Source organism: Pelomonas sp. Root405 (assembly GCF_001425165.1).
In the GTDB taxonomy this organism is placed as follows: Bacteria; Pseudomonadota; Gammaproteobacteria; order Burkholderiales; family Burkholderiaceae_C; genus Pelomonas.
In genome coordinates, this window is the sequence record NZ_LMDU01000001.1 from 730,728 (window position 1) to 787,905 (window position 57,178).

A 57,178-nucleotide genomic window follows, 5' to 3' on the forward strand; every position below is an offset into this window, starting at 1 on the left:
GGTTGCTGATGCCGCCGAGATTGAGCACGGCCACATCCTGGCCTTCGCCGCCAAACAGCGCGCGGTGGAAGGCCGGCACCAGCGGCGCGCCCTGACCCCCAGCCGCCACGTCGCGGCTGCGAAGGTCGCAGATCACGTCGATGCCGGACTGCTCGGCCAACAGCGAGCCGTTGAGCAATTGAGTCGTGTAGCCGTCGAAGCTGTCGGGCCGATGTCGCACGGTCTGGCCGTGCGCGCCGATGGCAGCGACCTGCTCGCGCCGGGTGCCGGTCGCTTCAAGCAGCTGGGCCACCACATCGGCATAGGCGCGTGCGACAGCATTCCCGGCCAGCGCGGCGCGATGCAGTTCGTTGTCGCCTGGCGCATTCAAGGCGAGCAATTCGTCGCGCAGTCCCGGTGAGAAGGGTGAGTGCACATGGCCGGTGACGACCAGCGCCTCCGCGTCGAACAACACGCCATCAATGCCGTCGAGCGAAGTGCCCGACATCAGCCCGATGTAGAGCGCGCTCACCAGCCTTATTCGGCGGCGGAGACGCCGTCCATCGTTTCGGCCACGGCCAGTTGCGTCTTCACGCTGGCGACCGTCTGCAGGAATTGCGCCTTGGCGTAGCTGGGCAGCGTGATCGCCTCGGACGCGCGAGCGATGACGCGCGGGTCCATGTGGCGGCCGCCAACGCGGAACTCGAAGTGCAGATGCGGGCCGGTGGCCCAGCCCGTGGCGCCGACCGCGCCGATGCGCTGGCCCTGCTCGATGCGCTGGCCCTTCTTCACGTCGATCTTGCTCAGGTGGGCGTAGACGGTCGTCCGGTCGCCCGCATGACGCAGGTGCACGACATTGCCGAAGCCGTTCTGCCAGCCAGCCATCTCGACGGTACCGTCGCCCACTGAGCGCACGGCTGTGCCGGTCGGCGCGCCGTAGTCGACCCCGTTGTGCTGGCGCCAGGTTTTGTGGATGGGATGGAAGCGCATCGCGAAACCGCTGGTGATGCGCGAGAACTCCATCGGGCTGGCCAGGAAGGCGCGGCGCTTGCTCTGGCCGTCGAAGCTGTAGAAGCTGGCCTTGCCGGAGGCGCTGTCCTTGAAATACACCGCCGAATAGGTGCGGCCGTTGTTCGTGAACTCGCCGGCCAGCAGGCGGCCGGTACCGCCGTCCCATTGGATGGGCTCGCCATCGGCTGTCAGCGTTTCGTAGACGATGCTGAAGCGATCGCCCTTGCGCAGTTCGCGATGGAAGTCGATGTCGCCCGAGAACATGTCGGCCATCTGCGAGGCGATGGCGTCCGGAATCTTGGCGTCGTCGGTGGCGGCGAACAGCGAGGTGCGGATGCTGCCGCTGCCCAGGGCGATCTGGGCCTGCAGCGGCACGGTCTCGGTGCGAGCGGTGAAGCGGGCGCCATCACGCACGACGGTCAGGCGCGTGAAATGACTTGATTGCTGCTCGCTCTTCTCGGCGGGGAAGCGGGCGATGATGGTCTGCACCTGGCCCGAGGCATCGGCCGTCAGGTGGACCATCTTGCCGGCGCGGCCCTGGAAGATGCGGCGGGCCAGCGGGTCGGCGCGCAAGAAGGCAGCGGCGGCCGGATCGAAGGCGCCGGCGCGGCGCAGCAGGCTGTCGGGGGTGTCGCCGGAGCGCGTGGCCTCGGCGCGGGTCAGGCCGATGCTGTGGGCGGCCAGCTCATCCAACTGGGCTTCGATGCTGGGCGTGGCCACCGTCTCGACCAGCGTGCGGCGGGGCAACTCGGCCGCGTCGGGCGCCAGCGGCGCAATACCGAAGGCGGTGACGGCGAAGCAGCTAAGGGCGCTGACGACGGAGGCGGTCAGGGCGCGCGGGTGCCGGGCGGCAAAGCCGTCGACCCTTTTTAGTGCTGTTTGAAGTTGCTGGAGGCGTTTCTGGACTGCGGTCACGCTCGGCATCCCGGGGTTGTCGCTGGGGCAATCCCGGCCAAGCCGGTTCCACGCGAAGGGCTGCACCGTGATGCGGCCCTAAAATCCACTCGGTTGTGTTGAAGCAACACCCCCGGTTCGAAGGGTGAATTCTAACGGCGTTGTCCTACTCGACAGGCCGGTTAAACCCGATAGATCAACAACTTAACAATTTCGCCAGACCTTTTACCGGTCTTGCGACTCCCTCAATGTCCGACGCTGCCGAATTTCCCGTCACCGATGCCGTCCAGCAGGCGCTGGCCATCACCCGCCGCGGCGTGGACGAGTTGCTGCCCGAGGCCGAATGGGTCAAGAAACTGGCGCGCTCGGCGGCCACCGGCGTGCCGCTGCGCATCAAGCTGGGCCTTGACCCCACGGCGCCGGACATCCACGTCGGCCACACGGTCGTCTTGAACAAGATGCGCCAGTTGCAGGACCTGGGCCACCAGGTCATTTTTCTGATCGGGGACTTCACCTCCCTGATCGGCGACCCGTCGGGCCGCAACGCCACCCGCCCGCCGCTGACCAAAGAGCAGATTCAGGCCAACGCCGAAACCTACTACGCCCAGGCCAAGCTGGTGCTGGACCCCGCGCGCACCGAGATCCGCTACAACTCCGAGTGGAGCGAGCCGCTGGGTGCGGCCGGCCTGATCCAGCTCGCCAGCCGGTACACGGTGGCCCGCATGATGGAGCGCGACGACTTCACCAAGCGCTTCGCCGCCCAGACGCCGATCTCCGTGCACGAGTTCCTCTACCCGCTGATGCAGGGCTATGACTCGGTGGCGCTGAAGAGCGACCTGGAACTGGGCGGCACGGACCAGAAGTTCAACCTGCTGATGGGCCGCCACCTGCAGCAGGAATATGGGCAGGAGCCTCAGTGCATCCTGACGATGCCGCTGCTGGAAGGCCTGGACGGCGTCGAGAAGATGTCCAAGTCCAAGAACAACTACATCGGCATCACCGAGCCTGCCAACACCATGTTCGCCAAGATCCTGTCGATCAGCGACGTGCAGATGTGGAAGTGGTTCGAGCTGCTGTCCTTTAAGTCGCTCGGCGAGATCGCGGCGCTGAAGTCCGAGGTCGAAGGCGGCCGCAACCCCAAGGACGCCAAGGTCATGCTGGCCAAGGAGATCACCGCGCGCTTCCACAGCGCCCAGGCGGCCGACGCGGCGGAGCAGGACTTTAACAACCGCGCTAAGGGCGGCATCCCGGACGACATCCCCGAGGTGCAGCTGACCGGCGCGCCGATGGGCATCGCGCAGCTGCTGAAGGCGGCCGGGCTTGTCGCGTCCACCAGCGAGGGCCTGCGCATGGTCGAACAAGGCGGCGTGCGCCGTGCTGGTGAAGTCATTGCCGACAAGGGCCTGAAGCTCGACGCCGGCGAGCATGTACTGCAGGTGGGCAGGCGCAAGTTCGCGCGCGTCGTGCTGAGCTGAGCGTCAGGCGCGCGCATTAACGCCAATCGCGCCGCCTGCTGGCGATCCCCGAGGCGCCACGTCGAATCGTTGCAGGCCGTTCGCCTGATGGACGAGGCATCCGCACAGTCGGGGTCAGCGCAACCCCAAGCCAGTGCCTCCAATGCCTGCTTTCATCCCTGCCTGGCCCTTCTTCCTCGGGGGGGCGAAGACGGCCATGGGACCTCTCCGGTTCAGAGCGAAGGCTCACCGCATGCGCAGCACGAGGCGCCCTTGCACGCGCCGGTCGTGCAGCTGCGCCAGGGCTTCGCTGAACTGCGCCAGTGGCAGCACGGCGGCCACGAGCGGGCGCAGCCGGCCTTCGGCCACGAGCTGCATCAGCTCCGTGTCGGCCCGGGCGCTTTGCTCCGGCTGGCGCATGGCCCAGGCGCCCCAGAAGGCGCCCATCACCGAGTAGTTCTTGAGCAGCGGCAGGTTGGCCGCGAGCGAGGGAATGGTGCCGCTCGTGAAGCCGATGGGCAGCATGCGCCCGCCCCAGGCCATCAGGCGCGACATCGCTGCGAACACCTCGCCGCCCACGTTGTCCAGACACACGTCCACGCCTTGCCCTTGCGTCAGCGTGCCGATGCGCGCCTTCAAGTCCTCGGCGCCGTACACGACCACGGCCTCGGCGCCGCGGCTGCGCACCACGTCGGCCTTTTCCTGCGAACCGACCCCGGCAATCACGCGCGCGCCGAGATGGTGAGCGAGGTCCACGGCCGCAAGCCCCACGCCGCCCGCCGCGCCGCTGACGAACACCGTCTCGCCGGGCTGCAGGCGGGCGCGCTCTACGAGGGCGTAGTGCGCGGTGCCATAGGCATAGCGCACGGTGCAGGCGGTGGTGAAGTCGACTGCGGCGGGCAACAGGGTCACCTGCGAGGCGGGGGCCAGCATCTGCTCGGCCCAGGCGCCGGTCCAGTGGCCGCAGGCCACGCGGTCGCCAGGCTGGAGATGCGCCACGCCGGCGCCGACGGCCCGCACCACGCCGGCCGCATCGGTGCCCGGCGTGTAGGGCAGGGGCGGGCGCAGCTGGTACTTGCCCTGAGCCATCAGCGCGTCCATGAAGCTCACTGCGGCGGCGTGCACGTCCACCAGCACTTCTCCGGCAGCGGGAACAGGGGGCACGATCTCGGCGAGCGTGAGGCGCGGCGGATCGGCGTGGTCGTGGCAGAGAACGGCGCGCATTCAGTGCCCCCTCATGCGGACTGTGACGACCTCAGCCGTCGCGCATTCGATGCCGACCTGCCAGACGCGGCAGGCCACGGTGCTGCGCCGCTCGCCGCGGTCCACCACCTGGGCGCGCAACTGCAGCGGGTGGTTGATCGAGGCGGGCTTGAGATAGGTGACGGTCAGGCGCCCGGTCACGAACGCGGGTGCGCCGGCGTCCAGGGCGATGCCTTCTTCACGGCAATGGGTGGCCATCGCCGTCCAGATGGCATGGCAGTCCACCACCGAGGCGATGGCGCCGCCGTAGACCACGCCAGGATGGCCGATGTAGTGCGGCGGCGGCTGCCAGCGGCACACCAGTTCGTCGCCCTCCCAGCGACTCTTGATGTGCAGTCCGTCTTCGTTGAGCGCGCCGCAGCCGAAGCAGTGCACCCTGAGGACGTCCTGCAAGGCCGGTCCTGCGTCAATCGTGTCTTCCACTTCAGCCTCCGTGTCGGTGCACTGACTCTCGCGCAGCCCAGGCTGCGGCCACAAGTCGGCGGCCTACGGTAGGGGCCGCCCCGGCTACCGTGGCATCACGGTACTCAGGCCCGCAGCAACTGCAGCCGCGTGGCCCGGTGCACGGCCTCGGCGCGCGTGCGGCAGCCCAGGGTTTTCAAGGCGCTGGCCACATGCATCTCCACCGTGCGAGGGCTCAGGCGCAGCGCCCCTGCGACCTGCTTGTCGGTCTCGCCGCTGGCAATGCGGCGCAGCACTTCGGCCTGCCGCGGGGTGAGCCTCGGCGCCGGTTCAGCCTGCTCCCGCTGCGTGCCCAGGAAGTCGCGCACCTCGCGCAGGAAGCCGGCAAACGCCGGCTCGGTGGGCAAGGGGATGTGGTTGCGCCCCTCCAGCGGCACGAAGCGCGCGCCAGGCACCAGCGACGCCAGCCGCCGGCCCTGCTCGAAGGGCACCATCTGGTCGTCCTTGGGGTGCAGCAGCAGCGCCGGGCAGCGCACGCGCTGCGCAGCGTCCTTCACGTTGATGCCGTACAGCGCGTGCAGGTAGCGCGTGGCCACGTCGGGCGAGCAGGTCTCGCGCTGCAGCTTGTCGAAGGCGGCCCATTGCTCAGGCGAGGCGTCGGGCAGGAAGCGCGACACGAACACCTGGCGGAAGGCCGGCGAGCTGTTGCCCCAGCCCACGGCGGCAAGTTCGCGCATCAGGTCACCCTCGCGACGCACCGCGGGGTCGGGGTGGCTGGTGCTGTAGTAAGAGGTCGCGAAGCCGCCGAACAGAATCAGGTTGCGCACGCCCTCGGGATGGCGTGCGGCGTACTCGACCGCCACGCCGGCGCCGCAGGTGAAGCCCAGCAGCGTGAACGGTTCGTCACGGCCATAGGCGTCCGCAACGGCCTCAAGATCGCGCACCCAGGACTCGAACGACAGATCGTCGACACGGCGCTGCGACAGGCCGCAGCCGCGGGTGTCGTACTCCACATAGGTGTGCGAGGCCGAGAACTCGTCGATCAGCGCCTGCTGGATGGTGCCCGGCGTGGCCTGGTCGATGTGGGTGATCCAGGTGGCGGCTTTCAGCACGAGCGGCCCGTCGCCATGGCGCGCGGCGGCGATCTGCACACCGTCGGACGATGTGACGAACCGGATGTCGCTGCGCATGGCCATGGTGTCTCCGGAGGCAAAGTCTAGCGCTCGGGAGGCCGTGACCGCCCTTGCCAGCTACGGCCTCACCGGCCGCAGATACGGCCCCGGCTTCACCTCTTTCACAGGTTCCGCGGCAATGCGCCGCTTCAGCTCGGCCAGCGCCGCGTCCAGCTGCGCATCCTGGCCCATCGCGGTCGCCCGCGGCGGGTTGTCGACCTCGATGTCCGGCGTCACGCCGATACCCTCGATGAGGAAGCGGCCTTCCGCGTCCACCTGGCCGGACTCCGCGGCGCGCATGATGCCGTTGTCGATCAGGCGGTTGCCGTCCGACAGCCACACTCCCGCGCCCGAGCTGCGCTTGCCGATGACGGGACCGAGCTTGAGGCGCTTGAAGCCTTCGGCGAAGGTCTCGCCGTCGGAATAGGTGTCCTCGTTCATCAGCACGACGGTGTGGCCGCGGTAGACGTTCTGCATGTTGGCGTAGACGCCGGCGCCGCCCGGTGAGCGCGGTTGCCAGAAGGCCCAGGCGCGGCGCAGCAGCTTCTCCAGGATCCAGCTGTCGATGTTGCCGCCGTTGTTGTATCTGACGTCGATGATGAGGCCGTCCCGGTCGGTGGCGGCATAGAACTCGCGCACGAAGTCCGCGATGTCGGCCGCGCCCATGGCACGCAAATGCACATAGCCGATGCGACCCTGGCCGGCGGCTTCAACGGCACGCGCGCGGCTGAAGCGCCAGTCGTTGTAGCGCAGCTGGTTCTCGCGCGTCTGGGCCACTGGCGTGACGATGCGCAGCACGGAGCGCCCAGCCTGCCTGGCCTCGATCAGTACCTGGCGGCCGGCCTGGCCGCGCAGCAGCTCCAGCAGATGCGGCGCGTCGGCTGTCGGGCGGCCGTTGACCGTCGTGATGACGTCGCCCACCTTCAGGCCGACGCTGGGCGCGGCCAGCGGCGAGGCCTCGGCTGGCAGCTCGGGGTCGGCGGCGTAGATGGCATCGATGCGCCATCCATCGGGTGCGCGGGAGAAGCGCGCGCCCAGGCCGGCAAGACCTGGCTCCTCGGGCGCGGGGCGGATGTCACCGGGGGCGACCTGGCTGTGCAGCGCGCCCAGCTCGCCCACCATCTGCGCCATCAGCTCGGCCAGCTCGAAGCGGTCGGTCAGCCGGTCCACCAGTGGCTCGTACTTGGCGCGCATGGCCAGCCAGTCGACGCCGTGCATGGCGCTGTCGTAGAAGTGGTCGCGGTGCATGCGCCAGGCGTCGGCGAACATCTGCTTCCACTCGGCGCGCGGCTGCGTGGCGATCTGCCAGTCGGTCCAGCGCACCTGCAGCTTGCTCAGGTCGGTGGGCAGCTTGGGCGCGGCCTCGACGATCAGCACTTCGGGCGCAGCACCGGCGGCCTGGTTGCGCACGACCATCAGCTTCTTGCCGTCGGCGCTCAGGCCGTAGTCGCGCACGTCGCTGGCGAGGATGTCGGCCGGGCCGCCCTGGTTGTCGATGGCGATGGATTTCAGCTGGGTCTTGCGGTCCAGGTCCTGGTCCAGGAACCACAGCCGCTTGCCGTCGACGCGCAGCGCGCGGTAGTTGCCCGCGGGCACCGGCAGCTCGTGCAGGCGCGCGGCCACGCCTTCGAACTGGATGGTGGGCTTGGCAGCCCCTGCTTTGGCATCCGGCTTCTTCTCTTTGTCGTCCGGCTTGCGCTCTGTCGGGTTCTTGTCGGTGGCCTTCTTGTCCTCCGCGCGTTGCTCATCGGCCTTTTTCTCGGTGGCCGATTCCAGCTCGTCCTTCGGCGCGAACGGCGAGCGCAGTCCCGGCTGCAGGGCGAGTGCATAGAGCTTGCTGCGGAAGCCGAAGAAGGGCCCGGTGTTGCGGTCGCCCCAGGGGCTGGGGTTGCCGGTGGTCGCGAAGTTGCGGTTGGACGCGAAATAGAGCCATTGCCCATCGGGGCTGAACGCCGCCGCGCCGCTGTCGTAGCGGTCGGTGGTCAGCGTGTGGGTGCTGCCCTGCGCCATGTTGTAGAGCTGCAGCTGGTGGCGGTCGGGGTGGCGCAGCGGCATCGACCAGGCCAGCGCCTGGCCGTCCGGGCTCCAGCCATGCAGGCGTGGTTCGTCAAGCAGGCCGCGGGCAATCTCGCGCGTGTTGGCCGGCGCCGGCGCCTTGAGGTCCGTCAGCCAGATGCGCCCTTCCTTGTCGCTGTGTGCCAGCCAGCGGCCGTCGGGCGAGGGCAGCAGTTCGCGGCGCTGCGTGACCGTGGCGTTCGGCGCGCCGTGGGTGATGCGCTCGGGTTTGCCGGTGCCATTGGCCGCGAAGCGCCAGACCTCCATCTCGCCGCTGAAGTCGCAGAAGGCGAACACCTGCTTGTTGTCGGCGCTGAACTCGCCCTTGCGGCAGCGGCCGTCCACCGGCTGCGGCAGCTCGGCGCGGCGCAACTGCTGCACACCCTGCGTCGCGAGATGACCCCGGGCCGTCAGCAGCACGCGCTCGCCATTGGGCGCGAAGGCCGTGTCGGTGAGGAAGTCCTGCGGCTTCTTGATCCAGCGCTCGCGCATCTGGTCGAAGTCGCCACCCAGCGCAATGTCGAGCTTGCGCGCCGCGTCACGCTTGGCAAGGTCGATGACGTAGAGGTCGGCGCCCAGCGCATAGACGACCCGGCTGCCGTCGGCGGCCGCGTGGCGGATGTCCCAGCCCTTGTACGTCGTGTGCTGGCGCGGGTCGGCGCCCTTGGCGTCGACCGACCACAGGTTGACCGTGCCGTCGCGGTCCGACAGGAAGGCAATGCGCTCGGCACCATCAGCGCCATCAGCGCGATAGGGCATTGGCCGGCGGTCGTTGTTGCCTTCCGCGACCAGCGGCTGGGCCTCCGCTCGGTTTGCCAGGTCCAGCGACCACAGCCGCGCGATGGCGCCACCGCGGTACTGGCGGGCGTTGTCGCCGCGCAGGCCGCTGCGGGTGAAGTAAAGCGTCTTGCCATCGGCGCTCAGGGCGCCGTCGCTGGCCTGGCCCACCGGCAGGGCACGGCGTTGGCCGGTCTTCATGTCGATGGCGAAGAGCTGGCTGCCGGGCCGCGCGTCGAGGCCGGTGTAGAGGACCTCGCCGGCCGAGCTGAAACCCCAGACGCGCATGCCGCCGCCTTCCCAGGTCAGCCGCTTCGGCACCCCGCCGGCGGCCGGCATGAGGTAGAGCTCGGTGCCGCCGTCGTACTGGCCCGTGAAGGCCAGCCATTGGCCGTCGGGCGACACGGCGGGCTGGCTTTCAAGCCCGTTGTGCGTCGTCAGCCGCTGAGCGTCGCCGCCTTGCGTGCCGACGCGCCAGAGGTCGCCCTCGGCGACGAGATAGATCTGCTCGCCCTTGATGGCGGGCTGGCGATAAAAACCGGTGGTGCCGGCCCCAGCGCTTGTGACGCCGGACAAGCACAGGGCCGCGATCAGCGCGGCGGAACGGGAACGGGGCATGGGATCTCCTCCAGGGACCGCCATTGTGTTGCTAGGGGGGTGGCCGGCGATTCGTCACGCCGCCTTGCATCCGCGCCGCCAGTGGCGCCGTAACACTGCCCAGATGCCTGTGTTGGCATCGCCACCGGATGCCCCCCATGAAAGCTCGTCTCACCTGCAGCGCCTTGGGCGTGGTGCTGCTCTGCCTGGCTAGCGGCGCCCAAGCCTCCAGCCACCGCGAAGCGCCCTTCCTGACGACCGTCCCCAAGGTCGACGCGACGGACTTCTACATGTTCCGAAGCTACGAGACCGGCCGCGACGGCATGGTCACGCTGATCGCTAATTACCTGCCGCTGCAGGACGCTTACGGCGGCCCCAACTACTTCTCGCTGGACCCGAACGCGCTCTACGAGATCCACATCGACAACACCGGCGACGCCAAGGAAGACATCAGCTTCCAGTTCCGCTTCAAGAACACCCTGTCCAACAGCGGCGCAGGCACCTCCTTGAGCATCGGCGGCAAGATGGTTGGCATTCCGCTGATCCAGAGCGGCACGGTCGCCAACGTCAAGGACGCCAACCTGCAGCTCAATGAGAGCTACACCGTCAGCGTCGTGCGTGGCGACCGCCGCAGCGGCGCGGCCCAGTCTGTGACCCATGCCACCGGCGGCGCGACGACTTTCGACAAGCCGGTCGACAACATCGGCAAGAAGACGATTGCCGACTACGCTGGCTATGCGGCCAAGCACGTCTATCCCGTCACCATCCCGGGTTGCGCGACGCCGGCCAAGGTCTTCGTCGGTCAGCGCCAGGACCCGTTCGCGGTCAACCTCGGCACCATCTTCGACCTGGTCAACGCCCCCGTCTCGGTCATCACCGACCCGGCGCTGATCAACGCCGTGCCCAACACCATCGGCGACAAGAACGTCACGACGCTTGCGCTGGAAGTGCACAAGGATTGCCTGAAATCCGCTGGCAGCGACGTCATCGGCGGCTGGACCACCGCCAGCCTGCGCCAGGGCCGCCTGCTCAACCCCAAGCCGGCTTCCGGTCACCAGGCGGCCGAGAAGGCCGGCGGCGCCTGGGTGCAGGTCTCGCGCCTGGGCATGCCGCTGGTCAACGAAGTCGTCATCGGCCTGAAGGACAAGGACAAGTTCAACAGCGCCAAGCCCATGGACGATGGGCAGTTCGCCGACTACGTGACCAACCCGACGCTGCCGGCGCTGCTGGAGATCGCGCTGAACCTCCCCAACACCGCGCCGACCAACTTCCCGCGCACCGACCTGGTCACCACCTTCCTGACCGGCATCAAGGGTGTCAACCAGCTGGCCACCGTCACGCCCTCGGAAATGCTGCGCCTGAACACGGCCATCGCGCCCGTGCCCTTTGCGCAGCAGAACCGTCTGGGCATCGTCGGCAACATCCTGGCCGCAGGCAACGACAACGCCGGCTACCCGAATGGCCGCCGTCCCAAGGACGACGTCGTCGACATCTCGCTGGTGGCGGTGATGGGCGGCCTGTGCGTGGCCAATGGCGACACCGACAAGCTCGGCCTGGGCGCTGCCTGCAAGCCCAGCGCCGTGCCGCTGGGTGCCACCACCTTCAAGCTGCATGACGCGGTGGACCAGGCCGTCGTGCCCTTGCTGACCGGCTTCCCCTACCTCAACACGCCCATCCCGGGCACCAAGTGAAGGGGGCCGCCATGCTGACCCGCAAGACCGCCGTGCTCGCCACGGGCACCGCCGCCGCCCTGCTGCTGGCCGCCTGCGGCGGTGGCGATGACGACGACCATGTCGTCGCGCCACCTCCCCCGCCGCCCGCGGCGGCCACCGCGGTGCCCGACAGCGCCGTGGCCTCTTCGATGGCGCTGGTGACCTACCTCAAGGCGCAGAAGACCGACGACGAGACCTCGGAAGCGCTGACGCTGCCGATGCTCGACGTGTCGGCCAGCGAAACCGAAGAACCGCAGACCTTGTGAAGCGCCTGCTCGCGTTGCTGCTATTGGCACCGCTGGCGGTGTCGGCCGAGCCCTTCGTACCGAAGGACGACGCCGACATCGTGCAGCGCCTGCCCTACCGCGTCGACGCGACGGAGCGTGCGCGCCGTGCTGCCTTGGCCCGCGACCCGGCGCAGCTGCCGCTCGCCGCCGCCACCGCACGCGCGGCGCTGCAGCGCGCCCGCGTGCATGGCGACCCGCGCGAGCTGGGTGTGGCACAGGCGGCGCTGTCGCCATGGTGGCGTCAGGCCGATGCACCGGCCGAGGCGGTGCTCTTGCGTGCCCGCGTGCTGCAGGCCCGCCATGAATTCGACGCTGCCCGGGCCGACCTGCGTGCGCTGCTCGCGCGACAAGACCTGGCGGTCGAGCATCGCGCCCAGGCGCTGCTCGACGCGGCAGCGCTGCATCAACTGCAGGCCGAACTGCCGGCGGCCCGTGCGCTGTGCGAACAGCTGCAAGCGCTCGCGCCGCTGCCAGCGGCGGCCTGCCAGGCCGAGCTGGCCAGCCTGACCGGCCAGGGCCGGGCGGCCGCGCTGACGCTGGCCCAGCTCAGCCCGGGCCGCAGCGTCGCCCCGTGGCTCGCGCTGATGCGTGCCGAACTCGCCGAGCGGCTTGGCGACGAGACCGCGGCGCCCACCCTTTACCGCACCGCGCTGGCCGGCGAGGACGGCGTCTACACGCGTGCGGCGCTGGCCGACTGGCTGCTGGCCCGCAACCGCGCTGCCGAAGCCCTCACGCTGGTCGAGCGCAGCCCCGATGCCGAGGCCGACGCCCTGCTGCTGCGCCGCGTCATCGCGCTGCGCCAGCTCGGCCGCGACACGTCGGCACCGGCCGCGCTGCTGCGCGAACGCCTGGCCGCCGCCGACCGCCGCGAGCCGGGCAAGCATGCGCGCGAGCAGGCCCGCTTTGCGCTTGATGTCGAACAGCAGCCGCGCGAGGCGCTGCGCCTGGCCCAGCTCAACTGGGCCACGCAGCGCGAGCCGGCCGATGCGCTGCTGCTGCTGCGCGCAGCCCTCGCCGCCGGCAAGCCCGGCGATGCGGCCCGGCAAGACCTGGCCCGCGTGCTGCGCGAGCTGGGCTGGCAGGATGCGCGCCTCGCGGCCCTCGACCGGAGCTTCGCGTCGTGATCCGGTGGCTGATGCTGGTGGCGCTGCTGGTCTGCGGCGCGGCCCGGGCTCACCAGGCCAGCGAGGCCTACCTCGTCTACCGCGTGGACGGCGCAGACGTGGAGCAGCGCCTGGACATCGCCCTGCGCGACCTCGACCGCGACCTGGCGCTGGACGCCGATGGCGACGGCGCCTTGAGCTGGGGCGAGGTGCGCCAGCGCTGGCCCGACATCGAGGCCGTGGCCGATGCCGGCTTGCGCTTCACGGCCGAGGGCGTCGCCTGCACGCTGCAGCGCCGCGCAACGGCCCAGCTCGAAGACCACAGCGACGGCATGCACGCCGTGCTGGTCAGCCACTGGCGCTGCCCGGCGGCCGTGCGCGACATCGACATCGACTACCGCCTTTTCAGCGCCACCGACGCCGCCCACCGCGGCCTGGTGCGCCTCGTTGGCGCGGTCGGCCCGCCGCAGCTGCTGACCCCGGGCGCCGGCCCGCAACGCCTGGGCGCGCAGGGCATGGGCCTGCCCGGCTTTGTCGCCGACGGCATGGCCCATATCGCGGGCGGCCTGGACCATGTGCTCTTTCTCGTCACGCTGCTGCTCGTGGCCGTCTGGCGCAGGGACGGTGGCCGCTGGGTGCCGCGGGACAGCGCCCGCAGTGCCTTCGTCGAGACGCTCAAGCTCGTCACCGCCTTCACGCTGGCCCACTCCGTCACGCTGGGCCTGGCGGCGGCCGGCGCCCTCAACCCGCCCGAGGCTTTGGTCGAGTCGCTGATCGCACTGACGGTGCTGCTGGCCGCGCTGGACAACATCCGTCCCTTCGTGCCTGGCCCGCGCTGGGCGATGGTGGGCGTTTTCGGCCTCGTGCATGGCATCGGCTTCGCGGGGCCGTTGAAGGACCTGGGCCTGCGCGGCACCGAGCTGTTGCTGCCGCTGCTGGGCTTCAACGTCGGCGTCGAGCTCGGGCAGCTCGCCGTCGTCGTGCTGCTGCTGCCACTGGCCCTTGCGCTGCGCGCCGGCCTGGCCTACCGGCGCTGGGTCGTGCCGGGCGCTTCGGGCACCGTGGCGGTGCTTGCGCTCGTGTGGTGCGTGGAGCGCAGCATGGCGGTGCAGCTGCTGCCTTGACGCCACGGAAGCGCCACCGGAATCGGGGGGGAGCCGCAGGAATAGCGGGTTGCCCACGTTGACCCTTTTTGACGGGTTAGTGAAAGTCGGCCCCGACCTTCCCTTCAGCCCGGAGAAATCGCGCATGTCATTCAAGCTTCTCGCCGTCTCGGCCGCATTGCTCACCGCCCTGTCCGCCCAGGCCGCCGTCTCGGTCACGAGCGCTGCCTTCACCTATGGGCAGAGCTTTGACAGCCTGGCCGCCGCGGGCACGGCCAACGCGTGGGTCAACGATTCGACCCTGGCGGGCTGGAGCCTGTTCAACGGCGCCAACGCGCTGGCCACCTACCGCGCCAGCACCGGCACGGACAACGCGGGTGCCGCCTACAGCTTCGGCAGCGGCGCGGACCGCGCGCTTGGCAGCATCGCCAGCGGCACCGTGGCCACCCCGACCCTCGTGCTCGCGCTGACCAACAACAGCGGCAGCACGCTCGACAGCTTCACGCTGCGCTACGACGGCGAGCAGTGGCGCAACGGTGGCAACACCACCGCGCACAAGCTGACCGTGCAGTACGGCTTCGGCGCCAGCTTCGCGAGCGTGTCCAACTGGACCACGGCCGGCGCGGCATTCGATGTCAACTCGCTGGTCAACACGGCAAGCAGCGCTGCCGTGGTTGGCAATGTGGCCGGACTGAGCGCCAACCTGGGCGGCACGGTCACCACCCCCTGGGCGGCCGGCAGCACGCTGTGGGTTCGCTGGAACGACGCCAACGACGTGGGCAGCGACCATGGCCTGGCCATCGACAACCTCAGCCTCAGCGTCACGGCCGTGCCGGAACCCAGCACCTACGCCATGCTGCTGGCCGGCCTGGGTGCCGTCGGTTTCATCGCCCGCCGCCGTCGCCGCGGCTGATCGTTCGCCCCTTCGCCCAGCGGCCCCACACGGGGCCGTTTTTCATGGTGGCGCGGCAATGCCCATGGCCACATGACCCGCCGGCACATGGGCCGCGGCGCTGGTGATGTGGCCGACCTGGTCGTCGAAGAAGAAGTCGGGTTCGAACTCGCGCAGGAACTCGCCCTTGGCCAGGCCGCCGAGGAACATCGCTTCGTCGACCTCGATCTGCCAGTCCATCAGCGTGCGGATGGCGCGCTCGTGGGCGGGCGCACTGCGCGCCGTCACCAGGGCCGTGCGCACCTTCATGCCGCCGCCCGGTTCGTGCTGCAGGCGCTGCAGGGCCTGCAGCACCGGCTTGAAGGGGCCGGCCGGCAGCGGCAGGTGGGCGCGGCTGCTTTCGTGCTCGCGGAACGCCGCCAGGCCGTCGCGCTGGAAGACCTGCTCGGCCTCGTCCGAGAACAGCACGGCGTCGCCGTCGAAGGCGATGCGCAGCTCCTTCGGATGCAGTGCCGACGCCCGCGCCGCCAGCGGCATGACACGCGCCGCCGCCACGCCGGCCATCAGCGCCTGGCGCACATCGGCCTCGTTGGTCGACAGGAAAAGCTGCGCCGACAGCGGCTTCAGGTATCGCCACGGTGAGGCGCCACGCGTGAACACGCCGCGCTCGATGGCCAGGCCGTAATGCTTGGCCGAGCGGAAGACGCGCATGCCCGAAATGGGATCGTTGCGCGACAGCACGACGACTTCCACCTGCGGCGCCCCGCCGCCAGCGTTGAAGGCCAGCAGCTTGTGCACCAGCGAGAAGGCCACGCCCGGGCGGGCCGGCTCGTCCAGCAAGCGCTGTTGCAGGGCCATGTAGGCGTGGTCGTCCTCGGCCTCGAAGACCTCGTTCTCGGCTTCGAAATCAAACAGGGCGCGGGACGAGATCGCGACGACCAGCTGGCCGTTCAGGGTGGCGGGCATGCCGCGATTGTCAGGGGCTACTGCATGAAGCCGATGCGCGACTTCTTGGCGCCGCCGCTGGGCAGGTCGTCGCACAGCACCGTGTCGCGCTGTGCCAGCCGGGCGTTGCCGAAGGCCGTCATCCAGGCGCGTCGCATCTCGCGCGGCGCCAGCTCGGCCATGCGGTCCAGCACCGCGTCACTGGGTCGCGCGTCGAAGCGCTGGCCCCATTCATGCGAGCCGCGCAGCTTCTCGTACAGCCGCAGCGCGATGGCACGGGCGGCGGCGAAGTCGGGCGCCTGCACCTCGTAGACATTGACGCGGTTCAGGATGGGGTCGGGGATGGCGCCGGCGTCGTTGGCCGTGGCCACCCAGATCACCTGGCTGGCGTCCACGGCCACCTCGGCAAACTCGTCGATGAAGCTGCTGGCCGTGTCGTGCTCCAGCAGGCTGTAGAGCGAGCCCAGCGGGTCGTAGGCGGCCTCGCCGCCGGCCTTGTCGATCTCGTCGACCACCATGACGGGGTTGGCATAGTCGCCGTCCACCAGCGCCTCGAAGACCTTGCCCGCCCGTGCGCCCCGCCACTGGCTGGACGCGCCGGACAGCACCCAGCCGGCCGTCAGCGAGCTCATCGAGACAAAGCCCATGCCGGTGCCGAGCAACTCGGCCAGCTGGCGCGCGAAATGGGTCTTGCCGACGCCGGGGGGCCCAAGCAGCAGCAGCGGCGTGATCTCCAGCGCGTCGCTGCTGTCCTTGCACAGGGCGATCTGGCGCCGCACATCGTCGAGCACCTCGTGGAAGTTGGGCAGCTCGTCGTAGAGCGCGTCCATCACCGGCAGCCCTGAGGGCTTGACCTGGAAGCGCTGCTCACCTTTTTCCAGCATGCGCTCGTAGGTGGCGCGCAGCGATTCGTGATCCTTGCCCGGCAGCTTGTCCAGCCGTTTGCTGACATCTTCGAGCCGGTAGATGCTGCGCATACGGGCGACCGGGATGCGCGGTGCGACACAGGCGATGGCGGTACTGCTCATGGTGGGCTCCTCCGTCAGGACACCCTATTCAAGCAAAAACCGGCCCAGGGCGGCATGTCGGGAAACCACCGGTTCGTGTGTCAGATCACGGCTTGCCGGCCGGTGTCGGCCGCTATTTCACCCAAGTGTTCAGCTGGATGATGGGCAGCAGCACCGCCAGCACGATCAGCAGCACGATGGCGCCCATCGCGACGATGAGCAGGGGCTCCAACAGCGTGGCGGCGGCCATGGAGCGGCGCTGCACCTCGACGCTGAGCTGGCGCGCCGCGCGGCCAAGCATCTCGGGCAACTGGCCGGTCTGCTCGCCCAGCCGCGCAAACATCGCCAGGATGCCAGGGAAGCGCTTCTTGCCCGCCAGCGCCGAGCCCAGCGGCGCGCCTTCGCGCACCTGCACCAGCGCATCGAGCGCATCGGCCTGCATGGCGCGGTTGGACAGCGTCTCGGCCGCCGCCTGCAGCGCTTTCAGGATGGGCACGCCGGCGCCGGCCAGCATCGCGAGAGTGCCGGCGAAGCGTGCCGCGTTGTAGCCGCGCGCCAGTCGGCCGACCACCGGCAGGCCAAGCATCGCCGCATCGAAGCGCAGCCGGAAGGCACGCGCCTTGAGCGCCTGGCGCAGCAGCAAGCCGCCCGAGGCCAGCACGCCGAGCATGGCCCAGCCCCAGGTGCGCACGAAGTCGCTGATGGCCAGCATCGCGACCGTCAGCGCCGGCAGCGTGCGCTTGGAGCTGGTGAACACCGTCGCGATCTGCGGCACCACATAAGTGACGAGAAAGATGACGATCAGCACCGAAATGAAGGACACGATGGCCGGGTAAGCCATGGCGCCGACGAGCTTGGCCTTGAGGTCCTGGCGCTCTTCAAGATCGTCGGCCAACCGCTCCAGCACCTGGCCGAGCGCGCCGCTCTGCTCGCCAGCGGCGACGACGCCACGGTAGACCTCGTCGAACTCGCGCGGCGCCAGCGCGAGGGCGCGCGCGAAGGTCGAGCCGGCATTCACCTCGGCCTTGAGCTGGCTGATCAGCTCGCGCTGCCGGCTGTCTTCGCTCTCGTCGGCCAGGGCCGTCAACGCGCGCTCGATGGGCAGGCTGGAGCCGACCAGCCCGGCGAGCTGGCGCGTCCACACGGCCAGCGCCGTCTGGCCGAAGACGCGGCGCGTGAACCGGCTGCCTTCCTGGGCACCATGCTGCTGCACCATCTCGATGGACAGCGGCGTCAGCCCCTGCGCCCGCACCATGGCACGGGCCACGCGCGGGTTGTCAGCCTCGATCAGGCCGCTGCTCTGGCGGCCGGCGTCGGTGAGGGCTTCGTACTTGTAGGCGGGCACGGCTTATTCGCGGGTGACCCGCAGGACTTCTTCCAAGGACGTGACGCCGGCCGTGATCAGCCGCTCGCCGTCCTCGCGCATCGAGCGCAGGCCGATGGCCTCGGCCGCAGCCTGCAGCTGGCTCTCGGGCGCGCGGTTGTGGATGAGGCTGCGCACCGCGTCGTCGGCCACCATCAATTCGTAAACGCCGGTGCGGCCCTTGTAGCCCGTCTGGCCGCAGGCGTCGCAGCCCACCGGATGCCAGCGGCCATGGTCGTCGGCCTTCTTGCAGACGGGGCACAGCCGCCGCACCAGGCGCTGGGCCAGCACGCCGAGCAGGGAGCTGGACAGCAGGAAGGGTTCCACGCCCATGTCGGTCAGCCGCGTGACGGCGCTGGGCGCGTCGTTGGTGTGCAGCGTGGCCAGCACCAGGTGACCGGTCAGCGAGGCTTGGATGGCGATCTGCGCGGTCTCGAAGTCGCGGATCTCGCCGATCATGATGACGTCCGGGTCCTGGCGCAGGATGGCGCGCAGGGCCTTGGCGAAGGTCAGGTCGATCTTGGCATTGACCTGGGTCTGGCCGATGCCGGGCAGTTCGTATTCGATCGGGTCCTCGACGGTCAGCACATTCGTGGTGCTGGTGTCGACGGTCTGCAGCGAGGCGTACAGCGACGTCGTCTTGCCCGAGCCGGTCGGGCCGGTGACGAGGACGATGCCGTGCGGCTGCTGCACCAGCTTTTTGAAGGCCGACAGCACCTGGCCGTCCATGCCCAGGCCTTCGAGCGTGAACTTGGATTCGCTCTTGTCGAGCAGGCGCAGCACGGCGCGCTCGCCGTGGGCGCTGGGCAAGGTCGACACCCGCACGTCGATGGCCCGGCCGCCGATGCGCAGCGAGATGCGGCCGTCCTGCGGCAGGCGCTTCTCAGCGATGTCGAGCTCGGCCATGATCTTGAGCCGGGATATCAGTGCCGCGTGCAACGCCCGGTTCGGCTGCACCACCTCGCGCAGCGTGCCGTCGACGCGGAAGCGCACGGAGCTGCTGCGCTCGTAGGGCTCGATGTGGATGTCGCTCGCGCCGTCCTTGGCCGCCTGCGTCAACAGCGCGTTGAGCATGCGGATGATGGGCGCGTCGTTGGCGGCTTCCAGCAGGTCCTCCACGGCGGGCAGGTCCTGCATCATGCGCGACAGGTCGACGGCGCTCTCGACCTCGCCGACGACCACGGCCGCACTCGATTCGCTGCCGGCATAGGCCGCGCTGATGCGCTCGGTCAGGGAGTTCGCGGCTTCTGACTCCAGCCGGTCCACCGCGTACAAGCGCTGCACTTCGGACAGCGTGGCCCAGCTCACCTCGGGCGGCGCCCACAGCGTCAGCGTGCTGCCGTCGTCTTCCAGCAGCACGGTGTTGGCCCGTGCAAAGGCATAAGGCAGGGGGTGGCGGGTGGCTGCCATGGGGGCGTTACTGCGGCGGTTGTTGCGCGGATTGCGGCGGGGTGGGCGGCTGCAGCGAAGGCTGAGGCAGGGCCTTGTCGGGCGCCGAGATCGTCGGCTCCGGCAGCACCGGCGCGCCGGTGTCGGGCAGCAGCAGCTTGGACTTGGGCTGGCTGGCCTCCTGCACCGCGCGAATGCTGCGGTAGCGGTCCAGCGTCAGCTCGTTGCCGCTCTCTGCGCTGCGCATGACGACGGGGCGCAGGAAGACCATCAGGTTGGTCTTCACACGCCGGCGGTTTTCGCTTTTGAACAGGTTGCCCAGCAGTGGCACCTTGGACAGGCCCGGCACGCCATCGCCGCCATCGGTGTACTCGTCCTTCAGCAGGCCACCCAGCACGATCAGGTCGCCATCATCGACGACGACGTTGGTCTCGATGGCGCTCTTGTCCAGCGTCGGCCCGTTGGTGCCTGTGCTGCCAGGCACGACGGACGAGTTCTCCTGGTAGACCACCATGCGCACCGTGCCGCCTTCGCCGATCTGGCTCTTGATCTTCAGCGTCAGGCCGACGTCCTTGCGGTCCACCGTCTGGAAGGGGTTGACGTTGCCGCCGGCTCCGGCCGTGCCCGAGTAGGAACCGGTCACGAAGGGCACGTTCTGGCCGATGACGATGCGGGCCTCCTCGTTGTCCAGCGACACGATGTTGGGCGTGGACAGCACGTTGGCGCCGCTCTGGCTTTCGAAGAAATTGGCCACGGCACCCAGCGTGTAGAAGCTGCCGAACTTCTTGATCACGCCGATGTTCAGGCCCTGGGGTGCCGCGCCGGCGCCCAGCGCCGTCGTGACCCCGTCCCTGCCGCCTGCGACGGCGCCGGTGGCGTTGATGATGTTGGCCAGGCCCGAGCCAAAGTTGGTGCCCGCGCCGGTGATGCTGCTGTCACCCTTGTTGCCGAACAGGTTCTGCCACTGGATGCCGAACTGGGCGGACTTGCTGTTGTCGATCTTGACGATCAGCGACTCGACATAGATCTGCGAGCGGCGGCCGTCGAGCTGCTCGATGACGGCGCGCACCTGGCGGTACAGCGGCTCGGCGGCCGTGATGATCAGCGAGTTGGTCGACGGGTCGGCCTGCACGAAGCCGCCAGTCGAGGGCCCCGCGGACTGCGACAGCGGCGCGGTCGCGGCCGCCGAGGTCATGCCGCCGGTGTTGTTGTTGCCGCCGCCGACGTTGCCACCGCTCAGCGACTGGCTGGCGCCGGTCAGCGAACCCGCGCCGGTCAGGCTGGATGTGCCAGACGTACTGCCGCCACCGGCGCTGGCCGACGAACCGGCACCGAAGGCGGCGCGCAACACGGTGGCCAGCTTGGTCGCGTCGGCGTTTTTCAGGTAGACGACGCGGATGTTGTTGCCGCTGTCGCTGCTGGGCTGGTCGAGCTTGTCGACCATCGAGCGCACGGCGGCCAGGCGCGCCGGGTTGCTGGCGCGCAGGATGAGGCCGTTGGAGCGTGGGTCCACCAGCACGTTGACCGCGCTGCTGCTCTGGCCCGGCACGACTGCGCCCGCCGTGGTGCCGCCATCTGCCAGGCGCTGCACCAGCGGCGCCAGGTCGGACGCGACCGCGTGCTTCAAGGGCACGATCTCGATGTCGCTGGTGCCCGGCGTGTCCATGGCCGCGATGATCTTGGCCATGCGCTGCAGGTTGTCGGCGTAGTCCGTGATGATCAGGCTGTTGTTGCCCGGGTTGGCGTTGATGGTGTTGTTGGGGCTGATCAGCGGCCGCAGCACGGCGACGAGGTTGTTGGCGTTCTCGTGCTGGATGCGGAAGATCTGCGTCAGGATCTGGTCGCCGCGCACATTGCTGGTTTCCACGGCCACCGAGCCGGCCTGCAGCTTGGCATCCGGCTCGGGCAGCACCTTCAGGAAGCCCGCCGCCTCCACGACGGTGAAGCCCAGGCCGCGCAGCGCGGCGAGGTAGTTGCGATAGGCGTCGGCCACCGACACCGGCTGCTCGCTGTAGACCGTGATCGTGCCCTTGACGCGCGGGTCGATGATGATCTGGCGGTTCAGCATGACGCCGATCGCGCGGGTGACAGCCTCGATGTCGGCGTTGACGAAGTTGAGCGTGACCGGCGAGCTGGCCCTGACGGCTGGGCCGGCGGTTCGGCCGCGCTGCACGTTGGCGTTGTCGGGCTGGGCGAACGCGCTGCCCGTCGCCAGCAGCAATGCAGCGAGGGCAGTGGCGGTGCGTTGGAGATTCATGATCATCCGATCGTCAAGACGGAGCGCGCCCCTTGGCGGCGCCCGATGATGTTCAGCAGGTTGTTGAGCGCTTCCTCGCGCCCCGGCGCGGCGCCGGCCTCGCCGGTGAAGCGGCTCTTGCCGCCGCTGCTCAGCGTGCCCACACCCGAGAGTTGCAATGCGCCTTCCAGTGTGGACAGGCGCAGCGCGCTGACGCCGGGATTGGCGGCATCGGCGGTCACGGTGAAGCGGTAGCTGCCCAGCGGCGCGACGGTGGACACGCGCGAGGACAGGTTGAGCAGGTCGAGCTGCAGCTCGCCGAACTGGCGCCAGCGGCCCTGCACCGACTCCAGCCGCAGGTCGCGCGCCGACAGGCGCAGCGAGCCGCCCAGCTGCAGCGTGTTCCAGGGCGTGCCCAGGCCCGACAGCAGCCCGGCGGGCAGGCGGGCCAGCCAGTCGGCACGCGTGTCGACGCTGACTTCCATGCGGCCGAGGCCAGGCTTGATACCGAGCAGCAGTTCGCCGTTGATGCAGCAATCCTGCCGCGCCGCCAGCTGCAGGCCCAATCCCTTCGCCGCCATGCGCCAGTGCAGCCGGCCGGGCAGGGACGAGGCGTCGCGGCTGCCGGCGCCACCGGTCAGCACGAGCACGCCCGAGCCGTTCCAGATGCTGCCGCGCGTGTCGACGATGAGCAGGTGGCCGCTCGTTGCCGACGCGAGCGCGCGGGCCAGCCAGCTTGCCGGCGCAAAGATGATGAGGGCCGCCACGATGCCGACCAGCGCGCCGGCGATGCTCCAGCGCCGCGGCGTCTGGTGGCGCACGGCGCGGCTGCCGGGACTGGCACCACCCAGCACGGAATCCGGCGGCAGCGACGCCGCGTGAGGCTTCTTCTTCAACAGGCGCATCAGCCGCCTCCCAGGGTCAGCACCAGGTTGCCCGAATAGCCCTTGGGGCCGCGGGTCAACTGCGCCTCGACGGGTCGAGCGCGGGCGGCAGCGCGCACTTCGCCCAGCCAGCCCTGCAGCAGCTCCGGCGCGATGCCGTTGAGCGTGACGACGGCGCGGTCGCCCGTCAGCGTCAGTCGCGCCGCCGGGCCGAGGTTGGCCACCGACGCCGTCAGCGCGGCCTGGGCCTGGGCCGGCGGCACGACCGGTGCGGCCGCCAGCGCGCGGGCTTCCTGGGCCTGGGCCTGCATCTGCTGCAGCTGAAGTTCCAGCTTCTCGAGTTCGGCGGGCGCCGTGCGCAGCGTGCGCAGGGCCGGCGCGATCAAGACGCTCCAGACCAGCAGCAGGCCAAGCAGCAAGGCGATGCCGCCGACGGCGAAGCGTTCGCGCTCGCCGAGCGCCTGCCAGTGCGCGGCGGCCTGGGCCCTGGCCTGCTGGAACTGGGCCGGCAGGCCGGCCGCAGCGTTGTTGTTGTCGAAGCGGGCCATCAGCTGCGTCCTTGTAGGCTGGCGCGGCTGATGGTCAGCTTGCCTTCGCTGGCGTCCAGCTGCCAGCCGTCGCTGCGCAACTGGGTGCGGAAGTTGTCGATCTGGGGCGGTGCCCAGCCCTGGGCCGACACGGTCAGGCGGCCGGGCTCGAAGGCCAGCGCCTCGGCCGGCGGCCGGTCGGCGGGCCAGGCCGCGGCGGCGGCGGCCAGCAGGGCTTCGAGGTCCTGCTCGCCGATGCTGCCAGCGCTGGCCCGCAGGAGGTCCAGCTGCTTTTGCATCTGCACCGGCGCGTCGAGGATGGCGCGCACTTGGGGGAAGGCCGTCGTCAGCGTTGCACTGACGGCAGCGCGGCGCGCCGCCACCTCGCGGTTCTGGTGCCAGGCCCACAGATTGAGACCGACCAGCTGCACGATGACCAGGCCGACGAGGCCGATGCGCACCGGGCGCCAGGGCTTGCGCATCAGCCCCCGGCTGACCAGGCGCAGCGCACGCACGCCGCGGGCGCGGGGTGCGAGGTCGAACTGGCGCAGGTTCCAGGCGCTGTCGACGACGGCCAGCGCGCGCTGGGCCGGCGTCTGCACGGTGACGGTGGTGCCCAGCCAGCGTTCGGCGGCGGTCGCCACCGGCGGCGTGGCCGTCCACTGCGCGGCATGCACGAGGCCCGGCGGGAACAACTGGCGTGCCAGGCCGCCATTCAGCGGCAGCGTCGCGACACCGTCGGTATGGCTCCAGCGCAGGGCGATGTCGGTGCTGCTGCCTTCGACGGGGCTCTCGCCATTGGGTTCGAAGAAATGCCCACGCGCCAGCTCATCCGGCCAGGCCAGCGGCGCGATGCGGTCGATGAAGACCTGGGCGGCTTCGAGCTGCGCCAGGTGGTCGGCCAGCCAGGTGCGCGACGTGATGGCCACCCAGGCCGTGTCACCGCCCAGGGCATCGGGCTCGATGGCGAAGTGCACGGTGTCGGGCTCGTCGAGGAGCGACTCCTCCAGCTTGCCCGCGAGGGCCGCACGCATCTGGCGGCCGGCACGGGGCAGCTCCACCAGCCGCCAGCTGATGTCGGACTCGCTGACCACGGCGACGACGCTGTCGGCCTGGGGCAGCGCCGATGCAGCCGCACGGCCTTCGGCGGCAATCCGGCGGCCATCGGGTGTCAGCGCGTAGTCGTACTCACGCAATTCGGCGGCCGCAGGCGCGGCTCGGCCCAGCGCGCGCAGGCGCGTCCGCGGGGGCAGGAACAGCAGCAGGGTGCTCATAGGGGAGGGCAGGCGCGGCGCATTCTAGGAGGGGGTTGCGACGATCTCGGGATGGTGGGTGGGCTGGCGGTGAAGATCTGTTGCGGCATTCATCGGTCGAGCAGCTGGTTGACGCGCTCGCGGGCCCGCACCATCACGTTCAGGCCTTCCCGCTCCACCAGTGAACGCTGTTCAAGCTGGCGCTCGTCCAGGCGCAGCCGGCCGGTGACGATATAGAAGGCCGAGACGACGGACGCGCGGTCCGCCCCGATGGTCACCGTGGCCGGCAGGTAATCCTTGGCGTCGTCGGGCTTCTGCAGCGGCTTGGCCTTGCGGCCCTGCACCAGGCGTTCGGCGGAGGCAAGGTCGACACCATCGAACAGCGCCGCGATGACCTCGCGCGGGGCGGTGTTCAGGTTGACCGGTGTTGGTTTCTCAAGCAGCACGACATAGGGCTGCAGCCGCTTGATGGTGTCGGCGTCCAGACCCAGCCAGCTGAGCTGGTCCAGGTTGGCGGGCCGCAGCGGGCCGCTTTCGCTGTCGGGCACGCTGGCGGCGACGCCAGGCGGCAGCGCCGAGGCCGGGCTGCTCGGTGGCACCGGAAAGGCGCTGCGCAGGCCTTCGACGATGACGGCGGCCGTGCCCGGCGGCGCATTGACCTGGCTGCACAGCCGATCCAGCACCCGCTGTTCCAGCTCGGCCGCCTTGTCGCTGGCAAGCAGGTTGCGCAGGTTGTAGCGGCTCTGTGCGTCCTCGATGCTGCCGGACAGGAAGGCCTCGGGCCCCTCCTCGTCCGTTGCCGCCGAGCGGTCGGCGGCCAGGAAGGTGGACAGGCGGGCCTCGGCCAGCGGGACGGCCCAAGGTTCGCCGAGGTGGTCGATGGGCTTTTGGCGATTGGCCTGTGCGTCTTCGCGCAGGATCAACCGCGCCCAGTCCAGCGCACCCTGCAGGATCCAGGCGCTCTGCGCACGCGCGCGGTCGGCGGCCTCGATCTGCACGGCGCGGTACTGCTGCCAGACCATGCCGGCGGCCAGGCTGGCAATCAGCGTGACGATGATCATCGCGGTCAGCAAGGCCGCACCGCGTTGCCCTCGCTGAGCGCTCATCGGACCGTGACCTCCAGCTCGCGTGTGAGCGTACCGGCCAGACCGCTGCCCTCGGCAAACTGCATCGCGATGCGCAGGCCCGCGGGGGCCGGGTTCCCACCCGGTCGCTGGGGGCCGGCGTTGTCGTTGCTGCTGCCGGTGGACTGGCAGTTGCTCCAGGCATTGCCCCAGTAGCAGTTGAACTGCCATGCGGCCACACCATCGAAGGCGCGCAACGCCGGGTTGCGCTGGGCCAGCTGCTGCAGGCCGAGCTGGCGCTGGTTGACGAGGTCTTGCACGGTGCGCTGCGCCGGACTTTCCCAGCGCCACAGCGCGCCCTCGCGCAGGCTCCACACCACCACCTGCAGCCCGGCCGGCGCCTGGCGGGTCAGCACCAGGTTGCCGCCGTCGAAGGCCAGCGGCGCCACGACGCTGTGGCTGTCCTGCAGCGCACGCAGGTCGACCTCCCATTGGGCCAGCACGGTCTGGAGCCGCGCGGTCTGGGCCAGGCGCGCTTGGGCGATCTCGCGGCTGCGGACCAGGGCGTCGATGCCGCGCCAGGCCATGCTGGCCATCGTCGCCATGACGACCAGGGCGACGAGCACCTCGACGAGGGTGAAGCCGCGTGACTTCACTGGAACTTCCCCATGATGGTCGACAGGCTCAGCACCGGCTGCCCCCGGTCGTCGGCAACGTCCGCGTCGACCCGGCGGAACAGCGGGTTGGGCGTCGGGCTGACCCTGAGCTTGCCGCTGTAGCTGCGGCCGAGCTGCTCGCAGGCGAAGGGCGATTCACCGATGTCGGGAAACTGCTGCGTCAGGCGCAACTCGGTCAGGAGGTTCTCGGCGCACCACTGTGCCGCGCTGACCTGCGCCAGTCGCTCGGCGTTGTTGGCCAATGCGCCAGCGGCCTTGATGCCGGCGCCCAGCGCGATGGCGACGATGACAAGGGCGACAAGGACCTCGATCAGCGTGAAGCCGCGGGCTTGCCCGGTCTTCATGGCTGCACGACGTCGAAGGCGGCCAGGCCATCGGTGCCGAGAACGAGTTGCTGGCTGCCAAGCTGCAAGCGCAGGCGCTGCGCCGGGATGATGGGCTCGGGCCCGAGGGCGAGGCCGGGGTTGACCGCCGTGGCGTTCTCGATCAGCACGGCAACCGGCTCGCCCAGCCAGCGCGTCGGCAGCTGGATGGTGCGCGGCAGGCCCTCGAAGCGGAAGTCGTCGCCGCTTTTGGCACCCTTGGGCACCCAGCGCACGTTCAGTCCCGAGGCGCGGCTCTCCGCCCGGGCGGTCTCCAGCAGCGCGGCCAGGCGCTGGGCCTCGCGTTGCAATTGCAGCTCGGTCGGATCGCGCAGTGCAAGGCTGATGGTGGCGCTCGTGATGGCGATCAGCGCGACGACGACGAGCAGCTCGATCAGCGTGAAGCCGAGCGACGCGCTGCGCCGCTTATTGCCAGGAACCGACGTCGGCGTCACGGCCCTCGCCGCCGGCGCGGCCATCGGCGCCAAAGCTGTAGACATCGACCTCACCCTTCACGCCCGGGTTGGCGAACTGATAGGGCTGGCCCCAAGGGTCGTTGGGCAGCTTCTCAAGGTAGGGCTTCCAGTTCGGCGGCGGCGTGCCAGCGGTGGGCTTGCGCACCAGGGCGTCCAGCCCTTGCTCGGCGCTGGGGTAGCGCTGGTTGTCGAGCTTGTAGAGCTTGAGCGCCTGCATCAGGTTGTTGACGTCGGTGCGGGCGGCGGTCACACGGGCGTCCTCGGCGCGGTCCAGCACATTGGGCACGACGAGGGCGGCCAGCACGCCGATGATGACAAGCACGACCAGCAGTTCGATCAGCGTGAAGCCGCGGGCAACGGTGCCGGTGAGGGAAGAGCGACGCATATCGGGGGGCGTGGGAGCGCGGAGCTGCGGTGAGCGGGCCATCATAATGGTCCGATGCTTGCACGATTGATGGCGTTTTCGGTGTGGCTTTTGCTCGGTGGCTCGGTGGCCTACTGGGGCTTGCAGCTGTTTGCGCGACCACTGCCCATGCCCGCCTCGGTGCTGCCGGCCGGCGAGGGTCGCACGACCCAGGTTGACCTGAGCCGCCTGCTCGGCGTGACGGCGCCTGACGCCGCGCCGGAACCTGAAATCGCCCCCTCCACGCGGCTGCGCCTGCTCGGCGTCGTCGCACCCAAGAACGCGAAGGCGGCGGCAGCGGGCGAGGGTGTCGCGCTGATCGAGGTGGACGGCATGGCGCGCACGGTGCGTGTCGGCGCCGCCGTGGATGGGGAACTGCATTTGCTGCGGGTCGACGTCCGCAGCGCCAGCCTGGGCCGCCTCGGCCAGGCGCCAACCCAGGTCCTCGAAATCAGTCCACCCGTGGCACCTGCCACCGGATCTCTGCCGCCTGCGCCGCCGTCGCCGGTGGTGCTGGGTGGCAACCCCAACCCCAACCCCGGCCTGCCGTTGCGCGTCAACCCGCCCGGCGCAGCGCCGGTGCAAGGCAATATGCCGCCGACCTACGGTGCTCAGCCTGTGAACCCGGCGCCGCCGCCCGTCAGAACCGAAGAGCAGCAGGCCCGCTGAGCGGACCCTAGACGCCCAGCGTCGGAATGCTGGCGCCGAGCTCGGGGCGCGGTGCCAGGCGCGCCTCGGCCACTTCGTGCAGGTCGGTCAGGAGGGCGGCGGCCGCGCGGATCATGGGCCAGGCCAGGGCCGCACCAGTGCCGTCGGCACTGTCCATGCCCAATTCCAGCAGCGCCGAGGCGTGGAAGAGGGCCAGCGCTTCGTCCAGGCCACGGTGCACATGGCTGCGGCAGAACACCGCGTAGTCCGTCACCGGCGCGCAGATCAACGAGGCCAGCTTGAGGGCCGCGCAGGCCGCAATGCCGTCGACGATGATGAGACTGCGCTTGCTGGCCGCGACCAGCATGGCGCCGACCATGACGGCGATCTCGTGGCCGCCAAAGGCCGCGATGACGTCCATCGGCTCCTTGGCGTCCCGGTGACGCGCCAGCACGCCATGCAGCACATCGAGCAGGTGGACGAGGTCGTCCTGGCGCATCGTCGGACCGGAGACGACGAAGTCGCGCACCGACTGATCGGACAGGCGCGCCAGAACCAGGGCGGCACATTCGGGCGAGCCCTGGCCCATGGACGCACAGGCGAGCACATTGCCGGGCAGGTTGTCGGCGATTTCCATGCCGACCCGCACGCCCGCATGAGCCTGCTCCAGGCTCATGGCCAGCGCCGTGCGCGCATTGCGCGTGCCATGGGCGACCTTGCGGGCCAGCAGCCGCGCATGGGGCGGCAGGTTCTCGGCAACGCCGCAGTCGACCACGGTGAGGTGCAGGCCTTGCAAGCGCGAGAACACCGATACCGGCAACTGGGCGTGCAGGGCCATCTGCACCTGATCCTTGGTCGCCCGGCCCCATTGCGCGCCGACGCCGTCGACGACGATGCCGTGATCCGCGGCGAACAGGGCCAGCACAGGGTCGCGGAAGCGCGGCGTCAGGCTGTTCTGGACCAGCCCCAGGCGCACAGCCAGCGGTTCCAGCTCGCCGAGACCGCCAGCGATGGCCGAGCGCCGGTCGACGCGGTCGCGTAGGGCCTTCTCCAGTTCAGGATTGGCGGTGGGGGAAATCAGCGACTGTTGAGCAACGGTCATGGTGCAGGGGGTTGCGAACCCCCGGATTTCAACTCAACCGAGGAACAAGCGATAGACGGGATTGTTGGTTTCGTCTTCGAAGGGGTAATTCAGGCTGGCCAGAAACTCACGCAAGGCACCGGCGTCGCCCTTGGGCACCTGGATGCCCACGAGGATGCGGCCATGGTCCGCGCCCTGGTTGCGGTAGTGGAAGAGGCTGATGTTCCAGTCCGGGTGCATGCTGGACAGGAAGCGCATCAGCGCCCCGGGCCGCTCCGGGAAGACGAAGCGGTAGAGGCGCTCGTGGCGCGCCAGCTCGCTGCGGCCGCCGACCATGTGGCGGATGTGCTGCTTGGCCATCTCGTCGTTGGTCAGGTCCAGCGTCTCGAAGCCGGCCTTGCTGAACGTTCGCGCCAGCTTGGCTGCCTCGTCGGGCTTGGAGATGGCGATGCCGACAAAGATGTGGGCGACCTGGGCGTCGGCGATGCGGTAGTTGAACTCGGTGACGCTGCGCGGGCCGAGCAGTTCGCAGAAGCGCTTGAAGCTGCCGCGCGCCTCAGGGATGGTGACGGCGAACAGCGCTTCGCGGTGCTCGCCGACCTCGGCCCGCTCGGCGACGAAGCGCAGGCGGTCGAAGTTCATGTTGGCGCCGCAGGTGATGGCGACCAGGGTCTGGCCCTTGGCGCCCGTTGCCGACGCATATTGCTTGACCGCGGCGACGCTCATCGCCCCGGACGGCTCAAGGATGGAGCGCGTGTCTTCAAAGACATCCTTGATGGCGGCACAGACGGCATCGGTGTCGACGACGATGAAGTCGTCGACGAGCTCGCGCGCGATGCGGAAGGTTTCCTCGCCGACAAGCTTGACGGCGGTGCCGTCCGCAAAGAGCCCCACGTCGGTCAACTGCACGCGCTTGCCGGCCCTGACCGAGCGCAGCATCGCGTCCGAGTCGGTGGTCTGCACGCCGATGATCTTGATCTCGGGCCGCAGTGCCTTGACGTAGGCCGCGACGCCCGAAATCAGGCCGCCGCCGCCGATGGCGACGAAGATCGCGTCGATGGGTCCGGGGTGCTGACGCAGCAATTCCATGGCAATGGTGCCCTGGCCGGCGATGACGTCGGGGTCGTCGAAAGGGTGGACGAAGGTCAGGTTCTGGGCTTTCTCAAGCTCCAGCGCATGGCCGTAGGCGTCGGTAAAGCTCTCGCCAAACAGCACGACTTCGCCGCCGAGCGCCTTGACGGCCTCGACCTTGACCTGCGGCGTTGTCACCGGCATCACGATGACGGCCCGACACCCCAGCTTCTTGGCCGACAACGCCACGCCTTGCGCGTGATTGCCCGCTGAAGCACAGATGACGCCCGCCGCACGTTGCTCGGGGGAGAGATGGGCCATCTTGTTGTAGGCGCCGCGCAGCTTGAAGCTGAAGACGTCCTGCTCGTCCTCGCGCTTGAGCCAGACCTTGTTGGACAGGCGCTTGGAGAGCTTGGTGGCAGCGTGGAGATGGGTTTCGCGCGCTACCTCGTAGACCCGGGCGTTCAGGATGCGCTGCAGGTAGCTGCTGCCCGGTGGCAGCATCGCGGGTACCAGCGGCGTCACTTTTGGGGCGGCCGAGCGGCGCCGGGAAGGCGAGGCGTCTTTTGCGCCCTTCGCGCTGCGGGCTGTCCCGCCGGGCGGGAGTTGAGCCCCTACGGGCGGCCGGGCGGGGCTCATCGAGTCTCCATGCAGTCTTGTTGCGGCGCCGCATGATAGGGGAGGCCCTTGCATGCGGCGCCGCGGCTGCCTTCGGCGAAAAAAAACCCGAGCTCTTGCAAGCTCGGGTTGAATCCACCATGGAGGCGGTGGAGGAGACAATCGGTGCGAAAACGTTTTCGCGTAGGAGCAGTGTAGCCGGGGGTTATGCTGCGCCGCAATATATTTTCTGTGAACGAATTGGAGCTTTGCCTCTAGATGACCATGGAATGCACGGTAAGTTGGCTGGGCCCGGACGGCCCGAGTGGCATGAGCTTTATGGCCGAAACGGGAAGCGGCCATGTGCTCGCGATGGATGGTGCGCCGGACGGCGGCGGCCGTAACCTCGCGCCGCGGCCGATGGAGACGGTTCTGGCGGGCACCGGCGGCTGCACGGCTTATGACGTCGTGCTGATCCTGAAGCGAGGGCGCCACGACGTGCGCGGCTGCCGGGTTGTGCTGAAGGCTGAACGCGCAACGAGCGACCCGAAGGTCTTCACGGCCATCCATTTCCATTTCGTCGTCAGTGGCCGCGCGCTGAAGCCGGAAATCGTCGAGCGCGCGGTCGCGCTGTCGCACGAGAAATACTGCTCGGCTACCGCCATGCTGGCCAAGACGTCAGCCATCACGACGTCTTTCGAGGTGCTGGAAGCCTGACTAGATGCGATGGGCCACGGTCGTCATGACCTTGGCCGCTGCGCGCATCAAGCCTTGAATCGGCGCAGGCAACGTCAATGCGCCTGCCGCAAGCGCAGCCTCGGCATGCTCGGCTTCTTCGCGCTTCATCTTGTCGACGATGGCACGCGACGATGTGTCGGTCGCGGGCAGGCGGTCCAGATGCGAGGCGAGGTGGGCTTCCACCTGCCGTTCGGTCTCGACAACGAAACCCAGGCTCAATTTGTCGCCGGCCAGCCCCGCCAGGCTGCCCCACGCAAAAGCGCCGGCCCACCAGATGGGCGCTAGATGGCTGGTATGCGTACCGAGCTCTTCGATGCGTTCGGCCGTCCACGCGAGGTGATCGAGTTCCTCTTGCGCAGCCGTTTCAAAGTGCCGGCGCAGCGTGTCATCGCGGCTGAAAAGGGCTTGGGCTTGGTATAGCGCCTGGGCGCAGATTTCACCCACGTGATTCACGCGCATCAACGCGCCTGCTTCGCGAATCTCTGAGGCACTCAATTCGGCGGGCGCGACACCTTTTGCAGGAGAGGGGCGGGCGGCCCGAGCCGGCGCAAAAACTGTGCGCAAGCCTGAATCGGCAACGCTCAGAAGGCTGTCACGCAGTCCAAGCCGACGGGACGGCGATGTGCTTGTTTGGGATGGCATTCAATTAGGCGCTTTGGGATGAAGAAATCGTGACAGAAAATTGCCGTTGTGGTCAGACAACGTCAACACACAATTTCATATCCGTGAATTCCCCAGGCTCCCCAACCTGTAGTGGAATACGCGCACTTCCCCACAGGAGGTGAGTCGCCAGGCCTGTTCTGAGGCCGCGGCTCGGATGAATACCTAGGAGTATCGAATGAAGAAAGCTCTGATTGCCCTGGCCGCTCTCGGCCTGACCGGCGGCGTGGCCGTCGCGCAATCCTCGGTCACCCTGTTCGGCGTCCTCGACGTCAACATGCGCTACACCAAGTCCAGCGGCAACACGTTGAAGCAGCTCGGCACCGACGGTTTGAACAGCAGCCGCCTTGGCGTGCGTGGCACGGAAGACCTGGGTGGCGGCCTGAAAGCTGGTTTCTGGCTTGAAGGCGCTCTGAATCCCGACACCGGTACGGTCGACAGCACCCGTTTCTGGGGCCGCCGCGCCAGCGTCAGCCTGATGGGTGATTTCGGTGAAGTGCGCCTGGGCCGCGGCAAGACCTCGACCCGCCTGCACATCGACGACTTCGACCCGTACTCGACGACCGGTCTGGGCGATGTGGCCAAGCTTTACTCCACGCTGGGCAGCGGTTCCGACACACTGAACCGCGCGGACAACATGGTCCAGTATTTCCTGCCGAGCAACCTTGGTGGCGTCTACGGCTCCGTCGAAGTGGCGGCTGGCGAAGGTACCGTCGGTCGCAAGGCGCTGGGCGGCCGCGTGGGCTACAGGCAAGGTCCGTTGAACGTCGCCGGCGCATACGAGACGACGACGGGCGTGGGCAACGCCAAGTTCAAGCAAATGAGCGTCGGCGCCGCCTATGACTTCGGCATTGCACGTCCGTCGGTGAACTACAGCCAGAACGAGTTCGGCAGCCGTGAGCAGAAGCTGTTGACCTTCGGCCTGACGGTGCCGCTGGGCCAGGGCCAAATTCTGGCTTCCTACACCGACGCCAAGGCCGACGGTCCCGCACTTGCTGGTGTTGGCGACGCGCAGCTTTTCGCTGCCAGCTATGTCCACAACCTGTCCAAGCGCACGGCGCTGTACACGACGGTTGCACAGATCAGGAATGAAGGTCTGGGCCGTTTTGCTGTCTCCGGTTCGCCCGCAGTTGCGAACGGTGCGAAGTCCAGCGGCTTCGACGTCGGCGTCCGCCACAGCTTCTGATTGCATGCGGCTCGCGCCGCTGCAAATCAGCCAAGCCGCCTTCGGGCGGCTTTTTATTTGTCCGCTTGGCGACAGGGGAATTGCTGTGGACACAGAACAACAGCCATGGCGTTGTGGCAGGGCAGTTCGCTGAGAATGGATTGGTTCACCCTTGTTCGCAGGAGACAACCTCGATGAAAAAAGCATCCTTGGCCGTTGCCGTTCTGGCCGCCAGCACCTCTGCCGCCTGGGCTCAGTCCAGCGTGACCCTGTACGGCATCGTCGACGCTGCCGTGCGTTACACCAGCAATGCCAACGCCGGCACGTCCACCAAGACGTTGACGCCGGGCGGCATGTCGCAAAGCCGGCTTGGCGTGAACATCACTGAGGACATGGGCGGCGGCCTGAAGGCCTTGGCCAATCTTGAGCATCGCCTTCAGTCGGACACCGGTGCCGTGAGCGGCAACCCGGATTTCTGGCGTCAAGCGTGGGTTGGGCTGCAGTCCAGTCAGCTCGGCCAGATCCGCCTGGGCCGCCAGTACAACATCCTGTTCGACCTGTACACGTCGACCTTCGCGTCCTTTCGCTACTCGCCCTATATTGAGGCTTACAAGCCTGAAATTGGCATGTCCATGACGGCTCGTCAGGACAATATGGTCAAGTACCTCGTGCAGCTGGGCAACTTCTACGGCGAGGTGCAGGTAAGCGCCGGTGAAGGCCAAGCTGGTGCTGCCGCAGCTCAGCCGAGCAAAACCATGGGCGGTTTGATTCGTTATACCGATGGCAAGTTCGGTGCTGGCGGTGCGTACTTGCAAGCTACCGAGCAGACCGGCATGAAGATCAAGGCGACCGTACTGGGGGTGTCGTTCACCCAAGGTCCTTTGTACGTGCATGCGTCGCTGGGCGAGAACAAGTTCGAGAACCCCTTCACCTTGCTGAATCAGACCAGCGCGGCAGCGTTCGGTGCGTCCGCGGCTGCCGGTTCGCGGGCCAATATCGCATTGACCACGCGTGGCGCTTACACCAGCGGCATCCTCGGTGCGAACGTGTTCAACACGGACTCGGCCGACATCAAGAAGCGCACGATGATCATGTTTGGTGCGACTTATCAGCTGACACCGCAGCTGAACGTCGGCGGCAACGTCTGGCTGACCGAGCAGACGCACTACGGCACGGTGCAGAACCTGGCGCTGCCCTTCCGCAATGCGCTCGGCTTCTCGACCGATGCCAACACCAAGTCCAAGGCGAACTTCTTCGCAGTTGTGCTCGACTACGCCTTCTCGAAGCGTACCGACGCCTATCTGGAATTCGACTACACCAAGCTGGACGGCGAAGTGTTGTTCACGAATGGAGCCAGCAAGCGCGCCGGCGCCATGCTGGGCATGCGTCACCGCTTCTGATCGATACGGCAGGCCGGGCCTGCCGTTCCCTCCGCGGGCCGCATCAGCGGCCCGTTTTCATTGGTAGGCAAGCTCAAGGGTCTAGGGCTTTCCCGGGAGCCTCTGGACCCAAGCCTTCGCCATGATCGCGCCTTTGTGCGGCGCAGCGGCGCGCGGCACTCTTCCCAATCTGCATGCTGGTTTTCATTCTCCGACGCTTGGCCCAGGCTGTTGTTGTCATGTTGTCGGTGGCCTTCATCGCCTTCATGCTGTTCCAGTATGTCGGCGACCCGGTCACCAACCTGCTGGGCCAGGACGCGACCGAAGAGCAGCGCATCGCGCTGCGCAAGGACCTCGGCCTGGATCAGCCCTTCCCGGTGCAGTTCGCGCGCTTCGCCGCCAACGCGGCCCAGGGCGAGTTCGGTATCAGTCTTCGGCAAGGCCGCAAGGTCTCCACGCTGATTGGCGAGCGCTTTCCGGCGACGCTTGAACTCGCGGTCGTGGCAGGACTCATCGCGCTCGGCCTCGGTATTCCCCTGGGCGTGTATGCGGCGCTGAGGCGCGGCAGGGCCAGCGCGCAGCTGCTGATGACGGGCACCCTGTTCGGCGTCAGCCTGCCCAACTTCGTCATCGGCATCGTGCTGATCTGGATCTTCGCTGTCGAGCTGAAGTGGCTGCCAAGCTTTGGGCGCGGTGAAGTCGTCGACCTGGGCGGCTGGACCTCGGGTTTGCTGACCCGCGATGGTCTGCTGCACCTGATCCTGCCGGCGTTCACGCTGTCCGCCTTTCAGCTGACGCTGATCATGCGCCTGGTGCGTGCCGAGATGCTGGAAGTGCTGCGGACCGACTACATCCGCTTTGCGCGTGCCCGCGGTCTCAGTGACCGCAGCGTCTATTTCGGCCATGCGCTGAAGAACACGCTGGTGCCAGTCATCACCATCACCGGGCTGCAGCTGGGTTCGCTGATTGCGTTCGCCATCATCACGGAGCAGGTTTTCCAATGGCCTGGCATGGGCCTGCTCTTCATTCAGGCCGTGCAGTTCGCTGACATTCCGGTCATGGCGGCCTATCTCTGCCTGATCTCCCTGATCTTCGTCGTCATCAACCTGGGCGTGGATCTGCTCTATTTCGCTGTCGACCCACGCCTGCGCGTTGAAGGCAAAGCACATTAATCCATGAAGCTCCCACGTTCGCTTCGCTGGCTGCCCGCTGCGGGTGCGCATCAACGCCTTCGGGCGGCGGGATGGCGCTGACCATGGCCGCCGACGCCAATCCTCATCCCACGGCCTCTGCCTCAGCGCTGCGCCTGTTTTTCGACGGCGACGTTTGGCACTCCTTCCGGTCGTCGCCCGTCGCGATGCTGGCAGCGACCATCACCTTCGTCTGCTTTGTTTGCGCACTGTTCGCCGAGTTCGTCGCACCGCACAACCCCTTCGACCTCGCGACGTTGGAGTTGATGGACTCGCTCAAGCCGCCCGTCTGGGTAGATGGTGGCGAATCGAAGTACCTGCTGGGCACCGACGGCCAGGGGCGAGACATCCTGTCAGCCCTCATGTACGGCGCGCGCATCTCGTTGCTGGTCGGTATCGCGTCGGTGGTTCTGTCCATCGTCATCGGCGTCACCCTCGGCCTGCTCGCCGGCTTCCTCGGTGGGCGGACTGACGCGTTCATCATGCGCATCTGCGATGTGATGCTGTCCTTCCCGTCCATCCTGGTGGCGCTGATGATCAGTGGCGTCGGCCGCACCTTGTTCCCGCATGCGCCAGACATGCTGGCCTTTGTCGTGTTGGTGCTGGCCATCTCGCTGACCGGCTGGGTGCAGTACGCGCGAACCGTCCGCGGTTCGACGCTGGTGGAGCGCAACAAGGAATACGTGCAGGCCGCCCGCGTCATCGGCGTCAGCGGCTTTCGCATCATGCGCCGCCACGTTCTGCCCAACGTGCTCGGGCCGGTTCTGGTGCTTGCAACCATCCAGATCGCGTCGGCCATCATCACGGAGGCGACCTTGTCGTTCCTCGGCGTCGGCGTGCCGGCCACCAGCCCCTCGCTTGGCACCTTGATCCGCAACGGCAATGACTATCTCTTCTCGGGCGAGTGGTGGATCACTGCTTGGCCCAGCGTCACCCTGGTGCTGATCACACTCAGCGTGAACCTGCTCGGCGACTGGCTGCGCGACGCGCTCAACCCCCGTCTGCGATGACTGCCCCTTTGCTTGAAGTCAGCCACCTGCGGGTGGAGTTCCCGACCCGCCGCGGCACCCTGCTGGCGCTGGACGACATCTCCTTCTCCATCGCGCCGGGCGAAATCCTCGGCGTCGTCGGTGAATCAGGCGCAGGCAAGTCGTTGACCGGCGCCGCCATCATCGGCCTGCTCGACCCGCCCGGGCGCATCGCCGGCGGTGAGATCAAGCTTGCCGGCAAGCGCATCGACAACCTGCCTTATGAGGAGATGCGGCGGATACGCGGTCGTGAAATCGGTGCTGTCTTTCAAGATCCACTGACCTCGCTGAACCCGCTGTACACGGTCGGCCACCAGCTGGTTGAAACGATCACGACGCACCTGGATCTGAGCGGTTCGCAGGCGCGCGCGCGGGCCGTCGAACTGCTGGCCTCCACCGGCATCCCGGCACCGGGGGCGCGTATCGACCATTACCCGCACCAGTTCTCCGGCGGCATGCGCCAGCGTGTCGTCATCGCGCTGGCACTGGCGGCCAACCCCAAGCTCATCGTGGCAGACGAGCCGACGACGGCGCTGGATGTATCCATCCAGGCGCAGATCATTGCGCTGCTGAAGAAGGTCTGCAAAGAGCAGGGTGCCGCGGTCATGCTGGTCACCCACGACATGGGCGTGATCGCCGAAACCTGCGACCGCGTTGCGGTCATGTATGCCGGACGCGTCGCCGAGATCGGTCCGGTCGCCGACGTCATTCATCGACCGGCCCATCCCTACACCGTCGGCCTGATGGGCTCCATCCCGGCCATGGACGAAGACCGCGAGCGCCTGCTGCAGATCGACGGTGCCATGCCCCGCCTGACCGCCATCCCACCGGGCTGCGCCTTCAACCCCCGCTGTCCGCGCGTCTTCGAGCGCTGTCGCGTCGAGCGGCCCGACCTGGTCACCGTCGGCGCCACGAGTGCTGCCTGCTGGCGGCCTGTCACCGAGGAGCTTGCACGATGAGCGCGCCCCTCGTCGAGGTGCATGACCTCGCCAAGATATTCGATGTGTCGCCACCCTGGCTGAACCGCGTCGTGGAGCGGAAGCCCAAAGCCTTCGTGCATGCGGTCGACGGCGTCTCGTTCGCCATCGAGCGCGGCAAGACCTTGGCGCTCGTGGGTGAAAGCGGCTGCGGCAAGAGCACGGTGGCGCGCCTGCTCGTCGGGCTCTACGGCGCGACGCGCGGCGCGGTGCATTTTGACGGCGAGGACATCGCCAGAACGCTGCGCGGCCCCGAAGCACTCAAACTGCGACGGCGCATGCAGATGATCTTCCAGGACCCGTACGCGTCGCTGAATCCGCGCTGGAAGGTCCTCGACATCGTCGCCGAGCCGCTTCGTGAACATGGCCTGATCGGCGACAACGCCGAGGCCCGCATGCGGGTTGCCGAGTTGCTCAGTTCGGTGGGGCTGAACCCCGCCGATGCAGAAAAGTTCCCGCACCAGTTTTCGGGCGGCCAACGTCAGCGCATCTCAATCGCCCGCGCGCTCGCGACGCAGCCTGAGTTCCTCGTCTGCGACGAGCCGACGTCCGCCCTGGACGTGTCCGTGCAGGCCCAGGTCCTCAACATCATGAAGGACCTGCAGCGTGAACGGGGTCTAACCTATCTCTTCATCTCGCATAACCTCGCCGTCGTGCGCCATGTGGCCGACCAGGTCGGCGTCATGTATCTGGGCCGGCTGGTCGAGGTGGCCGACAAGGTCAAACTGTTCGCCCAGCCGAGCCACCCATACACCCGCATGCTGCTGGACGCGATTCCCGACATTCACATGAGCGGTCGTGCACGCACACCGGTGCAGGGCGAGGTGCCGAATCCGATGAGTCCGCCCAGTGGCTGCAGCTTCCACCCTCGCTGCCCGCTGGCCAACGCGCGCTGCCAGGCAGAGCGGCCGGCGCTGCTGGAGATCCGCGGTGTGCGCGTGGCCTGCCACGCGGTCGAAGAGGCCCGGGACTGATCAGCGCGACGCTGCGGACGCGGGCGCTGATGCCGCGTCGGCAGGCTTGGGCAAGCTCAGCGGCCCCTTCTGCCCACAACCCGCGAGCGCGGTAAGGGTGATGGTCAGGGCAATCAGTCGCCCACCTACACTGACGGCAGTCTTGTTCATCTGCCCAGTTTATGTCTCTGTCTGACGCCGACTATCTCGCCAAGGCCCATGCGCTGCTCGCCCGCATCGAGGCACAAGTCGACGCCTGGCTGGACGAAGACGTCGTCGATATCGACAGCCACCGCACCGGCGGGCTGCTCGAACTCAGCATGCCGGGGGGCAGCAAGATCGTCATCAACACCCAGCCGCCGCTGCAGGAGGTCTGGCTGGCCGCGCGCTCGGGCGGCTACCACTTCAAGTGGGACGGCGCCCGGTGGCTGGACCGCGAAGGTCAGGAGTTCTGTGCACGCTTGTCGCACTGCGCGAGCGAGCAGGCCGGCCAGGCGCTGACCTTCAGCGCCTGACGCCTCAGCGTTTGAAGAGGTCGAGGATGGACTTCTTCTCGTCTTCCGTCGCGGTGGTCGGCACATTGGGCTCGGCGGCCAGTTCACGCACACCGCTGCCGGCCGTGTACTCCTCGTAGAACCATTCGCCATTGATGTTGATGATCCCCTCCGGCGGCGTCATCTCATCGACGGGCTTGTTCTTCAGCGCGAACTGCATGTATTCGATCCAGACCGGCAGGCTCAAGCCACCACCGGTTTCACGATCTCCGAGCTTGCGCGGCTGGTCGTAGCCAATCCACACGATGGCCACCAAGTCCTTCTGGTAACCAGCGAACCAGGCGTCCATCGAATCGTTCGTGGTGCCGGTCTTGCCGTAGATGTCAGGCCGCTTCAGCGTTGCCTGCGCACGCGCCGCCGTGCCGCTGCGCGTGACCTCTTGCAGAAGGCTGCTCATCAGGAAGGCGTTGCGCGGTTCGATGGCGCGGGCGTTGTCGGTCAGCGTCACCGGCACGGCTTCGTAAAGCAGGCGGCCCTTGTTGTCGGTGATGCGGTTGATCAGCTGCGGGTTGACGCGGTAGCCACCGTTGGCGAACACCGCATAACCCTGCGCCATCTGCATCGGTGTCACGGAGCCCGCGCCGAGTGCCATCGTGAGATAGGCGGGGTGCTTCTCGGCCTCGAAGCCGAAGCGCGTGAGCCAGTCCTGCGCATAGCGCACGCCGACCGAATGCAACACGCGGATCGAGACCATGTTCTTCGACTTGGCCAGCGCCGTGCGCAAGGGCATGGGGCCTTCGAACTTGCCGTCGTAGTTCTTCGGCTCCCAGGGCTGGCTGCCGGTCGTGCCGGCGTCGAAGAACAGCGGCGCATCATTGACGATGGTGGCCGGCGTGAAGCCCTTCTCCAGTGCTGCAGAGTAGATGAAGGGCTTGAAGCTCGAACCGGGCTGGCGCCAGGCCTGAGTCACATGGTTGAACTTGTTCTTCGCGTAGTCGAAGCCGCCGACCATGGCGCGCACTTCGCCGGTCCTGGGGTCCATGGACACGAAGGCGCCCTCGACCTCGGGCAGCTGCGTGATGATCCATTCGCCGCCGTCCTTCTGCTTTGGGCCCTTGACGACGCGGATGACCGCGCCGCGGCGAATGCGCGTCTTGGGATTGCCCTTGTCCGACAGGCCCGACGTGGCCGGCCTAAGGCCGTCGCCAGTGATGACCACGGCCTCGCCGCTCTGCAACACGGCGGTGACCTTCTTCGGATCGGCCTCCAGCACGACGGCCGCCAGCAACTCGTCGTTGGCGGGGTGGTCGCTCAGCGCTTCGGCAACGCGGGCGTCCAGCTCCTTGGCGTCACGTGGCAGATCGGCGTAGGCCTCGGGTCCGCGGTAAACCTGACGCTTCTCGTAGTCCAGGATGCCGCGGCGCAACGCGCGGTAGGCCGTGTTCTGTTCGGCGCTGTTCAGCGTCAGGTAGACATTCAGGCCGCGTGAATAGGCCTCGTCGCCGTACTGGCTGAATATGAGTTGGCGCGCAGCCTCGGCGACGAATTCCGCATGCGAGACCGATTCCACGACCGGGCGGATGCGCAGCTTTTCAACCTTGGCAGCGTCGCGCTGCTCCTCGGTGATGAAGCCCGTCTCGTACATCCGCTCGATGATGTATTGCTGGCGGATCGTCGCGCGGCGGGGGTTGTTGATGGGGTTGTAGGCCGAAGGCGCCTTGGGCAGGCCGGCCAGCATGGCGGCCTCGGCAACGCTGACCTTGTCGAGCGGCTTGCCGAAGTAGATCTCGCTGGCCGCCGCAAAACCGTGGGCGCGGTGGCCAAGGAAGATCTGGTTCATGTAGATCTCGAGGATCTTCTCTTTGGGCAGGGCCGCCTCGATCTTCAGCGCGAGCAGGATCTCGTAGATCTTGCGGGTGAAGGTCTTCTCGGTAGACAGATAGAAGTTGCGCGCCAGCTGCATCGTGATCGTCGACGCGCCCTGGCTGCGTGACTCACCCACATTGGCCAGGCCCGCGCGGATCACGCCGAGGTAGTCGACGCCGCCGTGCTCGTAGAAGCGCGCGTCCTCGATGGCGAGGACGGCCTCCTGCATCACCTTGGGAATCTGCTGGATGGGGCGATAGCTGCGGCGCTCTTCACCGAACTCGCCCATCAGGACGCCGTCACTCGACAGCACGCGCATCGGCAGCTTGGGTCGGTAGTCGGTCAGGCCGCCGATGTCTGGCAGAGCAGGGTAGGCCAGGGCCAGTGCCAAGGCGAGCAGCAGGAACATGGCTGCAACCGCACCGCCGAGCAGCCCCAAGGCCCATAGCGCCAGATGACCCAGACGGGCGCCTAGCGGCAGAGTGGGGTGAGTGGCGGTAGAGGAGCCGGCATTGGCTGCGGAAGACTTGCTGGACGCAGCGGATCGAGGCTTGTCATTCATGAGCCGGCAGGGCGCGCGGCAAGCGCGTTGGGAGGAGGCGGCGGATTATAGGAAGGAGGCCTCCGCGCAGCCGCGTAACCGATTCCCGTTCTGGACGACGTGTCAAACCACCGCTTCCCCTGTGTTTTTCAGGAGCTTGCAATCTTGTTGATTCGTGTATGTTTAGCAACGTGGCGTTACCAGCTCGGGCCGGAATTCCGTTCGGTGTCAACGGCTTTGCTGCTAGCATTCAAGTAACTTATTAATAGTCCGAAACGTAACTCGCGTGTCGGGAACAAAGGGCATGGGAATACTTGACGCACTTTTGGGTCGCAAGCACCCCGCCTTGATTGGCCTAGATATCAGCTCTTCCAGCGTCAAGCTGGTGGAATTGAGTCAGACCAAGAGTGGCGAACTCGTGCTCGAGCGTTTTGCCAGCGAACCCTTTGAGAAGGGTTGGATCGCTGACGGCCAGATCGAGAAGTTCGATGAGGTCGCCGACGCTGTCCGGCGCGTCGTGGCGCGCAGCGGCAGCAAAACCCGTGACGCGGCGCTGGCCATGCCGCAGTCGGCCGTCATCACGAAAAAGATCATGCTGCCCGCCGGCCTGCGCGAGGAAGAGCTCGAGTTGCAGGTCGAGGCCGAAGCCAACCAGTACATCCCGTTTTCGCTGGATGAAGTCAGTCTGGACTTTTGCGTCATCGGACCGAGCCCGACCTCTGTCGGCGACGTCGAGGTGCTGATCGCTGCGTCGCGCAAGGACCGCGTGCAGGACCGGCAGGGCCTGGCTGAAGCCGCAGGCTTGAGGCCTGTGGTTCTGGACATCGAGTCGCACGCCTCGCGGATGGCGATGGGCCGCCTCATCGCTGCGCTGCCCAACGAGGGCCGGGATGCGCTGGTCGCGCTGTTCGAGATCGGGGCCGACACGACCAGCCTGAAGGTCCTGCGCGATGACGAGTTGCTCTATGACCGCGACCAGTCGTTTGGCGGCTCGCAGCTGACGCAGCTCATCTCACGGCAATACGGCTTCTCCTTTGAGGAAGCCGAACAGAAGAAGCTAGCCAACGAGCTGCCTGAAGACTACGAGAGCGGCGTGCTCAACCCCTTCGTCGACAGTCTGTCTCAGGAAATCGGGCGAGCCCTGCAGTACTTCTTCACCAGCACGCCGCATCACAAGGTCCACTATGTGATGCTGGCCGGCGGCACGGCCACGTTGCCGGGTCTCAAGGAGCGCGTGACCGATTTGACTGGCTTTGCCTGCATGGTGGTCAATCCTTTCGAGAACATGGCGATGGGCTCGGCAGTCCGCGAACCGAAGCTGCGTCGTGAGGCGCCGTCTTACCTGACTGCCTGCGGCCTCGCGATGCGGAGGTTTTTCCAGTGATCCTGATCAACCTGCTGCCTTACCGCGAAGAGCGACGCAAGCGGCGCAAGGCGGCTTTTTTTGCAGGGCTCGGCTTGGCCGGGCTGGTCGGTGCCGGGATAGTGGTTGCGGTTTTTCTGCTGCTTCAGTTCCTCACGTCCGAGCAGCAGTCGCGCAACCAGTTCATCCAGACCGAAATCACGCGGCTCGAAGCGCAGATCAAGGACATCGCTGACTTGAAGACTGAAATCGAGTCGCTCAAGTCTCGCCAGCGCGCTGTCGAAGACCTGCAGACTGACCGCAACACCCCGGTGCAACTTTTGAACGATCTGGCTCGCCTGGCCCCTGAAGGTGTTTATCTGACGGCCATCCGGCAGGCGGAAAAGGTGGTCACCGTCAGCGGCATCGCGCAGACGAACGAGCGCGTCTCGGAGTTCCTTCGCAACGTATCGCGCAGCTCCGAGTGGCTGGAGCAGCCGGACCTGATCGAAGTGAAGCTGGCCAATGTCACGACGAATACGCGCGACCAGCGCCGCCTGCTCGACTTCTCGATGAAGGTTTCGATCAAGACGCCGCCCCGCGAGAACGCCGCCGGAACGCCGGGCGCGCCGGGCGCATCGGCGCCGAAGAAGAGCTGACCGACCATGGCTGCCTCCACATCAAAATTTGACCTGAACGCCTGGTTCGCCGAGATGGCGGGCCAGTTCCAGGGCCTGAACCCGAAGGAGCCCGGACAGTGGCCGCTGCTGCCCAAGTTGGCTGCGTCGCTGGCCGTGATGCTCGTCGTGGTTGCCCTGGGCTACTTTTTCTTGCTGGCTGATGAGGAGGCCGGCCTGGATGCAGAGCGCGCCCGCGAGCCGCAACTGCGTCAGGACTACCAAAGCAAGCTTGCCCAAGCCGTCAATTTGCCCGAGCTTCGCAAGCAGAAGAGCCAGGTTGAGGAATACGTGACGCAGCTTGAGAAGCAGCTGCCTGGCAAGGCTGAGATCGACTCCCTGCTGTCTGACATCAGCAGTGCAGGTGTGGGGCGCGGCTTGCAGTTCGAACTCTTCAGGCCCGGCCAGGTGCTGATCAAGGACTACTACGCCGAGCTGCCGATTGCGGTCAAAGTGTCCGGCCGCTATCACGACATCGGTTCGTTCGCCGCCGATGTGTCCAACCTCTCGCGCATCGTCACCTTGCACAACGTCGTCGTGCTGGCACCGGCCGGTGCGCGCGACGCGAATGGCGCCCTCAGCATGGAAGCAACGGCGCGCACCTACCGCTATCTGGACTCCGCCGAAGTGGCCGAGCAGCGGAAAGCAGCAGCCAAGGCGGGGGCCAAGAAATGAAGCGCCTGACGATTGCTCTTTGCAGCGCAGTGGCGCTTGCCGGTTGCGGCAGCGACGTCGAGGAGTTGCACCAGTGGATGGAACAGCAGCGCAAGGAGGCCAAGGCCACTGTCACGCCGCTGTTGCCTCCCAAGAAATTCCTGCCTCAGCCGTACGAGTCTGGCACTGGCGCGGATCCGTTCAGCCCGCAAAAGCTCAGCGTCGCCATCAAGCAGGAGGCCGCTCAGCCGAACTCCCTGCTGACGGCCGAGATCAGCCGGCGCAAAGAACCGCTGGAGGCCTATCCGTTGGACAACATGAGCATGGTCGGCAGTCTGACCAGGGATGCCAGGCGTTATGCATTGCTGCGTGTTGACAGTCTGCTTTACCAAGTGCGGGCCGGTGATTACCTCGGCCAGAACTTTGGCCGCATCACCAAGATCACCGAAACCGAGATCACGTTGCGAGAAGTCGTCCAGGACGCTGCGGGCGAGTGGATCGAGCGCACCAGTACCCTCCAGCTACAGGAGAAGGGACGATGAATAGGACAACGCAGGAGAGCAAGTCGATGGGCAGTGGCTGGTTGCTGGGAATCGCGCTCACGCTGCTGGCTTCGCCTGCGGCATGGGCGCAGACGCAGATACGCGCGATCAACACCAACCAGCAGGCTGGCGTCGAGGTCGTTCGGATTGAATTGAGCGAACCTCTAACGGCCTTGCCGAGGGGGTTCACGATCCAGACGCCACCGCGCATCGCCCTCGATTTGCCAGGAGTCGTCAATGGCATCGGCCGAAACCAGGTGGACATCAACCAGGGCAATCTGCGCTCGGCGAATGTCGCGCAGGCGGGCGACCGCTCGCGCATCGTGCTGAACTTGCGCAACGCGTCCGGCTATACCGCCAAGCTGGAAGGCAATTCACTGGTCGTCGTGCTGGATGCTGCGCCTGTGCAGGCACAGGCTCCCGGTGAGCCGGTGCACTTCGCGCAAAGCCTGAATGCCGCACCTCAGCAACTGCGGGACATCGACTTCCGTCGCGGCGCCGACGGTGCCGGCCGAGTCGTCGTCAACTTGCCGAGCAACCAGGTCGGTGTTGACATCCAGCAGCAAGGGCAAAACCTCGTCGTCGAGTTCTTGCGCTCCAGCCTGCCCGAGAACCTGCGTCGCAGGATCGACGTCGTGGACTTCGGTACGCCGGTGCAGATGATCACAACCACCCAGACGGGTGATCGTGTACGCATGGTCGTGCAGCCGAGCGGCAGCTGGGAGCACAGCGCCTACCAAAGCGACAACCAGTTTGTGCTGGAAGTGCGGCCGTTGAAGGTCGACCCCAACAAGTTGACCCAAGGGCCTGGCTATGCCGGCGACAAGCTGTCGCTGAACTTCCAGAACATCGAGGTTCGGGCGCTGCTGCAAGTCATTGCCGACTTCACGAACTTCAACGTCGTCACCAGCGACACCGTGACCGGCAGCGTTACGCTTCGCCTGAAGGACGTTCCCTGGGACCAGGCGCTGGACATCATCATGCAGGCCAAGGGCCTGGGGCTGAAGAAGTCCGGCAACGTGCTGTGGATTGCGCCGAAGGAAGAGTTGGCGGCCAAGGAAAAGCTCGACCTGGAAGCGAAGGCGGCCATTGCTCAGCTGGAGCCGCTGCGCACCCAGTCGTTCCAGCTCAACTATGTGAAGTCAGAGGACATCGCCAAGGGCCTGACCGGCCAGGGCACGACCTCGGGCAGCGGTGGTGGCAGCAGTGGCGGCAGCGGCGGCGGTTCGGGCACGAAGATCCTGTCGCCGCGCGGCAGCGTCATCTTCGAGCCGCGCACCAACCAGCTTTTCGTGTCCGACATCCCGAGCAAGCTCGAAGAGATCCAGGCCATGATCGCCAAGATCGACATCCCGGTGCGGCAGGTGTTGATCGAAGCCCGCATCGTCGAGGCCAATGACCGCTTCGGCCGGGCACTCGGCCTCAAGCTCGGCGTCAACGACCTGCGCGGGCAGCAGGGCGGCATCCCCGGCTACTCGGTCGGTGGCGGCAACTATGTGACGGTTGGCGGCAACTACAACGGCGTCGGTTCGCAGACCAACCAGGGTGTGGCGTCGAACTACAACAACACGCAGTTCGTCAACCTGCCGGCTAACACTTCGTCTGACAGCTTCTCCGGCGCCGTCGCACAGACCATTGCGCTGTCGCTCTTCAGCGCCACGGCCAACCGCTTCCTGAACCTGGAGCTTTCGGCGCTTGAGTCCGATGGCAAGGGCAAGGTGGTCTCCAGCCCGCGCATCATCACGGCGGACCAAGTCAAGGCCGTCATCGAGCAGGGTGAGGAGCTGCCTTATCAGGTAGCAACAGCCAGCGGCGCGACGTCCATCGCCTTCCGCAAGGCCAATCTCAAGCTTGAGGTCACGCCGCAGATCACGCCTGAGGGCAGCGTCATCCTGAACGTCGACGTCAACAAGGACAGCCGCGGCACCTTGACGCCCCAGGGCTATGCCATCAACACCAAGCATGCCCAGACGCAGGTGCTGGTCGAGAACGGCGGCACTGTGGTCATCGGCGGCATCTACACGCAGGACGAGGGCGAGACCATCAACAAGGTGCCGGTCCTGGGCGATGTGCCTTATCTGGGCAACTTGTTCAAGAACAAGACCCGTACGACTTCCAAGACCGAGCTGTTGATCTTCCTGACACCCAAGGTGGTCAGCGAGCGGGCGACGGTGCGTTGAGATTCCTGAACAGATGATGTGGCGGCTGCGTTAGCTGCACACGGGAGTGATCCGAATGATGAAGTTTGATGCTTGGCGCCGTGGCGCGATTCGTGCGCTTGTTGGTGGTGTAGTTGTTGGAGTGCTGACAGCGTGCGGCGGTGGTGGTGGCGATGCCGGCACGCCGGTCGTTGGCCCCGGTACTGGGGCGTCAAGCCCATCTGGCGCGGCCAGTGCGGTGGCGTCCGATCTGGTCGTCGTGCTTAGCAAGAACACCCTGACGAATTCCGGATCTGACTCTGTTACGGCGACGGTCACGTCAATAGATGCGAATCGCGTCGCCGTCGGTGGTGTGCCGGTCAGCTTTGGCGTGAACGCAAATGCCTTGGTGACGCCTGCGGCTAACGCCACAAACGCGCAAACCGGTGTGTTGACGGCAATCATCACACAGGGATCTGACACTTCCGCTAGGCCCGTGACTCTGACGGTCACCTCCGGAGCCGTTTCGCGCGCCGTGACGTTTAACGTCGTCCAGAATTCGTCACCGACAAATCCCCAGGCCAATGACCTTACGCTGACGCTGAGCGCAACCAACATCGACAACTCCGGCAGCCGGACGGTCGTCGCTACTGCAACCGCAGTGGACGCGAACAGAAACGCTTTGCAGGGCATCCCTGTCCAATTGTCTGTGTCAGACGCGAGTGCCTTTCTTGTAGCGCCTTCCAACCAAACCAATGCTAACGGTCAAGTAACGGGTACGGTCAGCATTGGCCAGGACCGCTCGAACCGTCCTATCACCATCGTCGCGACGAGTGGCACATTGACGCGGACGGCTGCCTTCCAGGTCACGGGTGCGCGCTTCTCTCAGGCTAGTCCTGTGCCCGCCGTTGCAGCCGTCGGCTCAACGGGTACTGTGCAATACACGCTGACTGATGTGAACAGCAACCCGATGACGGGCGTGCCTATCAGCGTCTCTGGCGAAGGCGTCACTAGTCGTACAGGCAACACGGACCTGAATGGGGGCTACAAGTTTGAGTACGTCACGCCCAACGCACCCGGCACCAGTCTGACGATCAAGGCTTCTGCAGGCGGCGTTGAGTCCACCGTCACGATACCCATTCCGGGAGGCGGAAGCACGACCGTGCCGGTTGCAACAAACCCCGCTGCCACGGCGTTAAACCTTTCGGCCGATGTGGTTGCCGTTAACACGGCAAACACTAGCAACCAGGTAACGGTCAACGCGTTTTTCCGTGATGGCAGCAATGCGCCCATCCCGAACATTCGTGTGCTGTTCAGGGTTGTAGGTGACAACGGAACCGGCGCTATCAGTTCAGGCAGTAACACGGTCCTTTCCGATACCTCTGGTACAGCCTCGACAACGTACGCCCCTGGCGGTGTGAGCAGCCCCACGAACGGCGTGACGATCCAGGCCTGCTGGAAGACGACCGATTTTGCTCCGACCGACTCTGCCACCAATTGCGCAGGTGCGGGCGGCCAATTGCTGTCGACCACTTTGACGATCGTTTCGAATCCAGTGTCGATCTCGATTGGTACAGACAACACGATCAGCAACGGTCCTTCCGGTTTGACCTACCTCAAGAAGTATGTCGTTCTTGTTGTCGACTCTGCAGGCAATCCGAAGGCCGATGTACAGATCACCCCATCGTTGGATCTTGGTAGTAATCTGAAAGGGTTCTGGCAATACAACCGGGGTGCAACGCGCTGGGAGCGAGCGCCCCGCGGTGACTATGCTGCCCTTTTCTCTAGCACGGCAACGTTGGGTGAACTGAATGCAATTTGCCCGAATGAAGATCTGAATCGCAATGGAGTCATTGACGGGGGCGAAGATATCAACGGTAACAAGCAGTTGGATCCTCGCAAGTCCGACGTCGCAATCACGCTCGTTGGAGCTACGAAGACTGATGCAAACGGGGTCGCGGTACTCCAATTGGAATACCCTAAGAGTTTGGGTAGTTGGGTGAGCTTCAAGATCACGGTCACTGCCGCAGGCGTCGTAAGCCCGCCGGCCTACTACCCCATTGGTGTGCCGGTGCTGCTACCGTCGCGGTCGTATGCAAGTCTTGTGGCTCAAGCGGTGGCAGCGGTCCCACCTACGTACGCGAATGTCGTGGTGAACTACGTTTACACCTATGCGGAACTGCCTGTTGCTGCAAGCGATCTCACTTCGGAGACGGCCCCTCCTTTCGTGATCAGTCCTTATGGCAGTTCAGGCAGTTGCACTGACCCGAGGTGAAGTGATCGCCCTCGTCGGCATGCCCGGCGGTGGCAAGTCCACCGTCGGTAAACAACTGGCACGCCAAATCGGCGTGCCTTTTGTCGATTCGGACCACGAGATCGAGCTGCGCATTGGCGGCAGCATCAAGCAGTTCTTCGAGCGGCATGGGGAGGAAGCCTTCCGGGACGTGGAAACCGAAGTCATCGCCGACTTGATCGCCCGTTCCGGCGACCGTGTGCTGGCCACCGGCGGTGGGGCGGTGTTGCGCGAGCGAAATCGGGAACTGCTCCATGAGGGCGCGACGGTGCTTTACCTGCGCTCCACGCCCGAAGACCTGTTCCGCCGACTTCGTCACGACACGACGCGGCCCTTGCTGCAGGTGCGCGACCCGCTGGCCAAGTTGCGCGAACTGCACCACCAGCGAGACCCGCTGTACCGACGCTGCGCGCATTACGTGCTCGAAAGCGCCAGGCCGTCCGTGCATGCCCTCGTCAACATGGCCTTGATGCAGTTGGAGCTGGCCGGGCTGCTTGACCCAACCCGGGTGGCCGCGACCGTCGGCGCCGAGCCGCTTTGATGCACGCTTGAGCGGGCGTGGGCGGCGGGGCGCCTCATACACTTGGCCGCATGCCTGCCACTGATACCGTCCGCATCCGCCTTCCCGACGACCGCAACTACGAGATTCGCATCGGCTCCGGCCTGCTCGACGAGGCCGCAAGCTGGCAGGGCCTGCCCAAGGCGGCGGCGGCTGTCATTGTCAGCAACGATACCGTCGCGCCGCTTTACGCCGCGCGCCTGCGGGAGCGCCTGCAGGGCGTCTATGCTCGTGTCGACCTCGTCGCGCTGCCCGATGGCGAGGAGCACAAGGACTGGGCCAGCCTCAACCGCATCTGCGACCACCTGTTGGGCGAGGCGCTGGACCGCAAGACGGTGTTGTTTGCCCTCGGTGGCGGCGTCATCGGTGACATGACGGGTTTCGCTGCCGCCATCTATATGCGCGGTGTGCCCTTCGTGCAGGTGCCGACGACGCTGCTGGCCCAGGTCGATTCATCGGTCGGGGGCAAGACGGCCATCAACCATCCGCTCGGCAAGAACATGCTCGGCGCCTTCTACCAGCCGGAACGTGTCATCGCTGACCTCGACGTGCTGGACAGCCTGCCGGATCGCGAGTTGCGCGCCGGTCTCGCCGAGGTGATCAAGTACGGCCCGATTGCCGATGCCGGTTTCCTGTGCTGGATCGAGGACAACCTGGATGCGCTGCTTGCCCGCGACAAGGCAGTCCTGGGCTATGCCGTGCGGCGCAGCTGCGAAATCAAGGCCGACGTGGTCGGCCAGGACGAGAGGGAGCAGGGCCTGCGCGCCATCCTGAACTTCGGCCACACGGTCGGTCATGCCATCGAGGCCGGCCTTGGCTATGGCAAATGGCTGCACGGTGAGGCGGTCGCCTGCGGCATGGTGCTTGCCGCCGACCTGTCCGCGCGCATGGGCTTGACGCCAGCGGCTTTCGTCGACCGTTTGCGGGTGCTGATCGAACGCGCCGGCCTGCCGGTGCAGCCGCCCAAGCTCGGCACCGAGCGCTATCTGCAACTGATGCGCGTCGACAAGAAGGCTGAGTCCGGGGCCATCCGCTTTGTGCTCATAGAGTCGCTGGGCCAGGCCGGCCTGCATGCCGTGCCCGACGCGGTTATTGCAGACATGCTGGCGGCCCACGGAGCAGCCTGATGTCACCCGTTTGCCCGGCCTATGCCGCGGACCCCGCGCGCAGCCGCGGCCGGCGGCTGCCCGAACCTGCAGCGCCGACGCGCAGCGAGTTCCAGCGCGACCGCGACCGCATCATCCACAGCACGGCGTTCCGGCGCCTGGTCTACAAGACCCAGGTCTTCCTGAACCATGAAGGCGACCTGTTCCGCACGCGGCTGACACATTCGCTGGAGGTGGCTCAGCTGGGCCGGTCCATCGCGCGCAGTCTCGGCCTGGATGAAGACTTGGTCGAAGCGGTCGCGCTGGCGCATGACCTCGGCCACACGCCTTTCGGTCACGCGGGTCAGGATGTGCTGGACGATTGCATGCGTGGCCATGGCGGCTTCGAGCACAACCTGCAATCGCTGCGCGTGGTCGACCAGCTGGAGCAGCGCTACCCCGCTTTCGACGGCCTCAACCTCTGCTTCGAAACCCGCGAAGGCATCCTCAAGCATTGCTCGCACCGCAATGCCGAGATCCTCGAAGCAGGCGAGCCCGGCGGCGTTGCCACGCGCTTTCTGCACGGCGGGCAGCCTAGCTTGGAGGCCCAGCTCTGCAACCTCGCCGACGAGGTGGCCTACAACGCGCATGACGTCGACGACGGGGTGCGATCCGGGCTGATCGAGCTGGAGCAACTGCTGGAAGTGGAACTGGTGCGGCAGTATTGGCGCGCCGCGCTGGATGCCCACCCGCATCTGACCGGCAAGCGGCTCTTGTTCGAGACGATCAGGCGCATGCTCTCGGCCCAGGTCTACGACATCATCGATTCAACGCGCGAGGCGCTGGCCGAGGCCAGGCCGGCCGACGGCAATGCCGTGCGCGGTGCCGAAAGGCCCTTGATTCGTTTCAGCGCTGACATGCGGGCGAAGAGCACGGCCCTCAAGCGCTTCCTCTTCGCCAACCTCTACCGTCATGCCCAGGTGCAGTCGACCCGCGCCCGTGCCGAGCAGGTGCTGCGCGATCTGTTCGCGGCCTATTCTTCCGACCCTGCGCAAATGCCATCCGACTTCGCGGAGCGCGCCGACCGGGAGCGCGCCTGCGCTGACTACATCGCCGGCATGACGGATCGATTTGCTATCCGCGAGCATCACCGCCTGACCGGGTTGAGCCTCTTCTGAGCTTGAAAAGGGGTCGGAGTCGATATCCTGCTGACCTTCGGTTTGCCACCAAGGAACTGCCATGGCTCGACTTCCTCGCTTGATCCTTTCGGGTCAGCCCCACCATGTCGTCTTGCGCGGCAACAATCGCCAGGCGATCTTCTTCAGCGATCTTGATCGACAGCAGCTGCTGACGGTACTGGCCGATGTAGCCGCGCAATACAGCGTCGCCATCCATGCCTATGTGTTGATGGACAACCATTTCCATCTCCTGGTGACGCCCCCAGCTTCGGAAGCGCTGAGTCGGATGATGCAGGCTCTCGGCCGCCGCTACGTGGGGTGGTTCAACGCGAGGCATCAGCGTAGCGGCACCCTCTGGGAAGGGCGCTTCCGTGCCGGGCTCATCGAAGGCGAGCGGCACTTGCTGGCCTGCATGCGCTATATCGAACTCAATCCCGTGCGCGCCGGCCTTTGTGCAGAGCCGGCGCAATGGACATGGTCCAGTGCCGCCCACCATCTCGGCTTGGGCCGGCAAGCTTTAGTCACTGAACACGAGCGCTATTGGTCTTTGGGCAACACGCCTTTCGAACGCGAGCATGCCTACCGAGCCTTTACAGACCAGGGCGTCCCGGCAGATGAACAAGCTCTGTTTACGGAGTCGGTGCTGCGAGGGCGGCCCGTCGGGAGTGATGCATTCCTCAAACCGCTGGCGATTGATCACGGACCTGTAGTGAACAAGCGACCACGGGGCCGCCCTCGCAAGCTCTCAGCGTCAAACGCCAATTGATCTGACCCTAATTTATTAGAACGGCTGTCTCTGTTCGAAAATAATTGACACTGACCCCACTTTAATCAAGTTGCCGCCTTTGCTGCGCTGCAGTACGCTCCGCCCTGTTGTGTTCCAGGAGGGCGCCATGAGCCACGCCGCGCAGATTCAGTCCGAAATCCAAGACGTCACCGAGCACGGGCTTTACCGGCCCGGCAATGAGAAAGATGCGTGCGGCCTGGGCTTCGTGGCTCATATCAAGGGCCAAAAGGCGCACCACATCGTCCAGCAAGGTCTGAAGATCTTGGAGAACCTGGATCACCGCGGCGCGGTGGGTGCCGACAAGCTGATGGGCGACGGCGCTGGCATCCTGATTCAGATCCCCGACGAGTATTACCGCGCCGAGATGGGCAAGCAGGGCATCAACCTGCCGCCGCCCGGTGAGTACGGCGTTGGCATGATCTTCCTGCCGAAAGAAGCCGCGTCCCGCCTAGCCTGCGAGCAGGAACTCGCGCGCGCCATCAAGGCCGAAGGCCAGGTGCTGATCGGCTGGCGCGATGTGCCGGTGGACCGCGAGATGCCGATGTCGCCCACCGTGCGCGAGAAGGAGCCGGTGATCCGCCAGATCTTCATCGGCCGCGGCCCGGACATCATCGTGCCCGACGCGCTGGAGCGAAAGCTCTACGTCATCCGCAAGACCGCCTCCAGCGCCATCCAGGCGCTCAAGCTCACGCACAGCCGCGAGTACTACGTGCCCAGCATGAGCTGCCGCACCGTCATCTACAAGGGCCTGCTGCTGGCCGACCAGGTCGGCAAGTACTACCTGGACCTGGCCGACCCGCGCGTCGTCTCCGCCATCGCTCTGGTCCACCAGCGCTTCTCCACCAACACCTTCCCCGAGTGGCCGCTGGCCCACCCCTACCGCATGGTCTGCCACAACGGCGAGATCAACACGGTCAAGGGCAACTTCAACTGGATGCGCGCGCGTGAAGGCGTCATGAAGTCGCCTGTGCTGGGCGACGACCTGAAGAAGCTCTACCCCATCAGCTTCGAGCACCAGTCCGACACGGCCACCTTCGACAACGCGCTTGAGCTGCTGACGATGGCCGGCTACCCGCTCGCCCACGCGGCCATGATGATGATCCCGGAAGCCTGGGAGCAGCACGAAGGCATGGACGAGCGCCGCCGCGCCTTCTACGAGTACCACGCCGCCATGATGGAGCCCTGGGACGGCCCCGCCGCCATGGCCTTCACCGATGGCCGCCAGGTCTGCGCCGCGCTGGACCGCAACGGCCTGCGGCCGGCCCGCTACTGCATCACCGACGACGACCTCGTCGTCATGGCGTCCGAGTCCGGCGTGCTGCCGATTCCCGAAGCGAAGATCGTCAAGAAGTGGCGCCTGCAGCCCGGCAAGATGTTCCTCATCGACCTGGAGCAGGGCCGCATCGTCGACGACGAGGAACTGAAGAACCAATTCGCCAACGCGCGCCCCTACCGCCAGTGGATCGAGAACGTCCGCGTCAAGCTGGACGACATCACCGTGCCGGAAGCCGTCCGCCCCGGCTCCACCACGTCGCTGCTGGACCGCCAGCAGGCCTTTGGCACCACGCAGGAAGACATCAAATTCCTGCTTGCGCCGATGGCCGCCAATGGCGAAGAGGGCATCGGCTCGATGGGCAACGACTCGCCGCTGGCGGTGCTGTCGGGCAAAAACAAGCCGCTCTACAACTACTTCAAGCAGCTCTTCGCCCAGGTCACAAACCCGCCGATCGACCCGATCCGCGAAAACATCGTGATGTCGCTGAACAGCTTCATCGGCCCCAAGCCGAACCTGCTGGACATCAACGCGATCAACCCACCGATGCGGCTTGAAGTCAGCCAGCCCATCCTGGACTTCGACGACATGGCGCGCCTGCGCGGCATCGAGAAGCCCACCAACGGCAAGTTCAAGCCCAGCGAGCTGGACATTACCTACCCGCGCGACTGGGGCCGCGCGGGTGTCGAAGCCCAGCTCGCCTCGCTGTGCGCTTCGGCCGTGGACGCCATCAAGACCGGCCACAACATTCTCATCATCACGGACCGCCACCTCAGCGCCGACCGCATCGCCATTCCGGCGCTGCTGGCCCTGTCGGCCGTCCATCACCACCTGGTGCGTGAAGGCCTGCGCACGACGGCCGGCCTGGTGGTCGAGACCGGTACCGCGCGCGAGGTGCACCACTTCGCCGTGTTGGCCGGTTATGGCGCCGAGGCCGTCCACCCCTACCTCGCGCTGGAAACGCTCGAGGCGATGAAGGACGAGCTGCCGCCCAAGCTGACGGCCGAGCAGGCCCGCTACAACTACATCAAGGCCGTGGGCAAGGGTCTCTCCAAGATCATGTCCAAGATGGGCATCTCGACCTACATGTCCTACTGCGGCGCGCAGATCTTCGAGGCCATCGGCCTGCAGCGCGACTTCGTCGAGAAGTACTTCCGCGGCACGCCCACCCAGGTCGGCGGCATCGGCGTGTTCGAGGTGGCTGAAGAGGCCATCCGCATGCACGAGGCCGCCTTCAGCGACGACCCGCTGCTGGACAGCATGCTGGAGACCGGCGGCGAATACGCCTGGCGCACCCGCGGCGAAGAGCACATGTGGACGCCCGATGCCATCGCCAAGCTGCAGCATGCGGCACGCTCGGGCAAGTTCGAGACCTACAAGGACTACGCCCAGCTCATCAACGACCAGAGCAAGCGTCACATGACGCTGCGTGGCCTGTTCGAGTTCAAGTTCGACCCGGCCAAGGCCGTGCCGCTGGAGGAGGTCGAGTCGGCCGCCGACATCGTCAAGCGCTTCGCCACCGGCGCCATGTCGCTGGGCTCCATCTCCACCGAGGCGCATGCCACGCTGGCCGTCGCCATGAACCGCATCGGCGGCAAGAGCAACACGGGTGAGGGCGGCGAAGACCCGGCGCGCTATCGCAACGAGCTCAAGGGCATCAAGATCACCGATGGCACCAAGATCAGCGACGTGATCGACGGCAAGGTCATCGCCGTCGACTACGAGCTGAAGGACGGCGACTCGCTGCGCTCCAAGATCAAGCAGGTGGCCTCGGGCCGCTTCGGCGTCACGACCGAATACCTGGTCAGTGCCGACCAGATCCAGATCAAGATGGCCCAGGGCGCCAAGCCCGGTGAAGGCGGACAGCTGCCCGGCGGCAAGGTGTCCGAGTACATCGGCATGCTGCGCCACTCGGTGCCCGGTGTCGGCCTCATCAGTCCGCCGCCTCACCACGACATCTACTCCATCGAAGACCTGGCCCAGCTCATCCATGACCTGAAGAACGTCAACCCGAAGGCGGACGTGTCGGTCAAGCTGGTGTCGGAAGTCGGTGTGGGCACGGTGGCAACAGGCGTGGCCAAGTGCAAGGCCGACCACATCGTCATCGCCGGTCACGACGGCGGCACCGGCGCCTCGCCCTGGTCGTCCATCAAGCACTGTGGCACGCCCTGGGAGCTGGGCTTGGCCGAAGCGCAGCAGACCCTGGTGCTGAACCGCCTGCGCGGCCGCGTGCGCGTACAGGCCGATGGCCAGATGAAGACCGGCCGTGACGTCGTTGTCGGCGCACTGCTGGGCGCCGATGAGTTCGGCTTCGCCACCGCGCCGCTGGTGGCCGAGGGCTGCATCATGATGCGCAAGTGCCACCTCAACACCTGCCCGGTGGGCGTGGCCACGCAGGACCCGGTGCTGCGCAAAAAGTTCACCGGCCGCCCTGAGCATGTCGTCAACTACTTCTTCTTCGTCGCCGAGGAAGCGCGCCAGATCATGGCCCAGCTCGGCGTGCGCAAGTTCGACGAACTGATCGGTCGCAGTGACTGGCTGGACACCAAGAAGGCCATCTCGCACTGGAAGGCCAAGGGCCTGGACTTCGGCCGCATCTTCCATCGCCCCAACGTTCCCGCTGACGTCGCTCGCATCCACAACGATGTGCAGGACCACGGCCTGGAGCGTGCGCTGGATGTGAAGCTCATCGAGAAGTGCCTGCCCGCCTTCGAAAAGGGCGAGAAGGTGCAGTTCATGCAAGAGGTGACCAACGTGCGCCGCTCGGTCGGTGCGCGTCTGTCCGGCGAACTGATCCGCCAGAAGCCCGAGGGCCTGCCCGACCACACCATCTTCATCCAGATGGAAGGCACCGGCGGCCAGAGCTTCGGCGCCTTCCTGGCCCAGGGCATCACCTTCTACCTGATCGGGGACGCCAACGACTACACCGGCAAGGGCATGTCGGGTGGCCGCGTCGTCGTGCGCCCGAGCATCGA

50 protein-coding genes (2 of these 50 only partly in view) are annotated in these 57,178 nt (G+C 66.8%); 26 read left to right on the forward strand and 24 right to left on the reverse strand.

Annotated features, from left to right (window positions below; genetic code table 11):
- Both ASC81_RS03280 and ASC81_RS03285 read right to left on the reverse strand, forming a co-directional pair.
- On the reverse strand, positions 1–511 hold the beginning of the coding sequence (locus ASC81_RS03280; protein WP_082536218.1) for an anhydro-N-acetylmuramic acid kinase. 581 nt of this gene lie to the left of the window's left edge; 511 of the gene's 1,092 nt are visible here — the first part of the coding sequence; it begins with the start codon at positions 509–511; its stop codon lies beyond the left edge, outside the window.
- Between the two features lie 5 nt (positions 512–516).
- Positions 517–1,905, reverse strand: coding sequence for a M23 family metallopeptidase (locus ASC81_RS03285; protein WP_056264248.1), 1,389 nt, complete (start codon positions 1,903–1,905; stop codon positions 517–519).
- 227 nt (positions 1,906–2,132) lie between these two features.
- Between ASC81_RS03285 and tyrS the strand changes: the two genes are divergently transcribed.
- Positions 2,133–3,359 carry a tyrosine--tRNA ligase gene (gene tyrS, locus ASC81_RS03290; protein WP_056262656.1) on the forward strand — a complete coding sequence of 409 codons (1,227 nt, stop codon included), beginning with the start codon at positions 2,133–2,135 and terminating at the stop codon, positions 3,357–3,359.
- Between the two features lie 225 nt (positions 3,360–3,584).
- Here tyrS and ASC81_RS03295 read toward each other — a convergent pair whose 3' ends face one another.
- The 4 genes from ASC81_RS03295 to ASC81_RS03310 all read right to left on the reverse strand — a co-directional run bounded on the left by ASC81_RS03295 (position 3,585) and on the right by ASC81_RS03310 (position 9,625).
- Positions 3,585–4,562, reverse strand: coding sequence for an NADPH:quinone oxidoreductase family protein (locus ASC81_RS03295; RefSeq protein WP_056262659.1), 978 nt, complete (start codon positions 4,560–4,562; stop codon positions 3,585–3,587).
- A complete protein-coding gene (locus ASC81_RS03300) occupies positions 4,563–5,024 on the reverse strand; it encodes a PaaI family thioesterase (protein ID WP_162245851.1) in 462 nt (153 codons plus the stop codon).
- 104 nt (positions 5,025–5,128) lie between these two features.
- Complete coding sequence (locus ASC81_RS03305) at positions 5,129–6,199, reverse strand: alpha/beta fold hydrolase (protein WP_056262663.1); 1,071 nt, start codon at positions 6,197–6,199, stop codon at positions 5,129–5,131.
- Positions 6,200–6,253: 54 nt separating this feature from the next.
- Positions 6,254–9,625 carry a S41 family peptidase gene (locus ASC81_RS03310; protein ID WP_056262667.1) on the reverse strand — a complete coding sequence of 1,124 codons (3,372 nt, stop codon included), beginning with the start codon at positions 9,623–9,625 and terminating at the stop codon, positions 6,254–6,256.
- A gap of 137 nt (positions 9,626–9,762) precedes the next feature.
- Here ASC81_RS03310 and ASC81_RS03315 point away from each other — a divergent pair, with 137 nt between their 5' ends.
- From ASC81_RS03315 to ASC81_RS03335, 5 genes are all read left to right on the forward strand, one after another.
- Positions 9,763–11,295, forward strand: a complete 1,533-nt coding sequence (locus ASC81_RS03315; protein ID WP_056262669.1) for a DUF4331 domain-containing protein — start codon at positions 9,763–9,765, stop codon at positions 11,293–11,295.
- An 11-nt stretch (positions 11,296–11,306) separates the two neighbouring features.
- Entirely contained in the window at positions 11,307–11,582 is a 276-nt protein-coding gene (locus tag ASC81_RS03320; protein ID WP_156391699.1) for a hypothetical protein, read from the forward strand.
- Positions 11,579–12,727 (forward strand): hypothetical protein, encoded by a 1,149-nt coding sequence (locus ASC81_RS03325; RefSeq protein ID WP_156391700.1) that lies wholly within the window; start codon positions 11,579–11,581, stop codon positions 12,725–12,727. The genes ASC81_RS03320 and ASC81_RS03325 overlap by 4 nt, the downstream gene beginning before the upstream one ends.
- Positions 12,724–13,830, forward strand: a complete 1,107-nt coding sequence (locus ASC81_RS03330; RefSeq protein WP_235533557.1) for a HupE/UreJ family protein — start codon at positions 12,724–12,726, stop codon at positions 13,828–13,830. The genes ASC81_RS03325 and ASC81_RS03330 overlap by 4 nt, the downstream gene beginning before the upstream one ends.
- A 124-nt stretch (positions 13,831–13,954) precedes the next feature.
- The gene (locus tag ASC81_RS03335; RefSeq protein WP_056262680.1) at positions 13,955–14,722 is read left to right on the forward strand and encodes a PEP-CTERM sorting domain-containing protein; all 768 of its coding nucleotides are present in this window, start codon (positions 13,955–13,957) and stop codon (positions 14,720–14,722) included.
- Between the two features lie 42 nt (positions 14,723–14,764).
- On the opposite strand, the gene ASC81_RS03340 is transcribed toward ASC81_RS03335, so the two are convergent.
- The 13 genes from ASC81_RS03340 to gspG all read right to left on the reverse strand — a co-directional run bounded on the left by ASC81_RS03340 (position 14,765) and on the right by gspG (position 27,269).
- Positions 14,765–15,667 (reverse strand): 5'-nucleotidase, encoded by a 903-nt coding sequence (locus tag ASC81_RS03340; RefSeq protein ID WP_056262683.1) that lies wholly within the window; start codon positions 15,665–15,667, stop codon positions 14,765–14,767.
- Between the two features lie 17 nt (positions 15,668–15,684).
- A complete protein-coding gene (locus ASC81_RS03345; protein WP_056262686.1) occupies positions 15,685–16,674 on the reverse strand; it encodes an AAA family ATPase in 990 nt (329 codons plus the stop codon).
- A 112-nt stretch (positions 16,675–16,786) separates the two neighbouring features.
- A complete protein-coding gene (gene gspF, locus ASC81_RS03350) occupies positions 16,787–17,998 on the reverse strand; it encodes a type II secretion system inner membrane protein GspF (RefSeq protein ID WP_056262688.1) in 1,212 nt (403 codons plus the stop codon).
- 3 nt (positions 17,999–18,001) lie between these two features.
- Positions 18,002–19,426: a type II secretion system ATPase GspE gene (gene gspE / locus ASC81_RS03355; RefSeq protein WP_056262691.1), complete on the reverse strand. Its 1,425-nt coding sequence runs from the start codon at positions 19,424–19,426 to the stop codon at positions 18,002–18,004.
- Positions 19,427–19,433: 7 nt separating this feature from the next.
- Positions 19,434–21,662, reverse strand: a complete 2,229-nt coding sequence (gspD, locus tag ASC81_RS03360) for a type II secretion system secretin GspD (protein ID WP_156391702.1) — start codon at positions 21,660–21,662, stop codon at positions 19,434–19,436.
- 2 nt (positions 21,663–21,664) lie between these two features.
- Positions 21,665–22,546 carry a type II secretion system protein N gene (gene gspN, locus ASC81_RS03365; RefSeq protein ID WP_082536222.1) on the reverse strand — a complete coding sequence of 294 codons (882 nt, stop codon included), beginning with the start codon at positions 22,544–22,546 and terminating at the stop codon, positions 21,665–21,667.
- Positions 22,546–23,073, reverse strand: a complete 528-nt coding sequence (gene gspM, locus ASC81_RS03370; protein WP_056262695.1) for a type II secretion system protein GspM — start codon at positions 23,071–23,073, stop codon at positions 22,546–22,548. The genes gspN and gspM overlap by 1 nt, the downstream gene beginning before the upstream one ends.
- Positions 23,073–24,326 (reverse strand): type II secretion system protein GspL, encoded by a 1,254-nt coding sequence (gene gspL / locus ASC81_RS03375; protein ID WP_056262697.1) that lies wholly within the window; start codon positions 24,324–24,326, stop codon positions 23,073–23,075. The genes gspM and gspL overlap by 1 nt, the downstream gene beginning before the upstream one ends.
- A gap of 89 nt (positions 24,327–24,415) precedes the next feature.
- Positions 24,416–25,411, reverse strand: a complete 996-nt coding sequence (gene gspK / locus ASC81_RS03380) for a type II secretion system minor pseudopilin GspK (protein ID WP_056262699.1) — start codon at positions 25,409–25,411, stop codon at positions 24,416–24,418.
- Positions 25,408–26,025, reverse strand: coding sequence for a type II secretion system protein J (locus ASC81_RS03385; protein WP_056262701.1), 618 nt, complete (start codon positions 26,023–26,025; stop codon positions 25,408–25,410). The genes gspK and ASC81_RS03385 overlap by 4 nt, the downstream gene beginning before the upstream one ends.
- Positions 26,022–26,390 carry a type II secretion system minor pseudopilin GspI gene (gene gspI / locus ASC81_RS03390; protein ID WP_056262704.1) on the reverse strand — a complete coding sequence of 123 codons (369 nt, stop codon included), beginning with the start codon at positions 26,388–26,390 and terminating at the stop codon, positions 26,022–26,024. The genes ASC81_RS03385 and gspI overlap by 4 nt, the downstream gene beginning before the upstream one ends.
- Positions 26,387–26,863, reverse strand: a complete 477-nt coding sequence (locus tag ASC81_RS03395) for a Tfp pilus assembly protein FimT/FimU (RefSeq protein WP_235533558.1) — start codon at positions 26,861–26,863, stop codon at positions 26,387–26,389. Before ASC81_RS03395 ends, gspI begins: the two co-directional genes overlap by 4 nt.
- Positions 26,835–27,269, reverse strand: coding sequence for a type II secretion system major pseudopilin GspG (gene gspG, locus ASC81_RS03400; protein WP_056262708.1), 435 nt, complete (start codon positions 27,267–27,269; stop codon positions 26,835–26,837). The genes ASC81_RS03395 and gspG overlap by 29 nt, the downstream gene beginning before the upstream one ends.
- Positions 27,270–27,323: 54 nt before the next feature.
- Between gspG and ASC81_RS03405 the strand changes: the two genes are divergently transcribed.
- Positions 27,324–27,956: a hypothetical protein gene (locus ASC81_RS03405; RefSeq protein ID WP_156391706.1), complete on the forward strand. Its 633-nt coding sequence runs from the start codon at positions 27,324–27,326 to the stop codon at positions 27,954–27,956.
- A gap of 7 nt (positions 27,957–27,963) precedes the next feature.
- Here ASC81_RS03405 and ASC81_RS03410 read toward each other — a convergent pair whose 3' ends face one another.
- Together ASC81_RS03410 and ilvA are read right to left on the reverse strand one after the other, a co-directional pair.
- Entirely contained in the window at positions 27,964–29,037 is a 1,074-nt protein-coding gene (locus tag ASC81_RS03410) for a nicotinate-nucleotide--dimethylbenzimidazole phosphoribosyltransferase (protein ID WP_056262713.1), read from the reverse strand.
- Between the two features lie 33 nt (positions 29,038–29,070).
- Positions 29,071–30,591: a threonine ammonia-lyase, biosynthetic gene (ilvA, locus tag ASC81_RS03415; RefSeq protein ID WP_056264257.1), complete on the reverse strand. Its 1,521-nt coding sequence runs from the start codon at positions 30,589–30,591 to the stop codon at positions 29,071–29,073.
- A 378-nt stretch (positions 30,592–30,969) separates the two neighbouring features.
- Between ilvA and ASC81_RS03420 the strand changes: the two genes are divergently transcribed.
- A complete protein-coding gene (locus tag ASC81_RS03420; RefSeq protein ID WP_056264260.1) occupies positions 30,970–31,401 on the forward strand; it encodes an OsmC family protein in 432 nt (143 codons plus the stop codon).
- On the opposite strand, the gene coq7 is transcribed toward ASC81_RS03420, so the two are convergent.
- A complete protein-coding gene (gene coq7, locus ASC81_RS03425) occupies positions 31,402–32,064 on the reverse strand; it encodes a 2-polyprenyl-3-methyl-6-methoxy-1,4-benzoquinone monooxygenase (RefSeq protein WP_056262714.1) in 663 nt (220 codons plus the stop codon).
- 196 nt (positions 32,065–32,260) lie between these two features.
- Between coq7 and ASC81_RS03430 the strand changes: the two genes are divergently transcribed.
- The 6 genes from ASC81_RS03430 (at position 32,261) to ASC81_RS03455 (ending at position 38,795) form a co-directional block, all read left to right on the forward strand.
- Positions 32,261–33,268 carry a porin gene (locus tag ASC81_RS03430; protein ID WP_056262717.1) on the forward strand — a complete coding sequence of 336 codons (1,008 nt, stop codon included), beginning with the start codon at positions 32,261–32,263 and terminating at the stop codon, positions 33,266–33,268.
- 173 nt (positions 33,269–33,441) lie between these two features.
- Positions 33,442–34,647 (forward strand): porin, encoded by a 1,206-nt coding sequence (locus ASC81_RS03435; RefSeq protein ID WP_082536224.1) that lies wholly within the window; start codon positions 33,442–33,444, stop codon positions 34,645–34,647.
- Between the two features lie 173 nt (positions 34,648–34,820).
- A complete protein-coding gene (locus ASC81_RS03440) occupies positions 34,821–35,798 on the forward strand; it encodes an ABC transporter permease (RefSeq protein ID WP_056262723.1) in 978 nt (325 codons plus the stop codon).
- A gap of 83 nt (positions 35,799–35,881) precedes the next feature.
- Positions 35,882–36,826, forward strand: a complete 945-nt coding sequence (locus tag ASC81_RS03445; RefSeq protein WP_056264261.1) for an ABC transporter permease — start codon at positions 35,882–35,884, stop codon at positions 36,824–36,826.
- Positions 36,823–37,803 (forward strand): ABC transporter ATP-binding protein, encoded by a 981-nt coding sequence (locus ASC81_RS03450; protein ID WP_056262727.1) that lies wholly within the window; start codon positions 36,823–36,825, stop codon positions 37,801–37,803. Before ASC81_RS03445 ends, ASC81_RS03450 begins: the two co-directional genes overlap by 4 nt.
- Positions 37,800–38,795, forward strand: coding sequence for an ABC transporter ATP-binding protein (locus ASC81_RS03455; protein ID WP_056262730.1), 996 nt, complete (start codon positions 37,800–37,802; stop codon positions 38,793–38,795). The genes ASC81_RS03450 and ASC81_RS03455 overlap by 4 nt, the downstream gene beginning before the upstream one ends.
- On the opposite strand, the gene ASC81_RS28230 is transcribed toward ASC81_RS03455, so the two are convergent.
- On the reverse strand, positions 38,796–38,945 hold the full coding sequence (locus tag ASC81_RS28230) for a lipoprotein (protein WP_082536225.1): 150 nt from the start codon (positions 38,943–38,945) through the stop codon (positions 38,796–38,798). It abuts the gene before it with no gap.
- An 11-nt stretch (positions 38,946–38,956) separates the two neighbouring features.
- On the opposite strand from ASC81_RS28230, the gene cyaY reads away from it, so the two are divergent.
- Entirely contained in the window at positions 38,957–39,289 is a 333-nt protein-coding gene (gene cyaY, locus ASC81_RS03460) for an iron donor protein CyaY (RefSeq protein ID WP_056262733.1), read from the forward strand.
- Positions 39,290–39,293: 4 nt separating this feature from the next.
- Here the strand turns inward: cyaY and ASC81_RS03465 are convergent, their stop codons facing one another.
- Positions 39,294–41,543, reverse strand: a complete 2,250-nt coding sequence (locus tag ASC81_RS03465; protein ID WP_235533559.1) for a penicillin-binding protein 1A — start codon at positions 41,541–41,543, stop codon at positions 39,294–39,296.
- Positions 41,544–41,979: 436 nt separating this feature from the next.
- Here ASC81_RS03465 and ASC81_RS03470 point away from each other — a divergent pair, with 436 nt between their 5' ends.
- The 11 genes from ASC81_RS03470 to ASC81_RS03515 all read left to right on the forward strand — a co-directional run.
- On the forward strand, positions 41,980–43,059 hold the full coding sequence (locus ASC81_RS03470; protein WP_056262738.1) for a pilus assembly protein PilM: 1,080 nt from the start codon (positions 41,980–41,982) through the stop codon (positions 43,057–43,059).
- On the forward strand, positions 43,056–43,676 hold the full coding sequence (locus ASC81_RS03475) for a PilN domain-containing protein (protein ID WP_056262741.1): 621 nt from the start codon (positions 43,056–43,058) through the stop codon (positions 43,674–43,676). Before ASC81_RS03470 ends, ASC81_RS03475 begins: the two co-directional genes overlap by 4 nt.
- Before the next feature lie 6 nt (positions 43,677–43,682).
- Positions 43,683–44,369: a type 4a pilus biogenesis protein PilO gene (locus tag ASC81_RS03480; protein WP_056262744.1), complete on the forward strand. Its 687-nt coding sequence runs from the start codon at positions 43,683–43,685 to the stop codon at positions 44,367–44,369.
- Positions 44,366–44,890 carry a pilus assembly protein PilP gene (locus ASC81_RS03485; protein ID WP_056262746.1) on the forward strand — a complete coding sequence of 175 codons (525 nt, stop codon included), beginning with the start codon at positions 44,366–44,368 and terminating at the stop codon, positions 44,888–44,890. Before ASC81_RS03480 ends, ASC81_RS03485 begins: the two co-directional genes overlap by 4 nt.
- A complete protein-coding gene (gene pilQ, locus ASC81_RS03490) occupies positions 44,887–47,070 on the forward strand; it encodes a type IV pilus secretin PilQ (protein ID WP_056262748.1) in 2,184 nt (727 codons plus the stop codon). Before ASC81_RS03485 ends, pilQ begins: the two co-directional genes overlap by 4 nt.
- 55 nt (positions 47,071–47,125) lie before the next feature.
- Positions 47,126–49,303 carry an Ig-like domain-containing protein gene (locus tag ASC81_RS26865; protein ID WP_156391708.1) on the forward strand — a complete coding sequence of 726 codons (2,178 nt, stop codon included), beginning with the start codon at positions 47,126–47,128 and terminating at the stop codon, positions 49,301–49,303.
- Entirely contained in the window at positions 49,269–49,862 is a 594-nt protein-coding gene (locus tag ASC81_RS03495) for a shikimate kinase (protein WP_056262752.1), read from the forward strand. The genes ASC81_RS26865 and ASC81_RS03495 overlap by 35 nt, the downstream gene beginning before the upstream one ends.
- A 50-nt stretch (positions 49,863–49,912) precedes the next feature.
- Entirely contained in the window at positions 49,913–51,007 is a 1,095-nt protein-coding gene (gene aroB, locus ASC81_RS03500) for a 3-dehydroquinate synthase (protein WP_056262754.1), read from the forward strand.
- The gene (locus ASC81_RS03505; RefSeq protein WP_056262756.1) at positions 51,007–52,143 is read left to right on the forward strand and encodes a deoxyguanosinetriphosphate triphosphohydrolase; all 1,137 of its coding nucleotides are present in this window, start codon (positions 51,007–51,009) and stop codon (positions 52,141–52,143) included. The genes aroB and ASC81_RS03505 overlap by 1 nt, the downstream gene beginning before the upstream one ends.
- Positions 52,144–52,204: 61 nt before the next feature.
- Entirely contained in the window at positions 52,205–52,909 is a 705-nt protein-coding gene (locus ASC81_RS03510) for a transposase (protein WP_056262759.1), read from the forward strand.
- A gap of 127 nt (positions 52,910–53,036) precedes the next feature.
- Positions 53,037–57,178, forward strand: partial view of a glutamate synthase-related protein gene (locus ASC81_RS03515; RefSeq protein ID WP_056264263.1) — the 5' portion only. The gene runs 625 nt beyond the window's last position; only the first 4,142 of its 4,767 coding nucleotides appear in the window; its start codon is at positions 53,037–53,039; its stop codon lies beyond the right edge, outside the window.

What these genes read in the sequence shown, in the direction of transcription:
- gspG (WP_056262708.1), bottom strand. Translation starts at nt 27,269, where the DNA reads ATGCGTCGCTCTTCCCTCACCGGCACCGTTGCCCGCGGCTTCACGCTG.
- ASC81_RS03295 (WP_056262659.1), bottom strand. Translation starts at nt 4,562, where the DNA reads ATGCGCGCCGTTCTCTGCCACGACCACGCCGATCCGCCGCGCCTCACG.
- aroB (WP_056262754.1), top strand. Translation starts at nt 49,913, where the DNA reads ATGCCTGCCACTGATACCGTCCGCATCCGCCTTCCCGACGACCGCAAC.
- ASC81_RS03410 (WP_056262713.1), bottom strand. Translation starts at nt 29,037, where the DNA reads ATGACCGTTGCTCAACAGTCGCTGATTTCCCCCACCGCCAATCCTGAA.
- ASC81_RS26865 (WP_156391708.1), top strand. Translation starts at nt 47,126, where the DNA reads ATGATGAAGTTTGATGCTTGGCGCCGTGGCGCGATTCGTGCGCTTGTT.
- ASC81_RS03465 (WP_235533559.1), bottom strand. Translation starts at nt 41,543, where the DNA reads ATGTTCCTGCTGCTCGCCTTGGCACTGGCCCTGGCCTACCCTGCTCTG.
- gspI (WP_056262704.1), bottom strand. Translation starts at nt 26,390, where the DNA reads ATGAAGACCGGGCAAGCCCGCGGCTTCACGCTGATCGAGGTCCTTGTC.
- ASC81_RS03310 (WP_056262667.1), bottom strand. Translation starts at nt 9,625, where the DNA reads ATGCCCCGTTCCCGTTCCGCCGCGCTGATCGCGGCCCTGTGCTTGTCC.
- ASC81_RS03315 (WP_056262669.1), top strand. Translation starts at nt 9,763, where the DNA reads ATGAAAGCTCGTCTCACCTGCAGCGCCTTGGGCGTGGTGCTGCTCTGC.
- gspD (WP_156391702.1), bottom strand. Translation starts at nt 21,662, where the DNA reads ATGAATCTCCAACGCACCGCCACTGCCCTCGCTGCATTGCTGCTGGCG.
- ASC81_RS03440 (WP_056262723.1), top strand. Translation starts at nt 34,821, where the DNA reads ATGCTGGTTTTCATTCTCCGACGCTTGGCCCAGGCTGTTGTTGTCATG.
- ASC81_RS03320 (WP_156391699.1), top strand. Translation starts at nt 11,307, where the DNA reads ATGCTGACCCGCAAGACCGCCGTGCTCGCCACGGGCACCGCCGCCGCC.
- ASC81_RS03405 (WP_156391706.1), top strand. Translation starts at nt 27,324, where the DNA reads ATGCTTGCACGATTGATGGCGTTTTCGGTGTGGCTTTTGCTCGGTGGC.
- ASC81_RS03305 (WP_056262663.1), bottom strand. Translation starts at nt 6,199, where the DNA reads ATGGCCATGCGCAGCGACATCCGGTTCGTCACATCGTCCGACGGTGTG.
- ASC81_RS03455 (WP_056262730.1), top strand. Translation starts at nt 37,800, where the DNA reads ATGAGCGCGCCCCTCGTCGAGGTGCATGACCTCGCCAAGATATTCGAT.
- ASC81_RS03345 (WP_056262686.1), bottom strand. Translation starts at nt 16,674, where the DNA reads ATGAGCAGTACCGCCATCGCCTGTGTCGCACCGCGCATCCCGGTCGCC.
- gspM (WP_056262695.1), bottom strand. Translation starts at nt 23,073, where the DNA reads ATGGCCCGCTTCGACAACAACAACGCTGCGGCCGGCCTGCCGGCCCAG.
- pilQ (WP_056262748.1), top strand. Translation starts at nt 44,887, where the DNA reads ATGAATAGGACAACGCAGGAGAGCAAGTCGATGGGCAGTGGCTGGTTG.
- ASC81_RS03505 (WP_056262756.1), top strand. Translation starts at nt 51,007, where the DNA reads ATGTCACCCGTTTGCCCGGCCTATGCCGCGGACCCCGCGCGCAGCCGC.
- ASC81_RS03450 (WP_056262727.1), top strand. Translation starts at nt 36,823, where the DNA reads ATGACTGCCCCTTTGCTTGAAGTCAGCCACCTGCGGGTGGAGTTCCCG.
- ASC81_RS03470 (WP_056262738.1), top strand. Translation starts at nt 41,980, where the DNA reads ATGGGAATACTTGACGCACTTTTGGGTCGCAAGCACCCCGCCTTGATT.
- tyrS (WP_056262656.1), top strand. Translation starts at nt 2,133, where the DNA reads ATGTCCGACGCTGCCGAATTTCCCGTCACCGATGCCGTCCAGCAGGCG.
- ASC81_RS03335 (WP_056262680.1), top strand. Translation starts at nt 13,955, where the DNA reads ATGTCATTCAAGCTTCTCGCCGTCTCGGCCGCATTGCTCACCGCCCTG.
- ilvA (WP_056264257.1), bottom strand. Translation starts at nt 30,591, where the DNA reads ATGCTGCCACCGGGCAGCAGCTACCTGCAGCGCATCCTGAACGCCCGG.
- ASC81_RS28230 (WP_082536225.1), bottom strand. Translation starts at nt 38,945, where the DNA reads ATGAACAAGACTGCCGTCAGTGTAGGTGGGCGACTGATTGCCCTGACC.
- gspL (WP_056262697.1), bottom strand. Translation starts at nt 24,326, where the DNA reads ATGAGCACCCTGCTGCTGTTCCTGCCCCCGCGGACGCGCCTGCGCGCG.
- ASC81_RS03445 (WP_056264261.1), top strand. Translation starts at nt 35,882, where the DNA reads ATGGCCGCCGACGCCAATCCTCATCCCACGGCCTCTGCCTCAGCGCTG.
- ASC81_RS03430 (WP_056262717.1), top strand. Translation starts at nt 32,261, where the DNA reads ATGAAGAAAGCTCTGATTGCCCTGGCCGCTCTCGGCCTGACCGGCGGC.
- ASC81_RS03340 (WP_056262683.1), bottom strand. Translation starts at nt 15,667, where the DNA reads ATGCCCGCCACCCTGAACGGCCAGCTGGTCGTCGCGATCTCGTCCCGC.
- ASC81_RS03485 (WP_056262746.1), top strand. Translation starts at nt 44,366, where the DNA reads ATGAAGCGCCTGACGATTGCTCTTTGCAGCGCAGTGGCGCTTGCCGGT.
- gspE (WP_056262691.1), bottom strand. Translation starts at nt 19,426, where the DNA reads ATGGCAGCCACCCGCCACCCCCTGCCTTATGCCTTTGCACGGGCCAAC.
- ASC81_RS03435 (WP_082536224.1), top strand. Translation starts at nt 33,442, where the DNA reads ATGAAAAAAGCATCCTTGGCCGTTGCCGTTCTGGCCGCCAGCACCTCT.
- coq7 (WP_056262714.1), bottom strand. Translation starts at nt 32,064, where the DNA reads ATGCCATCCCAAACAAGCACATCGCCGTCCCGTCGGCTTGGACTGCGT.
- cyaY (WP_056262733.1), top strand. Translation starts at nt 38,957, where the DNA reads ATGTCTCTGTCTGACGCCGACTATCTCGCCAAGGCCCATGCGCTGCTC.
- gspN (WP_082536222.1), bottom strand. Translation starts at nt 22,546, where the DNA reads ATGCGCCTGTTGAAGAAGAAGCCTCACGCGGCGTCGCTGCCGCCGGAT.
- ASC81_RS03510 (WP_056262759.1), top strand. Translation starts at nt 52,205, where the DNA reads ATGGCTCGACTTCCTCGCTTGATCCTTTCGGGTCAGCCCCACCATGTC.
- ASC81_RS03480 (WP_056262744.1), top strand. Translation starts at nt 43,683, where the DNA reads ATGGCTGCCTCCACATCAAAATTTGACCTGAACGCCTGGTTCGCCGAG.
- ASC81_RS03420 (WP_056264260.1), top strand. Translation starts at nt 30,970, where the DNA reads ATGGAATGCACGGTAAGTTGGCTGGGCCCGGACGGCCCGAGTGGCATG.
- gspK (WP_056262699.1), bottom strand. Translation starts at nt 25,411, where the DNA reads ATGAGCGCTCAGCGAGGGCAACGCGGTGCGGCCTTGCTGACCGCGATG.
- ASC81_RS03495 (WP_056262752.1), top strand. Translation starts at nt 49,269, where the DNA reads ATGGCAGTTCAGGCAGTTGCACTGACCCGAGGTGAAGTGATCGCCCTC.